Genomic DNA, 55504 nt, shown 5'->3' with positions numbered 1-55504 from the left:
CTGCCCGACGCGCGCAGCCGGCTGAACTACATCGCCAACAAGACCGCCGAGGCGGCCAACAAGGTGCTGAACTCGGTCGACCAGGCCAAGGCCGAGCACGGCCACATCGCCGCCGAGACGCGCCGCATCGCGCAGGCGATCACCGCCGACCCGGTCAAGGCGGTGGCCTCGGGCGCGGTGTTCAACTTCGTCGCCGACGTCGAGGCGTCGACGGCGCGCATCGACCAGCACCTGACCGACATCATGCTCGCGCAGGACTTCCACGACCTCACGGGCCAGGTGGTGGCCAAGGTCGTCGCGCTGGCCACCGACCTCGAGGACAGCCTCGTCAAGCTGCTCGTGCAGGCCGCGCCGCCCGAGCAGGCGCAGAAGGTCGAGGCTGCCGTGCTCAACGGCCCGGTCGTCAACCCCGAGGGGCGCACCGACGTCGTCAAGAACCAGAGCGAGGTCGACGACCTGCTCGCAAGCCTCGGGTTCTGAAGCCGCGGGCCTTGCCCCAGCCCCTCGCAGAGCTCGGGGCCTTCGGCCCGTCCAAGCCCGCGCAGGCGGGCTTGGAGCCGCGGGCCTCAGCCCGTGTTGCGCAGGCCGGCGGCGATGCCGTTGATCGAGATGTGGATGCCGCGCTGCAGCCGCTCGTTGACGGTCTCGCCGTCGCGGCGGTGGCGGTAGCGGCGCATCAGCTCGACCTGCAGGTGGTTCAGCGGGTCGAGGTACGGCAGCCGGTGCTCGATCGCGCGGCGCAGCGACGGGTTCGACGCCAGCCGCTGGCGCTGCCCGGTGATCAGCGTCAGCGCGTCGTGCGTGCGCTGCCACTCGGCCTCGATCGCGGCGAAGATGCGCTTACCGAGCTTCCTGTCGTCGACCAGCTCGAGGTAGCGCTGGGCCAGCCGTAGGTCGCTCTTGGCCAGCACCATGTCGAGGTTGGCCAGCAGCGTGCGGAAGAACGGCCACTGGCGCACCATGCGCTGGAGCAGCGCGAGCCGCCGCGCGCGCTCGCCCGGACGCGCATGCAGGTACGCGTCGATCGCCGAGCCGAAGCCGTACCAGCCGGGCAGTGCGACGCGGCACTGGCCCCAGCTGAAGCTCCACGGGATCGCGCGCAGGTCCTCGATCGCGCGCGTGGCCTTGCGTGAGGCCGGCCGCGAGCCGATGTGGAGTTCGGCGATCTCGCGGATCGGCGTGGCGGCAAAGAAGAAGTCGGCGAAGCCCGGCGTCTCGTAGACCAGTGCGCGGTAGGCGCGCAGGCTCGCGTCGCTGATTTCGGCGGCGGCGTCGAGAAACGACCGCGGTGCGCTCTTCGTCGGGTGCAGCAGCGTGGCCTCGAGCGTCGCGGCGACCAGCGTCTCGAGGTTGCGCCGCCCGATCTCGGGGTGGGCGTACTTCGAGTGGATCACCTCACCCTGCTCGGTCAGGCGGATCTGCCCGTTCACGGTGCCCGGCGGCTGCGCGAGGATCGCGTCGTAGCTCGGGCCGCCGCCGCGGCCGACGGTGCCGCCGCGGCCGTGGAACAGGCGCAGCGTGATGCCGTGCTCGCGCGCCAGCGGCTCGAACATCGCCGCCAGCGCGACTTCGGCGCGGTACAGCTCCCAGTTGCTCGTGAAGAAGCCGCCGTCCTTGTTGCTGTCGCTGTAGCCGATCATCACGTCCTGCTCGCCGCCGGCGCGCTGGATCATCGCGAGCACGCCGGGCAGCGCGTAGAACTCGCGCATGATGGCCTCGGCGCGCCGCAGGTCGGCGATGGTCTCGAACAGCGGCACGACGATCAGGTCGTTGACGGCGCCGGCGTCGAGCGTGCCGCGCAGCAGGCCGGTTTCCTTCTGCAGCAGCAGCACCTCGAGCAGGTCGCTGACGTCCTCGGTGTGGCTGATGATGCAGTGGCGCAGCGCCGCGGCGCCGTAGCGCCGGCGGCCTTCGAGCGCGGCTTCGAAGACGGCCAGCTCGCGCTGCGCGAGCGCCGAGTAGGCGTGCCCGATCACGCGCAGCGGCCGCGCATCGTCGAGCAGTCGCAGCAGCAGCGCGCGGCGCGCCGGCTCGTCGAGCGCCGCGTAGTCGGGCTCGACGCGCGCGACGCGCAGCAGCTCGGCGACCACCGCCTCGTGCTGGTCGGAGCTCTGGCGCAGGTCCAGCGTCGCGAGGTGGAAGCCGAAGACCTGCACCGCGCGCATCAGCGGCGCGAGCCGCGGCGCGACGAGCGCGCTGGCGTGGTGGTGGTGCAGCGACGCCTCGATCACGCGCAGGTCGGCGAGGAAGTCGTCGGCGCTCGCGTACGGGTCCTGCGGCGCGACGGCGTGGCGCAGCGCCTCGGTGCCGGTCAGCTCGTGCAGCGTCGCGGCCAGCCGCGCGTAGATGCCGGTCAGCGCGCGGCGGTACGGCTCGTCGGCGCGGTGCGGGTTGCGGTCGGGGCTGCGCTCGGCGAGCGCGAGCATCGCGGGCGTGACCGGTGCGAGCAGCTGCGAGGTCGACAGCTCGGCGCCGAGCTCGTGCACCTCGGTCAGGTAGAAGCGCAGCGCGACCTCGGCCTGGCGCGCGAGCGCCATGCGCAGCGTGCCGGCGTCGACGTTGGGGTTGCCGTCGCGGTCGCCACCGATCCACGCGCCCATGCGGAAGAACGGCGCCACCTCGCGCCCGGGCAGCGCGCGCTCGAGGTCGCGGTACAGCCGCGGCACCTGGCGCAGGAACGTCGTCGGGTAGTACGACAGCGCGTTCTCGATCTCGTCGGCCACCGTGAGCCTGGTGTAGCGCAGCATGCGCGTTTGCCACAGCTGCGTCACGCGTGCGCGCAGCAGCTGCTCGTTGTCGGCGCGCTCGGCGTCGGTGCGCAGCGCGTCGCGCTGGCCGACGAGCTCGGCGATCGCGCGCTCGGCGTCGAGGATGCTCTTGCGCTGCACCTCGGTCGGGTGCGCGGTGAGCACCGGCGAGACGTAGGCGTGCTGCAGCGTGCGCGCGACGTCGTCGGGGCGCACGCCGGCGTCGGCCAGGCGCTCGAAGGTGCGCGCCAGCGAGCCGTCGAGCTTGCGCCCGCGGCGGTCTTGCTCGGCGAGCGCGCGCACCTGGTGGCGGTCCTCGGCGATGTTGGCCAGGTGGCTGAAGTACGTGAACGCGCGGATCACGCTGACGGTCTGGTCGACCGACAGGCTCTTGAGCAGGCGGTCGAGCGCGCGGCCGGCGTCGGCGTCGCGCTTGAGCCGGTAGGCCACCGACAGCTGCCGGATGCGCTCGACGAGCTCGAACGCCTCGCGTCCTTCCTGCTCGCGGATCACGTCGCCGAGGATGCGCCCGAGCAGGCGGATGTCGTCGACGAGCGGACGGTTGTGGGCGGCGGCGTCGGCGGCGTTCGTCGCGCGCTTCGCGGCGGTGCGTGGCATGGGTTCTCCCCGGGTCCGGGCGCGATGCTAGCGACCCGCGTGCCAGGCGGCCGTGGCGCGCGCGGTGCCGGCCCCGATAATGACCCGCATGAGTCCACCGCTGACCATCGCCACCCGCGAAAGCCGCCTCGCCCTGTGGCAGGCCCACCACGTGCGCGACCTGCTGCGCGAGCGCTTCGGCGCCACCGTCGAGCTGCTCGGGATGACGACGCGCGGCGACCAGATCCTCGACGTCACGCTGTCGAAGGTCGGCGGCAAGGGGCTGTTCGTCAAGGAGCTCGAGACCGCGCTCCAGGACGGGCGCGCGCAGCTGGCGGTGCACTCGCTGAAGGACGTGCCGATGGAGCTGCCGCCGGGCTTCGTGCTGGCCGCCGTGCTCGAGCGCGAGGACCCGCGCGACGCCTTCGTCAGCAACCGCTACGCAACGCTCGCCGAGCTGCCGGCCGGCGCGGTGGTCGGCACGTCGAGCCTGCGCCGCGAGGTGCAGCTGCGCGCGCTGCGGCCCGATCTGAGGATCGAGCCGCTGCGTGGCAACCTCGACACGCGGCTGCGCAAGCTCGACGACGGCGGCTACGACGCCATCGTGCTCGCCGCCGCCGGCCTCAAGCGCCTCGGGCTCGCTGCGCGCATCCGCGCGCACTTCGACGTCGACGCGATGCTGCCGGCCGCCGGGCAGGGCGCGCTGGGCCTCGAGGTGCGCGACGACGCGCACGCGCTGCGCGAGATGCTGGCCGCGCTGACGCATGCACCGACGTGGCTGGCCACGCACGCCGAGCGGGCGGTGTCGCGCGCGCTCGGCGGCAGCTGCAGCATGCCGCTGGCTGCGCACGCGCGCTTCGACGGCGGCGTGCTGCGCCTGGACGCGCTGCTCGGCGACGCGCAACCCGACGCGCACGGGCGGCGCCGGCCGCTGCTGCGCGCGCGCGTCGAGGCCGCCGTTGGCGACGCCGCGCAGGCCAGCGCGCTCGGCGAGCGCGCGGCGCAGGCGCTGCGCGCGCAGGGCGCGGCCGCGTACCTCGGCGGCTGAGCCGATGCGCGTGCTCGTCACGCGGCCGCAGCCGCAGGCCGACGAGTGGGTCGCGCGGCTGCGCGCGGCGGGCATCGACGCCGTCGCGCTGCCGCTGATCGGCATCGCCCCCGTCGACGACGCGGCGGCGCTGGACGCCGCGTGGCGCGAACTCGGCAGCGACGCGGCACCGGCGCTGGTCGTGTTCGTCAGCCCGAACGCGGTCGTTCAGTTCTTTGCCCGCCGCCCGCCGCATGCGCGCTGGCCGGCGCCCACGCGCGCCGGCGCGCCGGGCCCGGGCACCGCGGCCGCGCTCGCCGCACAGGGCGTCTCGGCCGCGGCGATCGTGCAGCCGGCGGCCGACAGCGGGCAGTTCGACAGCGAGTCGCTGTGGCTGCAGCTGCGCGCAGGTGACTGGCGCGGCACACGCGTGTGGATCGTGCGCGGCGAGGGCGGGCGCGACTGGCTGGCCTACACGCTGCGCGCCGCCGGCGCCGACGTGCGCTTCGTGCAGGCCTACCGCCGCGGCGCGCCGGCGTGGACGGCCATCGAGCGCGCGCGCTGCGACGCCGCGCTCGCGGCACCGGCGTCGCACCTGTGGCTGTTCAGCAGCTCGGAGGCGGCGGGCCACCTGCGCACGCTGGCGCCCGGTGCCGACTGGGCAGCGTCGGCCGCGCTCGCGTCGCACCCGCGCATCGCCGAGGCCGTGCGCGCGCTCGGCTTCGGCCGCGTCGACGAGGTGCGGCCCGACTTCGACGCGGTGCGGCGCGCGATCGAGGCGCACGCCGCGCGCTGAGCGCATCCGAGGCGCCGGCGATTGGCCACAATCGCGGCATGAGCATCGTCCGTCAGGCCGTCACGCCCGAGCTGCGGCGCTGGATCGTCGAGCAGGCGCGCGCCGGCCAGCCCCCCGAGTCCGTCCTCGCCGCGATGCGCGCCAGTGGCTGGCAGGAAGACGTCGCGCTCGACGCGCTCGAGACGACGCTGCGCGACTTCCTGCGCGAGCACGGCGTCGTGCCGCCGCCGGTGGCGGTGCCGGCGCCGCGGCTCGACGGCTCGCCCAGCGTCGTGCGTGCGGCCGACCGCGACGTGCGCGTGCTGATGCAGATGCAGCTGCCGCGCGTCGTCGTCTTCGGTGGCTTGCTCGCCGACGACGAGTGCGACGCGCTGATCGCGCTGGCGCGCCCGCGGCTCAAGCGCTCCGAGACCGTGCAGCAGACCACCGGCGGCAGCGAGGTCCACGCCGCGCGCACCAGCCGTGGCATGTTCTTCCAGCGCGGGGAGACCGAACTCGTCGCGCGCATCGAGCGGCGCATCGCCGAGCTCGTGCACTGGCCGGTCGAGAACGGCGAGGGACTGCAGGTGCTGCACTACGCGCCCGGCGCGCAGTACGAGCCGCACCACGACTACTTCGACCCGGCGCAGCCGGGCACGCCGCGCATCCTCGAGCGCGGCGGCCAGCGTGTGGGCACGCTCGTGATGTACCTGAACACACCGCTCAAGGGCGGCGGCACGACGTTCCCCGACGTCGGCCTCGAGGTCGGCGCCGTCAAGGGCAACGCGGTGTTCTTCAGCTACGACCGTCCCGACCCGGCGACGAAGACGCTGCACGGCGGCGCCCCCGTCATCGAGGGCGAGAAGTGGGTCGCCACCAAGTGGCTGCGCGAGGGCGTGTTCCGCTGAGCCGCGCTCAGCCGGCAGCCAGCGCGCGCGCGGCCGCGGCCGCGAGCCACGACAGCGCCAGCGTGCCGCCGACGGCGGCGGCGTAGCGCGCGCCACCCGAGGCGAACGCGACGACGCTGCGCACGACGGTGTTGGTGCCGATCGCGGCGAGCACCGCGAGCGTCGCGGTGCCGACGTCGATGCGCCCCTGGCCGACGAGCCCGCCGAGCGCGACGATGCCCGACTGTGCGTCGACCAGCCCCGACAGCGCGCTGCCGGCGAGCACGCCGGCGTCGCCGAAGCGCGACTGCGCGGTGCTGACGAGCAGCGTGACGCCGGCCAGCACCAGCGCGACGGTGGCCGCCTCGCGCACGCGCAGCGGCCCGCGTCCGGCCGCCGGGGTCGCGGGCGTGGCGTCGGCCGGCGTGCGCGACAGCGCGAGCGCGCCGCCCACCGACACCGCCGCGCCGGCCACCGCGGCGGGCCAGAACGCGGCGGCGGCGGGTGGCGAGACGGCGGTCAGCATCACGAGGGCCTGCGTCCACGTCGCCGCGTTCGACATCACGGCGCCGCCCATCGCGAGGCGCTGCGCCGACGGCGTGCGCCGCGCGAGCGCGCCCATCGACGCGACGGTGGCGGTGCTCGAGACGAAGCCCGACGCGAAACCGGCCACCAGCAGGCCGCGGCGCGCGCCGAGCCAGCGCAGCGCGACGTGGCCGGCGGCCTGCAGCAGCAGGATCAGCAGCATCAGCGCCGCCAGCGTGTGCGGGCGCAGCCCGGCGAGCCACGGCAGCGGCGCGTCGGGCAGCAGCGGCAGCACGACGAGCGCGAGCGCGGCCAGCAGCAGCGCGTCGTGCAGCTCGGCCTCGGTGAGCAGCTGTGTCGCGAAGCGGTGCAGCCGCGTGCGCGCGGCGAGCACGACGGTCAGCACGACGGCCGCCGCGGCGGCCAGCGCCGGCTGCGAGACGGCGAGCACGCCGATGCCGTAGGTCACGACGAGCGCGAGCTCGGTGGTCATGCCCGGGTCGCGCGAGCGCCCGCGCGCGTAGGCGATCGCCACCAGCGACACCACCGCGAGCGCACCGAGCAGCACCAGCCAGCCCGGCCGCGCGCCGCCGTCGGCGACCTGCGCCAGCGCGCCGCCGAGCGCGGCGATCGTGAACGTGCGGATGCCGGCCGGCTCGCGCCCCGGGCCGCGCCCCTTGCGCCGCTCGCGCTCGAGGCCGACGAGCAGCCCGGCGCCGAGCGCGACGGCCACGCCGACCACGGCGTCGGACGCGAGCGCGGAGCCGTTCACACGTCGAAGCGCCCGCCGTGCGGCGGCACGCGCACGCGCCAGCGCAGCTCGTCCTGGATGCGCAGGCGCAGCGCGTCGGCAGCGTCGGGTTCGCCGTGCACGACGAAGGTCTGCCGCGGCGCGCGGTCGAAGCCGCGCAGCCACTGCATCAGCCCCTCGGCGTCGGCGTGGCCCGAGAACACCTCGAGGTGGCTGACCTGCGCGCGCACCGGCACGTGCTCGCCGTGGATCTTGGCCGTCGGCTCGCCGGCGATCATGCGCGCGCCGCGGCTGCCGGGCACCTGGAAGCCGGGGAACACGACGTGGTGACGCGGGTCGGGCGCCATCGCCTTCAGGTGGTGCAGCACGCGCCCGCCGGTGGCCATGCCGCTGGCGGCGATGATGATGGCCGGGTAGTGGCGGTGCGCCAGGCGCATCGACTGCTCGGCCTTCGCGACCATCGTCACGCCGTCGGTCAGCGTCGCGATCTCGCGCGCGCTCACCCGCAGCAGCTTGCGGTGGCGCTGGTACAGCGCGGTGGCCTCGATCGCCATCGGGCTGTCGAGGAAGATTGGTAGTTTGGCGGGGATCTGGCCCGCGGCCTTCAGGCGCTGCAGCACGAGCAGCAGCGCCTGCGCGCGGCCGACGGCGAAGGAGGGCAGCAGCACCGAGCCGCCGCGGCCGATCGTGTCGCGTACGACCGCGCCGAGGTGCTGCATCGCGTCGTCGCGCGGGTGGTTGCGGTTGCCGTACGTCGACTCGACGAGCAGCACGTCGGCGTGCGGCACGCGCTGCGGCGGCGGCATCAGCAGGTCGTCGTCGCGGCCGAGGTCGCCCGAGTAGACCAGCGTGTCGCTGCCGGCGCGCAGCGTCACCGCGCACGCGCCGAGCAGGTGGCCCACCGGGGTCAACCCGACGCGCACGCGCCCGATCGCCAGCTCGCGCCCGGGCGCAAGCGGCACGATGCGGGCCAGCGTGCGCTTCGCGTCGGCGGCCGTGTACAGCGGCAGCGCCTTCTCGTGCTTCGAGTAGCCGTAGCGGTTCGCGCGCCGCGCGTCCTCCTCCTGCAGGCGCGCGCTGTCGAGCAGCAGCACCTCGGCGAGGTCGCGCGTCGCCGGGCTGGCGTAGATCGGGCCGTTGAAGCCGGCCTTCACGAGCCGCGGCAGCCAGCCGCTGTGGTCGAGGTGCGCATGGCTGAGCACGACGGCGTCGGCGGCGAGCATCTCGGCCGGCGGCGGCTGCCAGTTGCGCTCGCGCACCACCTTGAAGCCCTGGAACATGCCGCAGTCGAGCAGCAGCCGTGTGCCGGCCATCTCGACGACGTGACGCGAGCCGGTGACGGTGTCGGCGGCACCGAAGAAGTGCAGTCTCATGGCGCGAGCATGCCACGGCGCGGGGCAGGGCTTGCCCGGGGACGCGCCGCGCCGGCGGTGCGGTTAGGCTGGCGCAGGGGCCGGTGTCCGTGCCGGCCCGCCGTCGATCACGCATCCGCAGGAGGACCCCCATGGCCGGCAAGTTCGAACTCAGGAAGTCCAGCAACGGCAAGTACTACTTCAGCCTGCTCGCAGGCAACGGCCAGGTGATCCTGACCAGCGAGATGTACGAGACCAAGGCCTCGGCGCTCAACGGCATCGAGTCGGTGAAGAAGAACGCCGGCGACGCCGCGCGCTACGAGCGTGCGGTGGGCAGCAACGGCAAGCCGTACTTCACGCTGAAGGCGGCCAACCACCAGGTCATCGGGCGCAGCCAGATGTATGCCGACGCGGCCGCGCGCGACGGCGGCATCGCCGCCGTCACCGCCGAGGCGCCTGGCGCGGCGGTCGACGACCAGACCGACAAGTAAAGGTCGGTCAGGCCGCGCCGCAGGCGCTCAACGCTTGGGCTGCGTCAGCCGCGGCCCCGGTCGCGGTGCGTCGCGCCGTCCGTGCGGCTGGCCGTGCGGTGCCGGCTGCGTCGCGTGGCCGGCGCCGACGCGGTCGTGCCGCGGCGCACCGCCGTGACGCGACGGCTGGCCTTGCAGTGCCGTGCCTTCACGGCGCGCCGGCTGCGGCGGGCGCGCCGCGGGCTTCGGCGCGTCGCGGCGCGTGTCGGGATGGCCGCCGCCGGGTCGGCCACCACCCCCACCGCGCCGGGCGCCGCCGACGCCGATCGTCATACGCCCGAGCACGATCGGCTCGGCGCGCTCGCCCGGCGGCGGCTCGAAGCCCGGCACGGTTTCGCGCGGGATCGCGCGCTTGATCAGCTTCTCGATGTCGGCGAGGAAGATCTCCTCGTCGAGGCACACGAGGCTCAGCGCCTGCCCCGGCGCGCCGGCGCGGCCGGTGCGGCCGATGCGGTGCACGTAGTCCTCGGGCACGTTGGGCAGCTCGAAGTTGACGACGTGCGGCAGCTGGTCGATGTCGATGCCGCGCGCGGCGATGTCGGTGGCCACCAGCACCTGCAACGTGCCGGCCTTGAACTCGGCCAGCGCCTTCGTGCGCGCGCCCTGGCTCTTGTTGCCGTGGATCGCCATCGCGCTGATGCCGTGGTCGTTGAGGTACTCGGCCAGCCGGTTCGCGCCGTGCTTCATGCGCGTGAAGACGAGCACCTGGTGCCAGTCGCCGCTGCGGATCAGGTGCGCGAGCAGCTCCTTCTTCTTGTCGCGCCCGACCGGGATCACCTTCTGCGCGATCGTGTCGGCGGTGGCGTTGCGGCGCGCGACCTCGATCAGCGCCGGCCGGTTCAGCAGGCGGTCGGCCAGCGCCTTGATCTCGTCGCTGAATGTGGCCGAAAACAGCAGGTTCTGCCGCTGCGGCGGCAGCAGCGCGAGCACCTTGCGGATGTCGTGGATGAAGCCCATGTCGAGCATGCGGTCGGCCTCGTCGAGCACGAGGATCTGCACGTGGCTCAGGTCGAGCGTGCCCTGCTGTTGGTGGTCGAGCAGCCGCCCGGGCGTGGCCACGAGGATGTCGACGCCCTGGCGCAGGCGATCGATCTGCGGCTGCATGCCCACGCCGCCGAACATCACCATGCTGGAGAGCTTCAGGTACTTGCCGTAGCTGCGCACGCTCTCCTCGACCTGCGCGGCGAGCTCGCGCGTGGGCGTGAGGATCAGCGCGCGGATCGCGATGCGGCCGCGCGCGTCGCGCGCCGGCGGCGTGCTCGACAGGCGCTGCAGCAGGGGCAGCGTGAAGCCGGCGGTCTTGCCGGTGCCGGTCTGCGCGCCGGCGAGCAGGTCGCCGCCGGCCAGCACGGCGGGGATCGCCTGCGCCTGGATCGGCGTGGGGGTGTCGTAGCCCTGCTCGCGCACGGCGCGCAGGATCGGCTCGGCGAGGCCGAGGTCGGTGAATTTCATCGGTGAGGGGGCCGCACGGGCGGCCAGGTCGCTGCCTGCGGCACCCGGGCGGGTGCACCAGTCGGCAAGGCAGCGGGGCAGGGGGAAACGTCGGAGCGACGGGGTCGCGGCGACTGGGGTCGCGACCGTTGGCCACAGTGTAGCCGCTGTGCCGTGGCGACGCGTGCGCGCCCGCCGGCCGGCGGTGCGGCCCGGCTCACGCCGCCGCGTCGGCGAGCGGCGCGTTCAGCCGCACGTGCAGGCCGCCGAGCGCGGCACTGCGCCCGACGTCGACGTCGATGCCGTGCACGGCGGCGATGCGCCGCACGATCGACCAGCCCAGCCCGCTGCCGCTGGCAGCGCTGCCGGGCTCGCGGAAAAAGCGCTGGCCGAGCTGCGCGATCGCGTCGGGCGGCAGTCCGGGGCCGCCGTCGTCGACGTCGACCACGGCGCGTGCGCCGACCGTGCGCACCGCGACGCGCACCGGCGCGCCGGGCGGGCTGTAGCGCAGCGCGTTGTCGACGAGGTTGCGCAGCAGCACCGCGAGCAGCGTCGCGTCGGCGCGCACTTCGCAGGCGGGCGCGGCGTCGAGCTCGAGAGACTGCTTGCGCGCCAGCGCCTTCGGCGTGAGGTCGGCGACGACCTGGCGCGCGACGGCTGCGAGGTCGACGCGCTGCAGCGCCGGCGCGCTCCCGGCCTCCAGCCGCGACAGCGTCAGCAGCTGCTCGACGAGCCGCGTCGCGCGGTCGCAGCCTTCGAGCGTGGCGCGCAGCGCATGGCGGCGCGCCGCGTCGTCGGTCTCGCCGAGCGCGACCTGCGCCTGCGTGCGGATCGCGGCGATCGGCGTGCGCAGCTCGTGCGCCGCGTCGGCGGTGAAGCGCCGCTCCGACTCGAGCAATTCGCCGATGCGCGCGAACAGCGCGTTCAGCGCGTCGATCAGCGGCGCGATCTCGCTCGGTGCGCCGCCCACCCGCAGCGGCTGCAGCGACGCCGGCGTGCGCTCGACGAGCGCCTGCCGCAGCCGGCGCAGCGGCGCCAGACCGCGGTGGATCGCCCACCACGCGGCCAGCGCGAGCAGCGGCAGCGCGAGCGCCATCGGCCACAGTGTGTCGCGCAGCACGGCGCGCAGGATCGCGTCGCGCGAGCGCGTGCGCTCGGCGACGTAGACCTGCACGTCGCGCTCGGCGCCGTACGCGGCGAACACGCGCCACGGCTCGCCACCGAGCCGAATCGTCGTGAACCCGCTGCGAAAACCGCGCTCCGGCGCGACCAGCGGCGCGGTCGGCGCGTTGGCTGAGCGCAGCGCGAGCTGCCCCTCGTGGAACACCTGGAACGCCACGCGCGGGGCGTAGCGGTGCAGCGTCGGCGCGTCGAGCGTGCGGTCGTCGTCGTGCTCGATCTCGCCGGCGGCCTGCACGACGAGCAGTGCGGCGGCCTGCGCGAGGTGTGCGTCGAGCAGCTCGTCGAGCTCGTGGCCGACATCGACGTAGACGGTCACGGCGGCGGCCGCCCACACGCCGGCGACGAGGGCCAGCACGAGGGCCAGCAGCCGGCCCTGCAGCGAGCGCCGTCGCGGGTTCACGATGCGGCGTCGCGCGGCAGCAGGTAGCCGACACCGCGCACGGTCTGGATCAACCCGGCGCCGAGCTTGCGGCGCAGGTGATGAACGTGCACCTCGACGGCGTTGCTCTCGACCTCCTGGCCCCAAGCGTACAGGTGCTGCTCGAGCTGCTCGCGCGTCATCACGCGCCCGGCGTTGAGCATCAGCGCGTGCAGAAGGTCGAACTCGCGCGTCGACAGCGAGACCGGCTCGCCGTGCAGCGTCACGGCGCGTGCGGCCGGGTCGACGACGACGCCGTGCGCCGCGAGCCGCTCCTGCGGCTGGCCGTGCGCGCGGCGCACCAGCGCGCGCAGCCGCGCGGCGAGCTCGTCGAGGTCGACCGGCTTGACGACGTAGTCGTCGGCGCCGACGTCGAGGCCGCGCACGCGGTCGGGCACCGCGTCGCGCGCGGTCAGCACGAGCACCGGCAGCGTCGCGCCGGCACGGCGCGCGGTGGCGAGCACCGCCAGGCCGTCGCGGCCCGGCAGGCCGAGGTCGAGCACGGCAGCGGCGTAGGGTTCGGCGCGCAATTCGCGCTCGGCGGCCAGACCGTCGCGCACCCAGTCGACCTGGAAGCCGCGCTGGCGCAGGCCGGCGCGCAGCCCGTCGCCGAGCAGCGGGTCGTCTTCGACGAGCAGGATGCGCATGCCTCGATTCTGCGTGCCGTGACGGCGCGACCCCGTCGGCGCGCCCTCGCCACCGTCGACGTTCAGTCGTCGTCGTCCTCGTCGTGGTGACCCGCCTTGCCGCCGTGGCCCGCGTCGCCGGTCAGCGCCGGGCGGTCCGCCCCGATGGCCGGGGCCGACTGCCACTGCAGCGCCCAGAAGCCCAGCACCGCGGCCAGCATCAGCGCACCGACGCTGGTCCACGCGCGGCGGATGCCCTCGCGCGGGTCGCCGTGCTTGTAGCCGGTGAACATCGCGCCGACCAGGTTCTCGCGGTGCATCCAGCTCGCGATCGCGACGCCGGCCACGTGGACGAGCACGACGGCCATCATCGCGTTGGCCGCGCCCTCGTGCAGGTCCTCGAGCGCCTCGCCGAAGACCTCGTGGTAGGTGGCCCAGCCGGAGAAGGTCAGCACCGCCGCCAGCGCCAGCATCGCGACGATGGCCAGCGCGCCGGCCGGGTTGTGGCCGACGTGGTGCTGCGGCTGCCCGCGCAGCAGCGCGCCGACGTAGCGCGCGACGGCGCGCGGGCCGCGCACGAAGTCGGAAAAGCGTGCGTGCTTCGTGCCGATCAGCCCCCACACGAGGCGGAACGCCACGAGACCGGCCATCGTGTAGCCGAGCGTGACGTGCAGCAGGCGCCAGCGCTCGCTCTCGGCGGTGATCCACGCGCCGGCGAAGCTCAGCACCATCAGCCAGTGGAACACGCGCACCGGCACGTCCCACACGAGGATGCGCGGGCCCCTCGTGGCGGCGGCCGTCGCGGGCGCGTCAGCGGGGGATGCGGACGTGGCGTTCACTGTAGTCTCCCTGGTCGGCACGGGTGTGGCAGGCCGCGCAGTTCGAGGCGCTCTTGACGGCGGGCGAGGTCCATGTCGCCGGGCGCACCTCGCGGTGCTCGCGTTGGAACCACGCGCTGCGGGTGATGCGGTCTTCGGGCGGCGCGGCGGCCTCGCGCTGCGTCTTGCGGTAGGTGCCGGCGTGCCTGTCGAGCCAGGCGCCGATCTCGGCCAGCGTCTGCGCGTCGAGCGACGCGTCGGTGCCGAAGTGGTTCTGCAGGTTGGACATCAGCCGCTGCCACGACGCCGCGGGCAGCATGCCCGGCGGGTAGGCGGTGTGGCACGCGCCGCATTCCTGCCGGTATTTCGGCAGCAGCGGCACGCGCGCGGCGACGCCGTCGTCGTCGGCACGGGCGGCGCCGGCCCAGGCGACGGCAGCGAGGGCGCCGAGCCAGGCCAGGCGGCGCCTGGGGGTGGGGGTGTGGGTCATCGCGGCACTCCGGTCGCAGTGGAAGGGATCAGGGCTTGAGCGTGAGCAGCCACGCGAGCACGTCGGCCTTCTCGCCGGCGGTGCACTCGCGGCCCATCACGTCGTTGCAGTTGCGGCGGAACCACTTCTCGACCTTCGCCGGATCGGTGAAGCGCTCGGCGTTGGCCGCGGGGGCCAGCGGCTGGATTGCTTTGCCGGTCGACGCGTGCTTGCCGGCGGCGGTCGGCGTGGCCCCGTGGCACGACGCGCAACTCCACTCGCGGCCGTGCGTGACCGTGAACAGCCGCTGGCCGCGCTCGGCGACGGCCGGGGTGCCGGCTGCCGCCTGGTAGGCGGCGAGCTGCTCGGCGGCGGTGGCCGCCGACGCGGCGCCCGGCAGGCCGAGCGCAGCCGCGAGCACGGTCGCGAGGGCAGCGACGAGGGGGACGATGGGTGGTTTCATGGCAGCTGCGGGTCGGGATCGCATGGAACGCATGTTTCCCCGCCGCGCTTAGGGCTTTCTTAAGCCGCGGCGCGGCGTTGCCGGATACCCGACGACCCATAATTGCGGCGCGCGGCGGTCGCCTCGTGGGCGCGGCCGGCGCGGTGTCGACAAGGAGCGTGTGCCATGCGTGAGCTGCGATGGATTCGGGTGCTGGGTGTCGTCGCGTCGCTGCTGCTGGCCGGCGTGCCGGCGCGTGCCGCCGACGCGGCGACCGACGCGATCCAGGCCGCTTACGCGCCGTACCGTGTGGCGCTGGTGCGCACCAACGCCAAGGCGCAGGCGGAGTCGGAGCGCGCGATCGCCGACGCGATCGCGGCGTGGCGCGGCGTCGTCGAGCGCTTCGGGGCCGTCGCGCCGCCGCCGTACGACCGCGATGCGCGCTTTGCGGCCACCCTGGCCGAGGTGGCTTCGATCTACGACGAGGCGCAGCGGCGCGCGCGCGCCGGTGACCTCACCGGGGCGCACGAGGTGCTCGAGCGCGTGCGCGACCTGCTGGCGGACTTGCGGCAGCGCAACGGCGTCGTCGTGTTCAGCGACGCGATGAACGCCTACCACGCCGAGATGGAGCATGCGATCGCCGAGGGCCCGCGCCTGCTCGACGAGCCGCAGGGCACGCTGAAGCTGATGGCGCGCGTGGGCACGCTCGAGTACCTCGCGGCGCGCCTGCGCACGCAGGCGCCCGCCGCGCTGCAGGCCGACGCCGACTTCGCGGCAGCCCAGCGGGCGGTGGCCGAGTCGGTCGCGGCGCTGCGCGCGGCCGTGCTGGCGGGCGACCGCGCAGCGATCGACCGCGCGCTGGCCGCGCTCAAGGGGCCGTACGGGCGCATGTTCCTGCGCTTCGGCTGAAGCCGCCGCCCGCGGGCGGTGCGCGCGGCGGCGGGCGCGGCCTTGAAATGCGGTGCCGCGCGCCCCATTTTTCCTCGCAGTGACCGGCCCTTTGCCGGCATGCTGGATCCGCGATGAACACGCCCTCGACGAACGACCCGAACGCCATGCTCGTCATCCCGGCGCGCCTGGGCTCGGTCGCGCTGCTGGCCCGACTGCTGCAGCGGCTCGAGCAGCAGCCGCAGCGCGTGGCCCCCGAGCAGTACCGTGCCGTCGCGCAACGGCTCGCGCAGGTGCTGGCCGATGTGCCGACCGACGACGAATCGCAGCGCGCGCTGCGTGCGCTGATGGACGCGATGCCGGTACTGGCCGAGGTCTACGAGAACCTGCACTACGAGCGCGCCGGGCTGTGCCGCGCGCCGCTGGTGGCGGCCGCGCGTGCCGAAGTCGCCGCGCGCGAAGCGATCGCGCGCGCCGCAGCGGCGCGCTGAACGCACGGTGCTGGGCTGACGCCGCACGGCGCCGGCGGCGCGCCGCCGTGCGCCCGCTCGCGCGACAATAGCCCCATGGCAGGCGCGTCCTGCCGTTTCGCTTTTCTGGGCGTGCGCCGTGCGCCCCGACCTTCGAGGACAAGCCGATGGCTCAATACGTCTACACGATGAACCGCGTCACCAAGATCGTCCCGCCGAAGCGGGAGATCTTGAAGGACATCTCGCTGTCGTTCTTCCCCGGCGCCAAGATCGGCGTGCTCGGCCTCAACGGCGCGGGCAAGAGCACGCTGCTGAGGATCATGGCCGGCGTCGACAAGGAGTTCGAGGGCGAGGCGATCCCGATGCCGGGCATCAAGATCGGCTACCTGCCGCAGGAGCCGCAACTGAACCCCGACCAGACCGTGCGCCAGGCGGTGGAAGAGGGCATCGGCGGCGTGCTCGCGGCCAAGCAGCGGCTCGAGGAGGTCTACGCCGCCTACGCCGAGCCCGACGCCGACTTCGACAAGCTCGCCGCCGAGCAGGCCGAGCTCGAGGCGCTGATCGCCGCGGCCGGCAGCGAGAACACCGAGCACCAGCTCGAGATCGCCGCCGACGCGCTGCGCCTGCCGCCGTGGGAGGCGCGCATCGGCGTGCTGTCGGGCGGCGAGAAGCGCCGCGTCGCGCTGTGCCGGCTGCTGCTGTCCAAGCCCGACATGCTGCTGCTCGACGAGCCGACGAACCACCTCGACGCCGAATCGGTCGACTGGCTCGAGCAGTTCCTCAAGCGCTTCCCCGGCACGGTGGTCGCGATCACGCACGACCGCTACTTCCTCGACAACGCCGCCGAGTGGATCCTCGAGCTCGACCGCGGCCGCGGCATCCCCTACCACGGCAACTACAGCACCTGGCTCGAGCAGAAGGAAAAGCGCCTCGAGCTCGAGCAGCGCACCGAGGACGCGCGCACGAAGGCGATGAAGCGCGAGCTCGAGTGGGTGCGCAAGAACCCCAAGGGCCGCCAGGCCAAGAGCAAGGCGCGGCTGGCGCGCTTCGAGGAACTCTCCGACTATGAGTACCAGAAGCGCAACGAGACCAACGAGATCTTCATCCCGGTGGCCGAGCGCCTCGGCACCGAGGTGATCGAGTTCAGCAACGTCAGCAAGAGCTTCGGCGACCGGCTGTTGATCGACAACCTGAGCTTCAAGGTGCCCGCCGGCGCGATCGTCGGCATCATCGGCCCGAACGGCGCCGGCAAGTCGACGCTGTTTCGCATGATCCAGGGCCGCGAGCAGCCCGACAGCGGCACGATCAAGATCGGGCCGACCGTCAAGATGGCCTTCGTCGACCAGAGCCGCGAGGCGCTCGAGGGCGACAAGACGGTGTGGGAGGACGTCTCGGGCGGGCTGGACAACATCACGGTCGGCAAGTTCGTGATGCCCAGCCGCGCGTACCTCGGCCGCTTCAACTTCAAGGGCAACGACCAGCAGAAGCTGGTCAAGAACCTCTCGGGTGGCGAGCGCGGGCGGCTGCACCTGGCCAAGACGCTGGCGCGCGGCGGCAACGTGCTGCTGCTCGACGAGCCCTCGAACGACCTCGACGTCGAGACGCTGCGTGCGCTCGAGGATGCGCTGCTGGAGTTCGCCGGCAGCGTGCTCGTGATCAGCCACGACCGCTGGTTCCTCGACCGCATCGCGACGCACATCCTCGCGTGCGAGGGCGACAGCCAGTGGGTCTTCTTCGACGGCAACTACCAGGAGTACGAGGCCGACAAGGTCAAGCGCCTCGGCGAGGAAGGCGCGCGGCCGCACCGGCTGCGCTTCCGCGCGCTGAAGTAAGGAGCGCCCGCGGCGGTTACACCCTGTGACCGCCGCGGCGCGATCGCCGTTACGATTCGGTGCATCGTCAACCCGTCACGGAGACCCGTCATGCCCGTCCTGCGCCGCCTGATCGCCACCACCGCCGCCGTCGCACTGATGCACGCCGGTCTCGTGTACGCCGCGCCGCAGGCCTTGATCTCGGCCGAGCAGGTGGCTGCCGCGCAGACCGCCAGCGCTGGCGCGACGTCGCCCGGCCACGCGGCGCTGTATGCGCAGCTCGACCGCGCCGAGGTCGCGCAGGCGCTGCGCGAGCGCGGCGTGTCGCCCGAAGCCGCGCGCGAGCGTGTCGCGGCGCTGACCGACGCCGAGGCACTGCAAGTCGCGCAGCGGATCGACCAGGCGCCCGCCGGCGGCGACGTGCTCGGCGTCATCGTCTTCATCTTCGTGCTGCTGCTGATCACCGACATCCTCGGCTTCACGAAGGTCTTCCCGTTCACGCGCTCCGTGCGCTGACGCCGCCGGTGCTGCGCCGTCGCCAGGCGCTCGCGCTGGCCGCGTCGTTGCCCTGGCTCGCTGCGGGCTGCGCGTCGCTCGACCCGCTGCAGTCCGGCGCGCCATGGTCGGCCGACCTGCCGCCGCGTGTCGAACTCGGCGCGGTGCCGTTCGTCGCGCAGGCGCGGTTCCACTGCGGGCCGGCGTCGCTCGCGATGGCCGCCGGCGCGGTGGGCATCGACGTGTCGGCCGACGCGCTGGCCGAGCAGGTGTTCCTGCCGGCGCGCGAAGGGTCGCTGCAAGTCGAGATGCTCGCCGCCGCACGTCGCCAGGGGCTGCTGGCCGTCGTGCTGCCGGGCGAGCTGCGCGCGCTGTTCGCCGAACTGGCTGCCGGCCATGCGGTCGTCGTGCTGCAGAACCTGGGCCTTTCGATCTCGCCGCGCTGGCACTACGCGGTGGCGATCGGCTACGACGCGCCGGCGCGCGAGGTGCTGCTGCGCAGCGGCGACGAGCCGCGGCAGCTGATGTCGTGGTTCACGTTCGAGCAGACCTGGGCGCGCGGCGGGCGCTGGGCCTTCGTCGCGCTGCCGCCCGACCGGCTGCCCGCCACCGCGCGCGAGGCCGACGCGGTGCAGGCGGCCATTGGCTTCGAACGCGTCGCGGCGCCGGCGCAGGCCGCGCGCGCGTGGCGCGCGGTGCGGCAGCGCTGGCCCGACAACCTGCCGGCCGCGATCGGGCTCGGCAACGCGCTCGTCGCGCAGGGCGACCTCGACGCCGCTGCACAGGTGCTCGCGCAGGCCGCGGCGCGTCACGACAGTGCCGCAGCGTGGAACAACCTGGCGCAGGTCCAGCTGCAGCGCGGCGACCGCACCGCCGCGCGTGACGCGGCGCGGCGTGCCGTCGCCGCGGCCGAACGCCCCGGCACTGACGCGCGCTGGCGCGACGCTGCGCTCGCGACGCTGCGCGAGGCCGAGCGCTAGCACAGCCGCTTGGGCGTCGTCGTGCGGCGGCCGTGGCGGGCAGGGGATTGACCCGCCGCGTGCCGCACGACGACGATGGGGTGCACCACGGCCCACGGAGTGCCTATGCCCACGCGTCGCAACCCCAGCCCGTCCGTCCGCTCCGGCGGCAAGTCCCCTGTGGCGTCGACCGCGAAGCCACGCTCGCCCGCGGTGTGGAAGCGCGCCGCGCGCCCCGACGCGATCGACTTTCGCGACCGCTGGTTCGTCCCGGCGATCTCGTCGGCGCCGCCGCCGACGCTGTTTCCCGCTGACCCGCTGCCGGTCAAACACCAGGGCGAGACCAACGCGTGCACCGGCTTCGCGCTCGCGCTCGTCGTCGAGCACCTGCTGCGCCGCGCCGGGCGCGAGGCGCAGCCGGCGATCTCGCCGTTCATGCTGTACTCGATGGCGCGCCGCTACGACGAATTCCCGGGCTCGGTGGCCGACGAGGGCTCGAGCCTGCGCGGCGCGCTCAAGGGTTGGTTCAAGCACGGCGCCTGCCGCGAGGCGCTGTTCCCCGGACTGCAGATGCCGCCGGCCGCGGCGCGCATCGACGACGACTGGTGGTACGACGCCGTGCGCCGCCCGCTCGGCGCGTACTACCGCATTGCGCCGACGCAGCTCACCGATATGCACGCCGCACTCCACGAGGTCGCATCCTCTACGTCAGCAGCGGCTGCCACGCGGGCTGGGACGAGGGCGTGCGCCGCCGGCCGATGCGCCGGCCACCGGTGTCGTTCGACGAGGTGTGGGAGATCCCGGTGCGCGGCAGCGAGGCCGAGCACGCCGGCCACGCGTTCGCGATTCTCGGCTACAACGAGCGCGGCTTCCTGATCCAGAACTCGTGGGGTCCCGACTGGGGCTCGCACGGCTACGCGCTGCTGACCTACGGCGACTGGCTCGCCAACGCGATGGACTGCTGGGTCGCGCAGCTCGGCGTCGTCACGCAGGACCACCGCGACCTCGCGCGCAGCGACACGCTGCGCCGCGACAAGCGCACCGGCAAGGTCGTGCTCGCGGCCAGCGATGTGCTGCGCCACCGCGAGCTGGCGCCCTTCATCCTCAACATGGGCAACAACGGCGCGCTGTCCAACAGCGGCGTGTTCCGCACCACCCCCGACGACGTGCGCGCGATCGCCGACGTGCAGCTCGAGCGCGCGCGCGCCGAGTGGGCGCCGGCCGACGACGTCGTCGACGTGTGCGTCTACGCGCACGGCGGGCTGGTCGGCGAGAAGGACGCGGCGAAGACGGCGGCGCGCTGGATCCCGGCGCTGTACGAAGCGCGCATCTTCCCGATCTTCCTGATGTGGGAGACCGACTTCTGGAGCACGCTCACCGGCCTCGTGGCCGATACCGTCAAGGGCGTGCCGCGCACGACGGCCGCCGGCGCCGTCTTCGAGCGCTGGTGGAACCGGCGCCTCGAGCGCGCGCTGGCGCGGCCCGGCACCGCGCTGTGGGGCGAGATGAAGCAAAACGCCGACGCGATCAGCCTGTTCCGCGCGCACGTGGCCGACGACGAGCAGGCCGGTGCCGTGCTGCTGTACCGCCACTTCAAGCACCACGTGCAGAACAAGAACGTGCGCATGCACTTCGTCGGCCACTCGGCCGGCAGCATCGTCGGCAGCCTGATGCTCAGCCGCCTCGCGGCCGAGGGGATGCGCTTCGAGTCGGTGAGCTTCATGGCGCCGGCGGTGCGCTGCGACACGTTCACGGCCCACGCCGCGCCGCTGCTGAAGAAGGGCACGGTCGCGCGCTACCAGCAGTTCTCGCTGACGGCGCAGGCCGAGGAGGACGACCCCACCTGCGGGCCATACCGCCGCTCGCTGCTGCACCTGGTGGCCGAGTCGTTCGAAGGCGGCAGCCGCCAGGCCATCCTCGGGCTCGAGGCCGACGCGCGCGCTGCGCTCGACGGGCTGCCCAACACGACGCTGCACCTGGCCCCCGGCGCGCGCAGCAAGGCCAGCACGCACGGCGGCTTCGACGACGACGAGACGACGCTCAGGCAGGTGATCCGCTTCATCCACGGCGCCTGACGCGCTCTCGGCGCGCCCCGATTGACCGCGCGCGGCCTGCGCGGTCTACTGCGCGCCGGCGCCGCCACGCGGCGGCGGGAACACATCGTTCGAGGAGCAACGCGCATGGGCAGCACGATCGAATTCGCACGACCCGACGGCAAGACCGTCCACGGCTACCTCGCCGAGCCGGCCACGCCCGGCCCCGGCGTCGTCGTGATCCAGGAGTGGTGGGGGCTCAACGACCAGATCCGCGGCGTCGCCGACCGCCTCGCGCTGGCCGGCTACACGGCGCTCGTGCCCGACCTGTACCGCGGCCGCTCCACCGTCGAGGCCGAGGAGGCGCATCACCTGATGACGAACCTCAACTTCGGCGACGCCGCGTCGCAGGACGTGCGCGGCGCCGTGCAGCACCTGAAGGGCCGCGGCTGCGCCAAAGTCGGCGTCACCGGCTACTGCATGGGCGGCGCGCTGACGATCCTGGCGCTGACGATGGCGCCCGAGGCCGACGCCGGCGTCGTCTGGTACGGCTACCCGCCGCTCGAGTTCGTCGACGCGAGCAAGATCAAGGCGCCGATGATGGCGCACTGGGCGACGCAGGACGCCGCGTTCGCGATGGAGGGTGTCGAGGCACTCGAAGCCAAGCTCAAGGCCGCCGGCGTCGCCTACAACGGCCACCGCTACCTCGCGCACCACGCGTTCGCCAACGAGACCGCACAGGGCCCGCGGCGCATCGCGGTGACGCAGTACGACGCCGCGTGGGCGCAGGTGGCGTGGGACCGCACGATGCGGTTCTTCGGGACTCACCTCGGCTGACGGCCCGACTGCAGTTGACCCGTGGCGGCATCCCCTGCGATCGGGGGGTGACCGCCATCGACTTCTGGTACGTCCCGATGCACGCTGCGGTCGGCGCCGCTAGCGTGGGTCGGTCATTGCGTGACGTAGTAACAAGTGCCGGAGGAATGATGACTGCACCCCTGTACCGAATCGCGCGCTTGGGCGCGCCGCTGCTGATCGCGCTCGGCCTGACGGCCGGCGTGGCCCACGCGAAGAAGCCCTCGCCGCCCGACCTGGGCTGGCAGAAGATCGAGAACCCGGCGCCCGTCACGATCGGCGGCAAGACGTACAGGGCGACCTGCTCGGGCTACCCGGGTACCGACAGGACTTTCTCGTTCTGGGCGCGCAAGGGCACGGCAAAGAATACCGTCGTGTTCTTCGAAGGCGGCGGTGCCTGCTGGGACAACCTGACCTGCACGTTCCCGATCGCCGGGCTGCCCGCCGGCACGCCACAGTTCTTCGTGCCGCAGGTTGCACCGGGCACCGACCCGGCGACGTTCGACGGCATCTTCCGCACCGACCGTGCCGACAACCCGGTGCGCGACTGGAACATGGTCTACATCCCGTACTGCACCGGCGACCTGCACGCCGGGTCGGCGACGAAGACCTACACCAGTGTCGGCAATCCGGCGCTTGGGTTGCCGGCCGGAGTACCCCTGACGATCGAGCACCGCGGCTTCGACAACTTCATGGTCGTGCTCGACTGGATGAAGAAGAACCTCGACCGGCCGAAGAACCTGCTGGTCACCGGCTCGAGCGCCGGCGGCTACGGCGCCAGCCTGAACTTCCCGTATCTCGCGCGTGCCTACCCGCAGGCGCACCTGTACGTCGTCGCCGACGCCAGCCAGGGCGTGACGACACCGGCCTGGGACCAGTTCGGCCGCAGTTCTTGGAACCTGCAATTTGCGCCCGGCGCCTTCGGTCCCAACCCTGCGGCGCTGCCGAGCGCCGACCTGCTGCGCGCCGCCGCGCAGTCGCACCCGCGCGCGAAGGTGGCGCAGTTCACGACGACGTTCGACGAGGTCCAGATCCTCTTCTACGGTGTCATGAAGCAGTACTACCCGCCGGGCGGCGCGTGCCCGAACCCGGCGATCGACTGGAACCAGCAGATGATCACCAAGCTCGTCGAGTACGACGACGAGGTGAAGAATTTCCGCTACTACCTGGCCGGTGGGACCTACCACACGCTGATGCGCAGCCCGCTTTTCTACACCGAGGCATCGACCGGTACGCCGTTCAACGAGTGGCTGCGCCAGATGCTGGCCAACCGTGGGGGCACCGGCGGCCACGGCGGGCGCTGGACCAACGAAGCCTGCCCCGGCTGTCTCGCGACCTACCCCTGCCCGACGCCCTGAGGCTCACCACAGCCACGCCGCACCGCGCACCCCCGACGCATCCCCGTGCGCGGCCGGCGCGAGCCGGGTGCGCACCGGATCGTCGGCGCCGGCGCTGAACACCCAGCGTGACCACAGCGCCGGTACGCGCCGGTACAGCGGGGCCACCCCCGACAGCCCGCCGCCGAGCACGATCACGTCGGGGTCGAGCAGGTTGACGACGGACGCCAGCGCCCGCGCGAGCCGGTTCGCGTGGCGCTCCAGCGCCGCGGCGCAGCCGGTGTCGCCCGCCGCGGCGCGCTGTGCGATCTGCGCCGCATCGAGGGCCTCGCCGCAGTGGCGCGCGTGGTCGGCGGCCAGCGCGGGGCCGCTCAGCCAGGTCTCGATGCAGCCGCGCTGGCCGCAGTAGCACGCCGGCGGCGTCTCGTCGGGCGCGGCCCACGGCAGCCGGTTGTGGCCCCACTCGCCGGCCAGCCCGTTGGGTCCGCGCAGCACGCGGCCGTGCACCGCGATGCCGGCGCCGACGCCGGTGCCGAGGATCACCGCGAGCACGACGTCGGCACCGGCACCGGCGCCGTCGGTGGCCTCCGACAGCGCCAGGCAGTTGGCGTCGTTGGCCAGCCGCACCGGCTGGCGCAGTCGCGCCTCGAGGTCGCGCTGCAGCGGCCGGCCGTTCAGGCACGTCGAGTTGGCGTTCTTGACGAGGCCCGCGGGCGTCAGCGTGCCGGGGTGGCCGACGCCGGCCGTGAACTCGCCGCCGACGGCGCGCCGCGCCGCGTCGACGAGCGACGCGACGGCGGCCAGCGTCTCGTCGTAGCGGCCCGCCGGGGTGGCCACGCGTTCGCGCCAGCGCACGGCGCCGGCGTCGTCGAGCACGGCGGCCTCGATCTTCGTGCCGCCGAGGTCGACGCCCAGGCGCAGCGGCGCCGTCGTCATGCCGTCACAGCGGCTGCGTGCGCGCCTCGAGCCACGCGAGCGCGTCGCCGTCCAGCAGCGGCGCGAGGCGCTCGCGCACGGTGGCGTGGTAGCGGTCGAGCCAGTCGATTTCGTCGATCGTCAGCAGGCTGCGGTCGATGCAGCGCGTATCGATCGGGCACAGCGTCAGCGTCTCGAACTCGAGGAACTCGCCGAACTCCTCGGGCGGGTCGAGCCGCGCCGGCACGTTGAGCACCAGGTTCTCGATGCGCACGCCCCAGCGCCCGGGGCGATACACGCCGGGCTCGATCGACGTAATCATCCCCGGCTCCATCGCCATCGTCGCGTCGGGCACCGCGCGGCTGATCGACTGCGGGCCCTCGTGCACGTTGAGGAAGTAGCCCACGCCGTGGCCGGTGCCGTGGCCGAAGTCGAGGCCCGCGGCCCACAGTGGCGCGCGCGCGAGCGCGTCGAGCGCGGGACCCGGGATGCCGCGCGGGAAGCGCGCGCGCGACAGCGCGAGCGTGCCCTTGAGCACGAGCGTGTAGTCGCGCCGCATCGCGGCGCTGGGCGTGCCCACCGGCCACACGCGCGTGATGTCGGTCGTGCCGCCGAGGTACTGGCCGCCAGAGTCGATCAGCAGCAGCGAGTCGCCTTCGATCACCGCATGCGACGCGGGCGTCGCGCGGTAGTGCGGCATCGCGCCGTTCGCGGCGAAGCCGGCGATCGTCGGGAAGCTCGGGCCCACGAAACCGGGCTGCTTCGCGCGCTCGGCGGTGAGCCACTCGTCGACGGTCAGCTCGGTCAGCCGCTCGCCGCGCTCGAGCGCGGCTTCGAAGCGCGCGTAGAAGCGGCACATCGCGGCGCCGTCGAGCGCCATCGTCTCGCGCACGAAGGCCGCTTCGGCGTCGGTCTTGCGGCTCTTGGCCAGCGTGCTCGGGTTGATCGCCTCGACGACTTTCACGCCCTCGGGCACGCGTTCGCGGAAGGCCAGCGTCACGCGCTTGGGGTCGACGAGCAGCGTGCTGCCCGGCGGCAGTGCCGCCAGCGCATCGGCGGCCCGTTCGTACGGCGCGAGCGCGATGCCGTCGGCGGCGAGCGCGGCGGCGACGTCAGCCGGCACCTTGCCGGCGCCGACGAACAGCGTCGCGCGCTCGGCGTCGACGAGCAGGTGCGCGAGGAACACCGGGTTGTAGGCCACGTCGGCGCCGCGCAGGTTGGTGATCCACGCGACGTCGTCGACGGTCGAGACGAAGTGGTGCGTCGCGCCGTGCGCACGCATCGCGGCGCGCACCTGCGCGAGCTTGTCGGCGCGCGTGACGGCGGCGTGCGGCGCGCGGTGCTCGTAGACCGGCGCGGCGGGCAGCGCGGGGCGGTCGGGCCAGGCCTCGGCGAGCAGGTCGACGTCGGTGCGCAGCCTGACGCCGGCCTTGTCGAGCGTCTCTCGCAGCGTCTTCGCGGCCGCCAGCCCGAGCACGGCACCGTCGACGACGACGGTCTCGCCGGGCTTCACGTGGCTCGCGAGCCACTCGGCGTAAAGCGCCGAGCTGCCGGTGGGGATCTTCTGCAGCTCGATGCCGCTGCCTTCGAGTTCGGCGGCGGCCTGCACCCAGTAGCGGCTGTCGGCGAACAGCGCCGCCTCGGTGGCGGTGACGGCCAGCGTGCCCATCGAGCCGGTGAAGCCCGACAGCCATTCGCGCCCCTGCCAGCGCTCGGGCAGGTATTCCGACAGGTGCGGGTCGCTCGACGGCACGAGCAGCGCCGCCGCGCCGTGGCGTGCGAGCGCCTCGCGCACGCGCGCCAGGCGCAGTCGGATCGGGGAAGTGCGTGTGTCCATGCGCAGGCCTGTGCGGTGCCGGGTCATTCTAGGGAGCGCGCGATCGCCGCGTCGGCGGTGCCGGCTGGGCCGGGCGCGGCGGCCGCGTCGCGCGCGAGCACGCGACGGCGCACGAGCTGGATGTGGCTGCGCAGCGCGTACAGCTCCTCGGCGTACGACAGCGGCACCGCGACGTGCTCGACGCGGTGGTCGACCTCGTCGAGCTCGCGCAGCAGCTCGGCCGTCGGCCGCTGGCCCGCGGCGTCCTCGATCGCGCGCAGCTGCGCGTACCAGCGGAAGATGCGCGAGCGGATGCGCCACTCCACGAGCGGCGGCAGCACCTTCGACAGCGGGATCACGACGGCGATCACCGACAGCGCGACGAGCCACATGCGGTCGATCAGGTTGGCGGCCCAGAACGGCAGGTAGCGCTGCAGCCACGGCGTGCCGCTGCGGTAGACGCGCTGCGCCTCGGCGGCCAGCGGCCACTCGCTGCGCTCGGGACTCGGGAAGTCGCCGGCGCGCTGGAACCAGCCGGCGTCGCCGTGCACCTGGCGCGCGGCCTGCACGAGCAGCTGCACCAGCGCCGGGTGCAGCGTCTCGCGCGCGAGCAGCGACGCGCTCGGCGCGACGAGGTGCACGTCGGCCGGCGGGCGGTCGGCCGCGAGGTCGACGATGCCGCGCGGCAGCACGACCGGCGTCATGAACGGGAAGCGCCGCGACAGCGCCTCGGCCTGCGCGAAGTCGAACAGCCGGATGCCCGGCGTGCGCAGCAGCATCTGCACCATCGCCGCCTCGGGGGCGGAAGCGACGACGACGGCGTCGAGCCGGCCTTCGAGCAGCTCGACGACGGCCGGCGTCAGCGCCAGCTGCGAGACCTGCAGCGCGTCGAGCCCGGTGCCGTAGGCGTCGAGCAGCCGGCCCAGCAGCGGCGGCACGCCGCTGCCCGGCGGGCCGACGTTGACGCGCCAGCCCGCGAGCTGCGAGAGGTTCTCGAGCGGGCGCCCGCGCAGCAGCCGGCGCGCGCTGTCGTCGCGGTAGAACAGCCACACCGGCTCGTGGAACACGGTGCCCAGCGAGACGATGCCCTCGTTCGGCGGCTCGTCGACCGGGCGCTTGCCGCTGCTGCCGCCCTGCACGAACGCGACGTCGACGCCCGAGTGGGGGTCGCGCAGCAGCGCGAGGTTCTCGGCCGCGCCGTTCGTGTGGCGCAGCGTCACGGTGATGCCGTGACGCGCGAGCAGCTCGGCGTAGCGGCGGCCGAACTCGGCGTAAGCGCCCTGCGCGCCGCCGGTGGCCATCGTCAGCGTCGCGGGCGGCGTCGGCTGCAGCCACCGGTACGCGACGACGAACGCGGCCACCGCCAGCAGCACGATCGGCAGCTGCGCCGCGAGGAAGGCGCGCAGCGAGTGCCAGGCCGAGCGCAGCGTGCTCAGCCGGGGGTCGACGTTCGGTGGTCGCTCGGGCGGGGTCGTCATCGGGCGTCGGCGGACGGTGCAGCGGCTGGAGCAGCGGGCAGGGCGCCGACGGTAGCACGCTACGATGCCGCACCGCCCGCCTCGCACCGCCCATGCCGTCCACCCTGCCGCCGCTGGCCGCGCGCAATGCGCGCATCGCGCCGTTCCACGTGATGGAGCTCGTCAAGCACGCCGACGCGCTCGCCGCGGCCGGCCGCTCGATCATCCACCTGAGCATCGGCGAGCCCGACTTCACCGCGCCGCCGCCGGTCGTCGCCGCGCTCGAGCGCGCCGCGCGCGACGGCGACACCGGCTACACGCAGGCCACCGGGATCGAGCCGCTGCGCCGCGCGATCGCGCGCTGGCACGGCGACGAGTTCGGCGTCGACGTCGACCCGGCGCGCGTGCTCGTCACCGCCGGCGCGTCGGGTGCGCTGCTGCTCGCGTGCGCGGCGCTCGTCAACCCCGGCGACGCGGTGCTGATGAGCGACCCCGGCTACCCGTGCAACCGCCACTTCGTCGCCGCGTTCGACGGCGTCGCGAAGGCCGTGCCGGTGGGCGCGGCGCAGCGCTTCCAGCTCGACGCCGCCGCGGTGCGCGCGCACTGGAGCCCCGAGGTGCGCGGCGTGCTGCTCGCGAGCCCGAGCAACCCGACCGGCACCTCGATCGCGTTCGACGAGCTCGGCCGCGTCGTCGACGCGGTGCGTGAGCGCGGCGGCTTTGCGATCGTCGACGAGATCTACCTCGGCCTGACCTACGGCCACGCGCCGCGCAGCGCGCTCGCGCTCGGCGACGACGTCGTGACGGTCGGCAGCTTCTCGAAGTTCTTCCACATGACGGGCTGGCGGCTGGGCTGGCTGGTGCTGCCGCCCGCGTGGGTCGCGCCGGTCGAGAAGCTGGCGCAGAACCTGTTCATCTGCGCGTCGACGCTGGCGCAGCGCGCCGCGCTGGCGTGCTTCGAACCCGAGGCGATGGCCGTCTTCCGCGCGCGGCGCGACGAGTTCCGCGCGCGGCGCGATTTCATCGTGCCGGCGATCCGCGAACTGGGCTTCGGCGTGCCGGTCGAGCCCGACGGCGCGTTCTACGTCTGGCTCGACGCGAGCCGCTTCACCGACGACAGCGACCGCTTCGCGATCGAGCTGCTCGAAGCCACCGGCGTCGCGCTCGTGCCGGGCAAGGACTTCGGTGCGTACGAGCCGCACAAGTGGCTGCGGCTGTCGTACGCGACCGACATGGCGTCGCTGCGCGAGGCGGTGGCGCGCATGCGCGGCTGGCTCGCGTCGCGGCCGGTGCGCTGAGCGCGGCCGGCGGCGCCGCGCCCGGCTCAGCCGCTGCGGCGCGAGGCGGCGACGACGGCGGCCTGCACGCGCGAACTCAGGTTGAGCTTGCGCAGGATGTGCTGCACGTGGATCTTGACCGTCGTCTCGGCGATCGCCAGCGCGCGCGCGATCTCCTTGTTGCTGTGGCCGCGCGCGATCAGCTCGAGGATCTCGCGCTCGCGCGGCGACAGGCTGGCCAGCGCGTCGTCGTCGGCCGGGGCCGGCGTGTCGGGCGCGGCCGCTGCGCCGCCAGCGAACGCGGCGGCGAGCTTGGGTGTCATCGCGGCGCTGAAGCTCGCCTCGCCGCGCGCGGCGCGCTCGATGGCCTGCGCGAGTTCGTCGCTGTCGGCGGTCTTCAGCAGGTAGCCGGCGGCGCCGCCGCGCAGCGCCGCGGCGAGGTCGCGTTCGTCCTCGCTCACCGTCAGCATCAGCACGCGCGCCTGCGGCGCCGCGGCGCGCAGCGCCGGCAGCGCGTCGACGCCGGTGACCCCGGGCAAGTGGTTGTCGAGCAGGATCACCTGCGGGCGGCACTGTGCCGCCGCGCGCTGCGCCTCGTTGGCGTCGGCCGCCTCGCCGACGACCTCGAAGCGGCCGTCGGCGGCGAGCAGCGCGACGAGGCCGCGCCGGAACAGCGTGTGGTCGTCGACGACGAGCACGCGCACCTTCGATCCGGAGTCGGCGTGGGTGTCCATCGTGCTGGGGAGGGGTAACGATCAGGCCGCCAGCGGCTCGCGCTCGGGCAGTGCGACGACGACGCGCGTGCCGCGCCCCGGCGTCGAATCGACGTGCACCGACGCGCCGATGCCCTCGGCGCGCTCGCGCATGATGCGCAGGCCCACGTGCGTCTCGTCGTCGCCGCGCGCACGGGCGTCGAAGCCGCGGCCGTCGTCGCGCACTTCGATGCGCCACGCCGGCTGCTGCCGCACGTCGAGCCACACGGCGCTCGCGCCGGCGTGCTTGCGCACGTTCGACAGCGCCTCCTGCACGACGTGCAGCAGCTGCACCTGCACGTCGGGCGGCAGCGGCACGCCGGCGCCGTGCACCTCGAGGTGCGCCGGCAGCCCCGTCTGGTGCTCGAACTTGTGCAGCGTCGCCTTCAGTGCAGCGACGAAGTCGTCGCTGTTGGTGCGCGTGCGGAAGTGCAGCAGCAGCTCGCGCACGTCGGCCGTGCTCTCGCGGATGCCGGCGTCGAGCTCGTCGATGGCGCGCTCGACCTGCGCGGCGTCGCCACGCCGCAGCGCGCCGCGCAGCAGCTGCAGCTGGATCTTCAGGAACGCCAGGCCCTGCGCGATCGAGTCGTGCAGCTCGCGCGCGAGCAGCGTGCGCTCCTCGGCGACCACCGCCTCACGCTCGAGCGCGGCGGCGCGCACGCTCTCCATGCCGCTGGCCAGGTGGCTGGCCAGGCTCTCGAGCAGCGCACGGTCGGCGTCGGACCACGCGGCGACGCTGCCGCGGTACAGCAGGTCGACCTCGCCGAGCGTCTGGTCGTGCAGGCGCACCGGCACGACGACGACGTGCTCGAAGCCGTGGCGCTCGCACGCCGCCGCGCCGGCGCCGGGCGCGAGCGGGCGGATCGCGATCACGCGCGCGCGCCCGCCGGCGTCGGGCTGCCCGCAGTGGCAGCTGCCGTCGTGCAGGCAGCGCTCCTGCTCGAGCATCTCGGCGGGCACGCAGTCCGACGCGAGCAGCACGTGGCGGCGCTGCGCGGCGTCGTGCCAGCGCAGCAGCGCAGCGTCGGCGCGGCCGACGGCGCGCAGCCGGCGCGCGAAGCCCTGCGCCAGCGCCTCGAGCGTCGGCGCCGTCGCGACGAACGCGCTGGCCTCGTAGAGCACGGCCAGGCGCTCGCGCTCGGCGCGCAGGCTCTCGGTCTTCTCGCGCACCTTGGCTTCGAGGTCGCGGTAGAAGCCTTCCAGCGTCGCCGCCATGCGGTTGAAGCCCTGCGCCAGCCGGCCGAACTCGTCGTCGGCATCGACGGCCACGCGCGCCGAGAAGTCGCCCTGCTCGACCTGCTCGACCCCGGCTTGCAGCCGTGCGAGCGGGTTGAAGACGAACAGCACCGCCGCGTACAGCAGCGCGACGCCGCCGGCGAGCGCGAGTCCCATCAGGCCGAGCTGGAACGTCGTCAGCACCGCGGTCCAGCGCGACAGCTGCGCCTCGATCGCGCCGACGAAAGCGTCGATGTCGGCCACGAGCGCGTCGGCCTCGGCCGCCACGCCCCCCGGCTGCAGCGCCCCGGGGGCGAGCCACGCCACGCGCACCGTGCCCCAGTGCGCCCGCACGCGCTCGAACGCGGCGCGCGTCGTCTCGCCGCGCGGCACGAACAGCGGGCGCGCCGGGTCGCCGCGTTCGAGCAGTGCGATCGAATCGTCGAACTGCAGCGCCTGCGCGTGCAGGCGCTGCGGGTCGCCGGCGTGCACCGCCTGCGCCAGCCGCCAGGTCTGCATGCGCAGCCGACCGGCCTCGTTGACCGCGGCCGCGCCGCCTTCGAGCTGCCAGGTCACCCACAGCGTCAGCCCGATCGAGCCGAGTGCGAGCAGCAGCAGCACGGCGCCGATCGCACCGAGCTTGGCCGACAGCGAACGCGGACGCGGCGACGTGGGCATCGTGGCGCGCACTCTAGGGCGGCGCACCCGCGCCGACCTTGACGGGCGTCAAGTGGCGTGGCGTCGGCGGGCGGCCATCTCGCGGCCCATCGCGTCGAGGGTCGAGGCGTCCAGCGCGGCGGCCACCGGCGGGTAGGCCTGCGTCTCTTCGACGGCGATGTGTTCGGCGTAGCTCTGCGCGAAGGCGTGCCAGCCGGCGAGCGTCGCCGCATCGCCCGTCCAGCGACCGGCCGCCACCGGCTCGAGGGCCGCGCGAACCGCGCGCCACTGCGCGGCCATCGCTTCGTGGTCGGCGTGCAGGCGTTGCGCGAGCGCCTGCCGTCCATGCGCGCGAAGCCACGGCAGCACGTGCAGTTCCTCGTCGGCGTGGTGCGCCGGGCCGGCGACGTCGAAGTAGCGCATCACGCTGCGCGCGGCATCGGCGGCCTGGGCGTCGGCGCCGTGGCGCTGCAGGTGTTCGCCCAGCCGCAGCAGCAGCGCGAGCATGCGCTGCACGCGTTCGTGGCACGCGTGCAGCATCTCGAACGGCTGCTCGAAGCCGGCCGCCGGCGCCGCGTGCAGCGTGCCGGGCGGCGCCTCGTGCCCGCGGTCGTTCATCCGGTGCTCCACGCGCGCGGGCGTTTCATGCCGGCGATGCGGCACGCCTGCGCGACGTAGCCGTACGGGAACAGCTCGAACATGCGCTTGCGGCCCTCGCCGGGGTAGCGCTGCTCGAGGTGCTTCATCGCGTGGCGCGCATCGGCACACACCTGGTGCTCGTGGTACCAGTCGCGCATGAAGCGGATCACGAACCAGTGGTCGTCGCCGAGCGCGATACCCTGTGCGCGCGCCAGCGCTTCGGCCAGCGTCTCGTCCCACTGCTCGGGATCGACGAGGTAGCCTTCGCCGTCGAGGCGCGGGTCGTCGGGCGGCATCGTCGTCATCGCGTCGTCTCCGCGGGTCGTGGCACTGCGCGCAGCCGGCTCATCCTGCGCTCGGCACCCCGCTGGCGTCGAGGGTGCGCGACGGGTCGTCGGGGTCGCCGAGCAGGTACGGCGCGGTGCCGGCATTGTCGGCCGCCGACGCCGGCACGAAGCCGCCGCGGCCGATGTCGAACACGTGCACCTCGCCGTCCTCGATCACGTAGTGCCAGCCGTGCAGCGTCAGCGTGCGCGCCTCGACGCGCGCGCGCACCATCGGGTAGTCCATCAGCCGCTCGAGCTGCAGCACGACGGCGCGCTGCTCGGTGCGGCGCAACGCCTCGGCGCCGGGCTCGGCCACCGGCAGCGCCGCTTCGCGGCCGAGCTCGAGCCAGCAGCGCAGGTTCTGCGCCTGCGGCGGCACCTCGCCGTACAGCGCGCGGATCGCGCCGCAGTGGCTGTGGCCGCAGACGACGATGCGCCTGACCTCGAGGTTCAGCACCGCGAACTCGATCGCGGCGGCCGTGCCGTGAAAGCCCTCGGACTGGTCCCAGGGCGGCACGAACGCGCCGACGTTGCGCACGAGGAACAGCTCGCCCGGGCCGGCGCCGGTCAGCAGGTACGGCACGAGGCGCGAGTCGGAGCAGCCGATGAACAGCGTCGTCGGGTGCTGGCCGTCGTCGACGAGGTGGCGAAACAGCGAGCGCTGCGTCGGGAACGCGTCGTCGTGGAAGCGCCGCAGCCGCTCGAGCAGTTCGTCGGGCATCGCCGCAGATCCGTCGGCCGCTACTGCACGAGCGGCGAGGCCGTCGCGTCGAGGTCGACGCCGCGCACGTCGGCGGCGCCCGCGAGGCGCTGCAGGTACTGGCGCAGCGCGGTCGCGAAGGCCTGCGCCTCGAGGGTGCGTCGCACGGCGCCGCGCACCGCCTCGTAGGGCGGCAGCGCGCCCGCCCGGCGCTCGAGCACCTCGACGACGTGCAGCCCGAAGCGGCTGTGCACGAGGCGCGGCAGCACGCCGACCTCGGGGTGGCCGAAGACCTCGCGCGCGAACTCGGGCGCGCAGTCCTCGGCGCCGAGCCAGCCGAGGTCGCCACCGGCCTGAGCGCTCGGGCAGTTCGACCACTGCGCCGCCGCCGCGGCGAAGCAGTCGGCCTCGCCGGGAGCGCGGGCGCGCAGGTCGATCAGCAGCGCCTCGGCGCGGCGGCGCAGAGTGCCGACGTCGACGCCGGGCGTCACCGCGAACAGCACGTGGCGCAGCCGCGCGCGCTCGCCGCGGGCGAAGCGCGCGGCGTTCGCGGCGTGGTAGCGCCGGCACGCCTCGTCGTCCGGCTCGGGCCGCACGAGCTCGCGGTCGAGCAGCGCCTCGATCGCGGCGGTCGCGGCCTCGCTCGTCGCGCCGCGCACCGGCGCCGGGTCGTCGGCGGCCAGCAGGCCGGCCGCGATCGCGGCCTGCCGCAGCAGCTCGACGCTGGCGCGCTGGCGCAGCGCCGCGGCGTCGAGCACCTCGTCGTCCGACGCGAGCGGCACGCCGTTGACCGACGGCCGGGGGGCGAGGAGCATCGCGGGGGCGTTCATCGGCCGTCTCCCGTCACAGCGCGCGGCGCGGCAGGTTCTGCCCCGCCGGCACGTTGAGCCGGCGCGAGCGCACGACCTGGTACGGCCGGAACAGGTACGCCACCGTCGCGAAACCGCTCCAGATGTGCACGAGGCGGCTGAACGGGAACAGCAGGAAGATCGTCATGCCGAGCAGCATGTGCGCCAGGTAGTGCCACGCGATGCCCATCAGCGGCGTCGCGTCGGGGCGGAAGGTGGCGATGCCCTGCAGGTAGCTGGCCAGGATCAGCATCGTCTGCGGGTCCTTCACGTGGGCGTACGACGCGGGCAGCGTGGCCAGCCCGAGCGCGAGCTGCACCCACAGGATGATCAGGATCGCGAGGTCGGTGCGGTGGCTCGTCAGCCGGATGCGCGGGTCGAACAGGCGCCGGTGCAGCAGCATCGTCAGACCGACGAAGCACACCAGCCCGGCGATGCCGCCCGCGACGACGGCGAGCAGCTGCTTCTGCTGCGCCGTCATCACGAGCTCGTAGACCGAGTGCGGCGTGAGCTGGCCGAACAGGTGCCCGAAGAACAGGAACAGGATGCCGAAGTGGAACAGGTTGCTGCCGATCTTGAGCTGGCGCGCGCGCAGCAGCTGCGAGCTGTCGCTCTTCCACGTGTACTGGTCGCGGTCGAAGCGTGCCAGGCTGCCCATCAGGAACACCGACAGGCACACGTAGGGGTAGACGACGAAGAGGAAGGTGTAGAGCGTTTCCATGCGGGGCTCCGTGGGGGCGTCGAAGGGGCGGTCAGCGCACGGCGGCGCGCGGCGGGGCCGCGGGGCGCACGACGTGGATCGGCTGCGGCTGGTCCGGCCGCGCCTGGCCGCGCGTCGAGCAGCCGCCAAAGGCTTCGGGCTCGGTCCAGGCCTCGTCGAGCGGCGGCTCGTCGGGCAGCTCGACGCGCTCGGCGCGCTCGCCGGCGAGGTCGAGCACGGCGGCCAGCACGCTGGCGTAGGCGCTGCGGCGCGCGAGCAGCGCACTGAAGATCGCGCGCACGATGTGCGCGGTCTCGCGCAGGAACTCGCGCGCCTGCGCCGGCGGCTGTGTGCTCGCGAACTCGAGCACGACCGGCAGGTGGTCGGGCAGTTCGCCGGGCGCGAGCAGCAGGCCGGCGCGCTCGTAGGTCTGGGCGAGGTCGATCATCGCCTGCCCGCGGTCGCGGCTGTCGCCGTGCACGTGCTCGAACAGGTACAGCGCGGTGCGCCGGCCGCGGTCGAACAGCTCGACGTACTCGGCCTCGGCGCGCAGCCCGGTCTGGGCGCGCAGGCCGTCGATCAGCGCATCGAGCTCGGCCAGGCGCCCGAACGTCAGCGCGCGCTCGTCGTGCAGCGCGTCGCGCACCGCTGGCAGCGCCTCGCGCATCTCGGCGTCGGGGTAGCGCAGCAGCCACGCGAGCGCGCGCAGCGTGTGGGTCATGCGGCGGGGGGTGCCGTGGAGCAGCGACATGGTCAGACCTCCGCCTTGATGGGAATGGTGCGCTTCTTCTCGCTGCCGAACAGGCTCGTCTCGGTGACGCCCTCGGAGCAGCCGTTGCCGAAGCTGAAGCCGCAGCTGCCGCGCACGTTGAACGCGTTCTCGGCGTACTCGCGGTGCGTGCTCGGGATCACGAAGCGGTCCTCGTAGTTGGCGATCGCCATGATCCGGTACATGTCCTCGACGTCCTCGACGCTCAGCTGCACCTGGTCGATCGCCGCGCGATTGGGCGTGCCGTCGACGTGCTTGGCGCGCTGGTACGCTCGCATCGCGAGCATCCGTTCGAGCGCGCGCACGACGGGCATCGTGTCGCCGGCGGTCAGCAGGTTCGCGAGGTACTTGACCGGGATGCGCAGCTGGCCGACGTCGGGGATCTCGCCGTTGGCGCCGACGTGCCCGGCGTTGGCCGCCGCGGTGATCGGCGACAGCGGCGGCACGTACCACACCATCGGCAGCGTGCGGTACTCGGGGTGCAGCGGCAGCGCGACCTTCCACTGCATCGCCATCTTGTAGACGGGGCTGTGGCGCGCGGCCTCGAGCCAGGCTTCGGGCACGCCGTCGCGGCGCGCCTGCTCGATCACGGCCGGGTCGTGCGGGTCGAGGAAGACGTCGAGCTGCGCCTGGTACAGGTCCTGGTCGCGCGTCACCGCGGCGGCCTGCCCGATGCGGTCGGCGTCGTACAGCAGCACGCCCAGATACCGGATACGCCCGACGCAGGTCTCCGAGCACACGGTCGGCTGGCCGGCCTCGATGCGCGGGTAGCAGAAGATGCACTTCTCGGCCTTGCCGCTCTTCCAGTTGTAGTAGATCTTCTTGTACGGGCAGCCCGAGACGCACATGCGCCAGCCGCGGCACTTGTCCTGGTCGATCAGCACGATGCCGTCTTCCTCGCGCTTGTAGATCGAGCCCGACGGGCAGCTCGCGACGCACGCCGGGTTCAGGCAGTGCTCGCACAGCCGGGGCAGGTACATCATGAAGGTGTGCTCGAACTGGCCGTAGATGTCCTTCTGGACGTCGTCGAAGTTCCTGTCCTTGCTGCGCTTGGCGAATTCGCCGCCGAGGATCTCCTCCCAGTTCGGGCCCCACTCGATCTTGTCCATGCGCAGCCCGGTGATCAGGCTGCGCGGCCGCGCGGTGGGCTGGTGCTGCATCTCGGGCGCCGAGTGCAGGTGGTCGTAGTCGAACGTGAACGGCTCGTAGTAGTCGTCGATCTCGGGCAGGTTCGGGTTCGCGAAGATCTTCATCAGCAGCTGCCACTTGCCGCCCTGGCGCGGCACGATCGTGCCGTCGGCCTTGCGGGCCCAGCCGCCGTTCCACTTGTCCTGGTTCTCCCATTCCTTCGGGTAGCCGATGCCGGGCTTGGTCTCGACGTTGTTGAACCAGGCGTACTCGACGCCGGGACGGCTGGTCCAGACGTTCTTGCAGGTGACGCTGCAGGTGTGGCAGCCGATGCACTTGTCCAGGTTCAGCACCATGCCGATCTGTGCGCGCACTTTCATCTCGATGCTCCTTGTTCGCGGCCGGTGGCGGTTCAGGGGTTCTCGCCCTGGCTCTGGTACGCCTTCGCGAGGTGGTCGTCGCGCGGCGTGTCGAGCCAGTCGACCTTGGCCATCTTGCGCACGACGACGAACTCGTCGCGGTTCGTGCCGATCGTCCCGTAGTAGTTGAAGCCGTAGGCGAGCTGCGCGTAGCCGCCGATCATGTGCGTCGGCTTCGTGACGATGCGCGTGACGCTGTTGTGGATGCCGCCGCGCACGCCGGTGATCTCCGAGCCCGGCGTGTTGATGATCTTTTCCTGCGCGTGGTACATCAGCGTCATGCCGGGGTTGACGCGCTGGCTGACCACCGCGCGCGCGGCGATCGCGCCGTTGATGTTGAACAGCTCGACCCAGTCGTTGTCCTCGATGCCGGCCTTCTTCGCGTCGACCTCCGACAGCCAGATCACCGGCCCGCCGCGGTTGAGCGTGAGCATGATCAGGTTGTCCGAGTAGGTGCTGTGGATGCCCCACTTCTGGTGCGGCGTGATGAAGTTCAGCAGGATCTCGGGGTTGCCGTTGGGCTTGACGCCGTGGATGCCCGACGTCGTCTTCAGGTCCACCGGCGGGCGGTAGCTCGACATCGCCTCGCCGAACGCTCGCATCCACGGGTGGTCCTGATAGAACTGCTGGCGGCCGCTGAGGGTGCGCCACGGGATCAGCTCGTGGACGTTGGTGTAGCCGGCGTTGTACGAGACTTTCTCGCTCTCCAGCCCGCTCCACGTCGGCGAGCTGATGATCTTGCGCGGCTGCGCCTGGATGTCACGGAAGCGGATCTTCTCGTCCTCGCGGTGCAGCGCCAGGTGCGCGTGCTCGCGCCCGGTGGCCTTGGACAGCGCCTCCCAGGCCTTGACCGCGACGTGGCCGTTGGTCTCGGGCGCGAGCTGCAGCACGACCTCGCAGGCGTCGATGTCGCTGACGATGCGCGCGCGGCCCTCGGCGTCGGTGCCGTTGAGCTCGCGCAGCTGTGCGACTTCGGTGGCGGTGTTCCACGCGATGCCCTTGCCGCCGTTGCCGACCTTCTCCATCAGCGGCCCGAGCGACGTGAAGCGCTTGAACACGCCGGGGTAGTCGCGCTCGACGACGGTGATCTGCGGCGCCGTCTTGCCCGGGATCAGCTCGCACTCGCCCTTCTTCCAATCCTTGACGTCGAGCGGCTGCGCGAGCTCGGCGGGCGTGTCGTGCATCAGCGGCGTGAGCACCACGTCCTTCTCGACGCCGAGGTGTCCGACACAGACCTCGCTGAACGCCTTCGCGAAGCCCTTGTAGATCTCCCAGTCGCTGCGGCTTTGCCACACCGGGTCGACGGCGGCCGAAAGCGGGTGGATGAAGGGGTGCATGTCGCTGGTGTTGAGGTCGTTCTTCTCGTACCAGCTCGCGGTGGGCAGCACGACGTCGCTGTACAGGCACGTCGTGCTCATGCGGAAGTCGAGCGTGACGAGCAGGTCGAGCTTGCCTTCGGGCGCGCGGTCGTGCCACGCGACCTCGGTCGGCTTGGCGCCGTCGGCACCCAGGTCCTTGCCCTGGATGCCGCTTTCGGTGCCGAGCAGGTGGCGGCAGAAGTACTCGTGGCCCTTGCCGCTCGAGCCGAGCAGGTTCGAGCGCCAGACGAACAGGTTGCGCGGCCAGTTCTGCGGCGCGTCGGGGTCTTCGCAGCTCATCTGCAGCGTGCCGTCCTTCAGCGCCTTGACGACGTAGTCCTTCGGGTCGAGGCCGGCGGCCTGCGCGTCGCGCACGACCTGCAGCGGGTTGGTCTTGAGTTGCGGCGCTGAGGGCAGCCAGCCCATGCGCTCGGCGCGCACGTTGTAGTCGATCAGGCTGCCGCCGAACTTCGAGCGGTCCGCGAGCGGCGACAGGATCTCGTCGACGCCGAGCTTCTCGTAGCGCCACTGGTCGGTGTGCGCGTAGAAGAAGCTCGTGCTGTTCTGCTGCCGCGGCGGGCGGATCCAGTCGAGCGCGAACGCCAGCGGCAGCCAGCCGGTCTGCGGGCGCAGCTTCTCCTGGCCGACGTAGTGCGCCCAGCCGCCGCCGCTCTGGCCGACGCAGCCGCACAGCATCAGCAGGTTGATCACGCCGCGGTAGTTCATGTCGGCGTGGTACCAGTGGTTCATCGCCGCGCCGATGATGATCATCGACTTGCCGTGCGTCCGGTCGGCGTTGTCGGCGAACTGGCGCGCGACGGTGACGACCTGGTCGCGCGGCACGCCGGTGATCCTCTCCTGCCACGCCGGCGTGTAGGGGTAGTCGTCGTCGTAGTCCTTCGCGCCGCTGCCCAGGCCGCGGTCGATGCCGTACTGCGCGGCCTGCAGGTCGAACACGGTGGCCACCAGCGCGTGGCGTGCTTCACCGGCCTTGCCCAGCCGCAGCCGCACGGCGGGCACGCGCACGCGGTGCAGGTTGCCGTCGCGCTTGCTGCTCGGGAAGTGCGGCACGTCGGCGCCGGCGAAGTACAGCAGCGTCACGTCGACGATTTCGTGCGCCTGCGCGCCGTCCTCGAGCACCGACAGCTTGAGCTTGACGTCGGCGCCGTGCCGCGCCTCCTTGGCCTCGAGGTTCCACTTGCCGGCGTCGGCGCGGCCCTCGGGGCCCCAGCGGAAGCCGATCGAGCCGTTGGGCAGCACGGCGCGGCCGGTGGTGTCGAACGCGACGGTCTTCCACTCGGGGTTGTTCGTCTGGCCGAGCTTGCCGTTGAAGTCGCTCGCGCGCAGGTAGCGCCCGGGCGTGAGCACCGTCGAGCCGTCGGGCAGCGTGCGCTCGTCGAGCAGCACGAGCATCGGCAGGTCGGTGTAGCGGCGGGCGTAGTCGTCGAAGTATGCCGACCGCTTGTCGAAGTAGAACTCCTTGAGCGCGACGTGGCCCATCGCCATCGCGAGCGCCGCGTCGGTGCCCTGCTTGGGGTGCAGCCACAGGTCGGCCAGCTTGGCGACCTCGGAGTAGTCGGGCGTCACCGCGACCGTCTTCGCGCCCTTGTAGCGCACCTCGGTGAAGAAGTGCGCGTCGGGCGTGCGCGTCTGCGGCACGTTCGAGCCCCAGGCGATCAGGTACGTCGAGTTGTACCAGTCGGCGCTCTCGGGCACGTCGGTCTGTTCGCCCCAGATCTGCGGGCTCGCCGGCGGCAGGTCGCAGTACCAGTCGTAGAAGCTCATGCACACGCCGCCGATCAGCGACAGATAGCGCGAGCCCGCCGCGTAGCTGACCATGCTCATCGCCGGGATGGGCGAGAAGCCGATCACCCGGTCGGGGCCATGGGTCTTGATCGTGTAGACGTTGGCCGCCGCGATCAGCTGGTTGACCTCGTCCCAGGTCGAGCGGACAAAGCCGCCCATGCCGCGCACCTGCTGGTAGTCGCGGCGCGCGGCGGGGTCCTCGACGATGCTGGCCCACGCGTCGACCGGGTCGCGGTGCGCCTTCAGCGCCGCGCGCCAGCGCTCGAGCAGCCGCCCGCGCACCATCGGGTACTTCAGCCGGTTGGCGCTGTAGAGGTACCAGCTGTAGCTCGCGCCGCGTGCGCAGCCGCGCGGCTCGTGGTTGGGCAGGTCGGCGCGCGTGCGCGGGTAGTCGGTCTGCTGCGTCTCCCACGCGACGATGCCGCCCTTGACGTAGATCTTCCAGCTGCAGCTGCCGGTGCAGTTGACGCCGTGCGTGCTGCGCACGATCTTGTCGTGCGCCCAGCGGTTGCGGTAGGCGTCTTCCCAGGTGCGGTCTTCGCCGGTGACGACGCCGTGCCCGTTGGCGAACGCCTCCTTGGGCAGCGAGAAGTGCAGCAGGCGGTCGAGAAAGTGACTCATGGTCGCAGGTCCTTTCAGCAGGGCAGGGGCGCGAGCGGGCGGGCGTAGAACCACCACGTGATCGCGATGCAGGTCAGGTAGAAGACGACGAAGGCGACGAGCGCCACCTCGGGCCCGCCGGTCAGCGCGATCGACGAGCCGTAGCTCTTCGGGATGAAGAAGCCGCCGTAGGCGGCGATCGCACTCGCGAAGCCGAGCACCGCGGCACCCTCGCGGCTGCCCTCGCGCTGTGCCTGCGCCTGCGCCGCCGGCGTCGTGGCGGCCGCGCGCTGGCGCTCGGCGAGGAAGATCAGCGGAATCATGCGGAACGTGCTGCCGTTGCCGATGCCCGAGGCCACGAACAGCACGAGGAAGCTGGCGACGAAGCCGGCGAACGAACCGGCCCGTGCGTCGCCGGGCAGGCACAGCAGCACCGCGACCACGCCGGCGGCCATCGCGACGAAGCTCCACAGCGTGACGCGCCCGCCGCCGAGGCGGTCGGCGAGCGCACCGCCCAGCGGACGCGCGAGCGCACCGAGCAGCGGCCCGAGCCATGCCGCGTGCGTCACGGTCGCGTCGGGGAACTGGCTGTGCGCCAGCAGCGGGAAACCGGCCGCGTAGCCGATGAAGCTGCCGAACGTGCCGAGGTACAGCCAGCTCATCAGCCAGTTGTGGCGCCGCCGGAAGATCACGACCTGCTCAGCGAAGCGCGCGCGCACGTCGGCCAGGTCGTTCATGCCCCACCACGCGGCCAGTGCGCTGGCCGCGATCAGCGGCACCCAGACGAAGCCGGCGTTCTGCAGCCACAGCGTCTGCCCCTGCGGCGTCGTCTGCGGCGCCCCGCCGAGCGCGCCGAACACGCCCGTCGTGACGACGACCGGCACGACGAACTGCACGAGCGGCACGCCCAGGTGTCCGAGACCCGCGGCGATGCCGAGCGCGTAGCCCTTGCGCGAGCGCGGATAGAGGAAGCTGACGTGCGCCATCGTGCTCGCGAAGTTGCCGCCGCCCAGCCCGCACAGCAGCGCCAGGCCGAGCATCACTTCGTACGGCGTGTCGGGGTTGCGCACCGCGAGGCCCACGCCGAGCGCCGGCAGCAGCAGGCTCGCGGTCGACCACGCCGCCCAGCGCCGCCCGCCGAACACCGGCACGGCGAAGCTGTAGACGATGCGCAGCGTCGCGCCGCTGAGCGCGGGCAGCGCCGCGAGCCAGAACAGCTGGTTCGTCGAGTAGCGAAATCCCGCCGCGCCCAGGTACACGACGAGCGCCGACCACAGCATCCACACCGCGAACGACAGCGTCAGCGTCGCGACTGACAGCCACAGGTTGCGCGCGGCGATGCGCTGGCCGCGCGCCGCCCAGAACCCGGCGTCTTCCGGGTCCCAGTGCGCGATGACGTGCGTCGCAGCCATGGCCGTCGGTGTGCGGGCGGGGCCTCAGCAGGGGTTGGCCGCGCCGCGGCGCGCGTACATCCACCAGTTCAGCGCGGCGTTGAAGGCGAAGAACGCCGCGAGCCCGTAGAAGATCGGTGTGGCCGACTTGAAGGTCGCGAACGACCACGCGAACAGCATCCCGAAGATGAACGGGCCGTAGGCCGCGATCGCGCCGGTGAAGCCGATCACGCCGCCGGCCTGCCGCGGCTCGAACAGCATCGGCATCTGCTTGAACGTCGACGCGTTGCCGATGCCGGCGAAGAAGAACAGCGTCAGCATCCCGGCGACGAACAGCGGGAAGCTGTCGAGCCCGGTCGGCGACGTCAGCGTCGTGACCCACAGCGTCGCGCCGAGCATGCCCAGCGCCGCCCAGTGCGTGACGCGCGCACCGCCGAGCTTGTCCGACAGCGGCCCGGCGATCACGCGCGACGCCGAGCCCACCAGCGGCCCGTAGAAGGCCCAGGCCAGCGGGTCGGGCGCACCCTCGAAGCCGCCGTAGATCTGGCGGATCAGCAGCGGGAACGTCGCCGACAGGCCCGAGAACGCGCCGAACGTCATGATGTACAGCGACGTCATCGACCACGTGTGGCGCGAGCGGAAGATGTCGAACTGCTGCGCGAAGTTGGCCTTGATCGGCACCGACTTCAGCATCAGCCGCGCGCTGATGCCGAACACGACGACGAAGGGGATCATCACCGCCGGCGCGTTCTGCAGCCACACCTGGCTCTGCACGCCGGCCTTGGTCATCGTCTGGCTCTCGCCCATGAAGGCCGCGCCGCCGAGCAGCGAGAAGCCGATCACCCACGGCGTCACGAACTGCACGATCGAGACGCCGAAGTTGCCGATACCGGCCTGGATCGCGAGCGCCGTGCCCTGCAGCCGTTTCGGGAAGAACAGGCTCGTCGACGGCATGAACGACGAGAAGTTGCCGCCGCCCAGCCCGGCGAGGAAGGCCAGCACGAGCAGCACCCAGTACGGCGTCGCGGGGTTCTGCACCGCGTAGAACCAGCCCACCAGCGGCACCAGCAGCGACAGCGTCGACAGGCTGACGACGTGCCGCGTGCCGAACATCGGCGTCAGGAACATGTGCACGAGGCGCAGCGTGCCGCCGGCCAGCCCCGGCATCGCGGCGAGCCAGAATAGCTCGGTCGGCGTGAACTTGAAGCCGATCTGCGGCAGCCGCACGACGAGCGCCGACACGAGGAACCAGGCCATGAAGGCCATCGTCAGGTTCAGCGTCGTGATCGTGAGCGTGCGCCACGCGAGCGCCGAGCCGCCGCTGTTCCAGAACTGCTCGTTCTCGGGCTCCCAGCGCTGCAGCCAGGTGCCGGACGCGCGCGGCGCCGGTGTCGTGTTGCTTGCGGACATGTGCATTCCTCGTTCGTTGCGGGCTCGCCGGGGGGTCTCTCAGCGCAGGGCCGCGAGCGGCGACGGCGGCGCCTTGTCGCCCATGACCTCGGTCTTGCGCACCTCGGTCCAGTACATCCAGATCAGCGAGACCCAGACCACGCCGTACATCAGCATGAAGGCGCTCGAGCGGATGCCGGTGAGGTCCATCAGCGCGCCGAACATGATCGGCAGCACGAAGCCGCCGAGACCACCGGCCAGACCGACGATGCCGCTGACGGTGCCGATGTTGTGCGGGTAGTCGTCGCCGATGTACTTGAAGACGCTCGCCTTGCCGAAGGCCCACGCGATGCCGAGCACGAACATCAGCAGCGTGAACAGGTAGACGTTCAGGCCGATGTGGAACGTCTTCGGGCCGTCGACGGTGAGGATCGTGAACTGCGTCTGCGGGTAGCTGAGCAGGAACAGGCAGATCCAGCTGACCCACAGCACCCACCACGTCACGCGGTGCGCGCCATACCGGTCCGACAGCACCCCGCCGATCGCGCGCAGCACGCCGCCGGGCAGCGAGAACGCCGCCGCCAGCAGCGCGGCGACGCGGATGTCCAGCCCGTACTCGCCGACGTAGTACTGCACCATCCACAGCGCCAGCGCGACGTAGCCGCCGAAGACGATGCTGTAGTACTGGCAGTACTTGAGCACCTTCGGGTCTTTCAGCATCTTCAGCTGGTCGACGAAGCGGGTGCTCGATGGCACGAGGTGGCCCGGGTCGCTCGCGCTGAAGAGCCAGAACAGGATGACCGTGCCGGCCATGATCGCGGCGTAGACCTGCGGCACCATCGTCCAGCCGAAGGCGACGACGATCGCCGGGGCGACGAACTTGTTGACCGCCGCGCCCGAGTTGCCAGCGCCGTACACGCCCATCGCCATGCCGCGGCGGTTCGGCGGGAACCAGCGCGCGACGTATGGCGTGCCGACCGAGAACGAGCCGCCCGCCAGCCCGACGAACAGGCCGATGACGAGGAAGTGCCAGAACTCGGTGGCATAGGCCATCAGCCAGATCGCCGGCACCGTGACCGCCATCAGCACCGTCATCACGATGCGCCCGCCGTACTTGTCGGTCCAGATGCCCAGCGGCACGCGCACCAGCGAGCCGGTGAGCACCGGCGTGGCGGTCAGCAGGCCGAACTCGGTCGCGTTCAGGCCGAGCTGCTGCTTGATCGGGATGCCGATGACGCCGAACATCATCCACACCATGAAGCACACGGTGAAGGCCCAGGTGCTGACGATCAGCACCGACCAGGCCTGGCGGGGGATCGGGGTGGCTTGGGCGGCCATGGGGTTCGCTCCGTTCGTGGACGGCCCTCACTGTGGCCCGCGGGCGTGGCGTTGCCCATCCTGCCGTCGGTCAGCCTGGCCGCGGCAACGGAACGATGGCACCGCGCGGGCGCATCGTCCGGAAGAACGAGGGCGTCGCCGGATCGCAGCGGGTTTGCGCTGCGTCAACCGCGGCGGCGGCGGCCCGTGCGATGCCGTTGCCGCGCGCCGGTCCGCGCACGGCGCCACCGTGGGCTGCGCGCACCGGCGTGCAGGTGGGCAGGGCTGCCGCTATCCTCGCGGCCGCGTCAGCGAGGCGGTGCGCGTGTCGCGCCGCCGGGTGCATGCGCCGCGCACGGCGCGACCCCGTGACGCCGCAGCCGACGCCGCCTGCCGAACGGAACCCCGCCGCAATGAACAATGCCCCCGCACGCACCGCCGAGCCCCGCCTGACGTCGCTGTCGCACGGCGGCGGCTGCGGCTGCAAGATCGCCCCCGGCGTGCTCGCCGACATCCTCCAGGGCACCGCGGCCACGCCGGTGCCGAAGGAATTGCTGGTGGGCATCGAGACGGCCGACGACGCCGCCGTCTACCGGCTCAACGACGAGCAGGCGCTCGTGGCCACCACCGACTTCTTCATGCCGATCGTCGACGACCCGTACGACTTCGGCCGCATCGCCGCCACCAACGCGATCAGCGACGTCTACGCGATGGGCGGGCGGCCGATCATGGCGCTGGCGCTGGTGGGCATGCCGATCAGCGTGCTGAGCACGGCGACGATCGCGCGCATCCTCGAAGGCGGGGCCAGCGTCGCGCGCGAGGCGGGCATCCCGATCGCGGGGGGCCACACGATCGACTCGGTCGAGGCGATCTATGGTCTGGTCGCGCTCGGCCTCGTGCACCCGAAGCGCGTCAAGCGCAACGCCGACGCGAAGCCCGGCGACGTGCTCGTGCTCGGCAAGCCGCTGGGCGTCGGCGTGATGAGCGCGGCGCTGAAGAAGGATGCGCTCGGCGACGCCGGCTATGCGCAGATGATCGCGACGACGACGCGGCTGAACACGCCGGGGCCGGAACTCGCCGCGCTCGACGGCGTGCACGCGATGACCGACGTCACCGGCTTCGGGCTCGCGGGCCACGCGCTCGAGATCGCGCGCGGCGCGGGCTGCACGCTGCACATCGACTGGGCCGCGGTGCCGCTGCTGCCCGGCGTGCGCGAGCTGGCGGCGCAGGGTTTCGTGACGGGCGCGTCGGCGCGCAACTGGGCCGGCTACGGCCACGACGTCGCGCTGGCCGCCGACTTCGCCGCGCCCGATCGCGCGCTGCTGACCGACCCGCAGACCAGCGGCGGGCTGCTCGTGTCGTGCGCGCCGGGTGCCGTCGACAAGGTGCTCGCGGTGTTCCGCCGCCACGGCTTCGACGCGGCGGCGCCCATCGGCCGCGTCGAGGCGGCGACGCCGGCGACGGCGCGGCTGGTCGTGGGCTGAGCGCGCTGCCGCGTCCGCGCGGCGCCGGCCGCCGTCACAGGTCGGTGCGCAGTTTCCAGATCTCGGGGAACAGCACCGTGTCGAGCATCCGCCGCAGGTAGGCCACGCCGCTCGTGCCGCCGGTGCCGCGCTTGAAGCCGATCACGCGCTCGACGGTCGTCATGTGACGGAAGCGCCAGAGGCGAAACGCGTCCTCGAGGTCGGTGAGCTCCTCGCCGAGCTGGTACAGGTCCCAGTGGTGCTGCGGGTCGCGGTAGACCTGCAGCCACGCCGCTTCGACCTCGTCGCTGGCGACGTAGGGCTGCGTCCAGTCGCGCTCGACGTGGCTCGCCGGCACCGGCAGGCCGCGGCGCGCGAGCAGGCGCAGGCTCTCGTCGTACAGGCTCGGCGCGCGGTACGCGGCCTCGACGTGCGCGAGCAGGTCGGGGCGGTGCGCGTGGGGCCTGAGCATCGCGGCGTTCTTGTTGCCCAAGCGGAACTCGATGCAGCGGTACTGCCAGCTCTGGAAGCCGCTCGAGTTCGCGAGGTAGGCGCGGATCGCGCTGTACTCGGGCGGCGTCATCGTCGCCAGCACGTCCCACGCGTGGACGAGCTGCTCCATGATGCGGCTCACGCGCGCGAGCATCTTGAACGCCGGCGGCAGCTCGTCGGCGGCGATCGCGCGGATCGCCGCGCCGAGTTCGTGCAGCATCAGCTTCATCCACAGCTCGCTGGTCTGGTGCTGCACGATGAACAGCATCTCGTCGTGGCCCGGGCTCAGCGGGTGCTGGGCGTTCAGTACCTGGTCGAGGTGCAGGTAGTCGCCATAGCTCATGTCGGCGCTGAAGTCGAGCTTGGCGCCGTGGTGTTCGACCGCCGGCGTCGCGGCGGGCGCAGGCGGCGGTGCGTCGTCGCCGCCGTGGCCGAAGGGGCATCCGCTCATGTCACGTCACCGTGCTGCGCTGGTTGAACTCGGGGCGGCGCCACTCGCCGCCGTCGAGCACGGCACGCAGGTGCTCGACGGCGTCCCAGACGTCGGCGAAGCGCGTGTACAGCGGCGTGAAGCCGAAGCGCATCACGTCCGGCGCCCGGAAGTCGCCGACGACGCCGCGCGCGATCAGCGCCTGCACGATCGCGTAGCCGCCGTCGGCGCGCCGCCAGCTGACCTGGCTGCCGCGCAGCGCCTCGTCGCGCGGCGTCACGAGCTCGAGCCCGTGGCCCGCGCAGCGCGCCTCGACCAATTCGATGAACAGCCGCGTCAGCGCGAGCGACTTCGCGCGCAGCGCCGCCATGCCGCCGAACGGCTCGGCAGCGAGCACGGTGTCGACGCCGCACTCGAGCGCGGCGAGCGACAGGATCGGCGGCGTGCCGACGAGGTAGCGCGCGATGCCCGGCGCCGGCCGGTAGCCGGGCGTGAAGTCGAACGGCGCCGCGTGGCCGATCCAGCCCGCCAGCGGCTGCCAGAAACGCTCGACGTGGCGCGGGTGCACCCACACGAAGGCCGGCGCGCCGGGGCCGCCGTTGAGGTACTTGTAGCCGCAGCCGACGGCGAAGTCGGCGTCGGCGCCTTGGAGGTCCACCGGCAGCGCGCCGGCCGAGTGCGCGAGGTCCCACACGGTGAGCGCACCGGCGTCGTGCGCGGCGCGCGTGAGCGCCGCCATGTCGTGCAGGCGGCCGCTTCGGTAGTCGACCTGCGTGAGCATCAGCACCGCGCAGCGCTCGTCGAGGCAGGCCGGCAGGGCGTGCGCATCGTCGACGAGCACGAGCTCGGCGCCGTGCTGGCGCGCGAGCGACTCGGCGATGTAGAGGTCGGTCGGGAAGTTGCCCCGCTCGCTGACGATGCGCGTGCGCCGCGGCGCCTCGGCGTGCTGGATCGCGAGGGCGGCGCTCAGCACCTTGAACAGGTTGGCCGACGTCGAGTCGGCGACGACGAGCTCGCCCGGCCCGGCGCCGACCAGCCGCGCAATCTTGTCGCCGACGCGCTGCGGCAGCGTGATCCAGCCCGCCTTGTTCCAGCTCGTGATCAGGTCGCGGCCCCACTCGTCGGCGACGACCTGCTGCACGCGCGCCGGCGTGGCCTTCGGCAGCACGCCGAGCGAGTTGCCGTCGAGGTAGATCGTGCCGGCGGGCAATGCGAACTGTTCGCGCAGCGGCGCCAGCGGGTCGCCTGCGTCGAGCGCGAGGCAGTGGTCACGGGTCGTCATCGGGCCTTCCTAGAGCTCGCGCAGCACCGCGCGCACCGGCGAGGCGTCGGCCTCGACGAGCTTGAGCGGCAGCGCGATCAGTTCGTAGTCGCCTTCGGGCACGTCGTCGAGCGCGAGGTTCTCGAGCACGCGCAGGTTCCGGCGGCGGATCACGTGGTGGCTCGCGAGCGTCTTGCTGTCGGCCGGGTCGATGCTCGCGCTGTCGATGCCGATCAGCTGCACGCCGGCGTCGGCGAGACGCTCGACCGTCTCGGGCGCGTACGCGGGGAGCGCGGGGTCCCAGCGGTCGAGCGGCGCGCGCGCGTAGGTGCGCACGAGCACGCGCGGCGGCAGGTCGGCGAGCGCGTGCTCGAGGTGCCGCCATTCGACCAGGCGCACGCCGACGGCGTGGATCACGCGGCAGCGGCCGAGGTACGGCTCGAGGTCGAGTGCGCCGGCGGCGGCGCCCATGGCGTCGTAGTGCAGCGGCGCATCGGCGTGCGCGCCGGTGTGCGGCGACAGCGAGATCGTCGAGACGTTGACCGGGCAGCCGGGGCCGAGCGTCATCGCCCACTGCTGCCGGTACGGCGCGTCGCCCGGGAACACCGGCGAGCCGGCGTGCACCGGCGGCGAGAGGTCCCACAAGCGTCGCGTGCGCATGGAACTATTTTGCGACTAAAAAGTTTAGAGGTAAAGTAAATGCCGTCGCCCCACCGTCAGCCGGATGCCGCCATGACCCGCAGCGCCCACGTCGACACCTTCGCCCGCGACCATCTGCCGCCGCGCGACCAGTGGCCCGAGTTCGTGTTCGACCGGCCCGAGCTGCAGTTCCCGCCGCAGCTCAACTGCGCGACCGAGCTGCTCGACCGCTGGGTGCAGCGCGGCGAGGGCGCGCGCACCGCGATCCTCGGGGCCGGCGGGCTGCGCTGGACGTATGCCGAGCTGCTCGCGCAGGCCAACCGCGTCGCGCGTGTGCTCGTCGAGGACATGAAGCTCGTGCCCGGCAACCGCGTGCTGCTGCGCGGGGCCAACTCGCCGATGCTCGCCGCGTGCTGGCTCGGCGTCGTCAAGGCCGGCGGCATCGCAGTCGGCACGATGCCGCTGCTGCGCGCGCGCGAGCTGACGACGATCGTCGACAAGGCGCAGGTCAGCCACGCGCTGTGCGACCGGCGCCTGGCCGACGAGCTCGCCGCGACGCAGGCGCAGTGCCCGACGCTCGAGCGCGTGCTGCACTACGGCCCGCACGACGCGCCCGACGAGCTCGAGGCGCGCATGGCCGGCAAGCCGCCGACGTTCGCCGACGTGCCCACCGCGGCCGACGACACGGTGCTGATCGCGTTCACGTCGGGCACCACCGGCGTGCCCAAGGGCACGATGCACTTCCACCGCGACGTGATGGCCGCGTGCGCCTGCTGGCCGCCGCACGTGCTGCGGCCCCGCGCGGACGACGTCTTCATCGGCAGTCCGCCGCTGGCGTTCACGTTCGGGCTCGGCGGGCTGCTGCTGTTCCCGCTGGCCGTCGGCGCGAGCACGGTGCTGCTCGAGAAGGCCACGCCCGAGGCGCTGCTGCCGGCGATTGCCGAGTACCGCGCGAGCATCGTCTTCACGTCGCCGACCGCGTACCGCGCGATGGCCGTGCACGCGAAGGAGCACGACCTGTCGAGCCTGCGCAAGTGCGTCTCGGCGGGCGAGGCGCTGCCGGCAGCCACCCGCGCGCTGTGGAAGGAGGCGACCGGCATCGAGATGATCGACGGCATCGGCTCGACCGAGATGCTGCACATCTTCATCTCGGCCGACGAGGCGCACGCCCGGCCCGGTGCCACCGGCCTGCCGGTGCCCGGCTACCAGGCCTGCGTGCTCGACGACGAGGGCCGGCCGCTGCCGAAGGGGCAGGTCGGCCGGCTCGCGGTCAAGGGCCCCACCGGCTGCCGGTACCTGGCCGACGAGCGGCAGAAGGTCTACGTGCAGCACGGCTGGAACGTCACCGGCGACGCGTACCTGATCGACGACGACGGCCAGTTCGTCTACCAGGCGCGCACCGACGACATGATCATCAGCGGCGGCTACAACATCGCCGGCCCCGAGGTCGAGGGCGCGCTGCTGCTGCACCCGGCGGTGGCCGAATGCGGCGTGATCGGCGTGCCCGACGCCGAGCGCGGGCAGATCGTCAAGGCCTTCGTCGTGCTCAAGCCGGGCCACGAGCCCGGCCCCGCGATGGCGGCCGAGCTGCAGGACTTCGTCAAGCGCACGATCGCACCGTACAAGTACCCGCGCGCGGTCGAGTTCCGAGCGAGCCTGCCGCGCACCGAAACGGGCAAGCTGCAGCGCTTCAAGCTGCGCGACGGCGGCTGATGCGCTTCGAGGCCACGCGCACGGTGCGCTTCGCCGACTGCGACCCGGCGGGCATCGTGTTCTTCCCGCAGTACCTCGTGATGGTCAACACGCTGGTCGAGCAGTGGTTCGACGAGGGGCTCGGCGTACCGTACGCCGAAGTCATCGGCGCGCGCCGCACCGGGCTGCCCACGGTGCGGCTCGAGGCCGACTTCACCGCGATCAGCCGCCACGGCGAGCAGCTCGCGCAGTGTCTCGCGGTGCGCCACCTCGGGCGCAGCTCGCTGCAGCTGCACCACGAGTTCCACGGTGGCGGCGAGCTGCGGCTGCGCGTGCGGCAGGTGCTGGTGTGCACGTCGCTGGCCACCCACCGCCCGCAGCCGATCCCCGACGATCTGCGCGCCGCGATGCAACCCTACCTGGAGACCGCATGAAGACCGTCCTGCAACCGCCCGGCTGGGCGACGCCGAAGGGCTACGCGAACGGGGTGGCCGCGCGCGGCCGGCAGGTGTTCGTCGCCGGCATGATCGGCTGGGACGCCGAGCAGCGCTTCGCCAGCGACGACTTCGTCGCGCAGGTGCGGCAGGCGCTGGCCAACGTCGTCGCCGTGCTCGCGCAGGCCGGCGCCGAGACACGCCACATCACGCGCATGACGTGGTACCTCACCGACAAGCGCGAGTACCTCGCGCGCGCCCGCGAAGTGGGCGCCGCGTTCCGCGAGGTGATCGGCGACTACGCGATCGCGATGACGGCCGTCGTCGTCGCGGCGCTGATCGAGGACCGCGCGAAGGTCGAGATCGAGGTCACCGCCGTCGTGCCCGAGTGAGCGTGCGGGTACGATGCCGCGGATGAACGCCAGCGACCCGCGCGACCCCGACCGCAACCCCGACGACCTCGACGACGACCCCGACGCGCCGCCGGCGCCGCTCGAGGGCCTCGAACTCGCCAGCGGCGACGACCCGACCGCCAGCGTCATCGTGCTGCACGGGCTCGGCGCCGACGGCACCGACTTCGTGCCCGTCGCGCAGATGCTCGACCTGGGCAGCGTCGGTGCGGTGCGCTTCGTGCTGCCGCACGCGCCGGTGCGCGCGGTGACGATCAACGGCGGCTTCCCGATGCGCGCGTGGTACGACATCCTCGCCGACGACCTCGGCCAGCGCAGCGCGCGCGAGGACGAGGCCGGGCTGCGCGCCTCGCACGCGCTGGTGCAGGCGTTGATCGAGCGCGAAGTCGCGCGCGGCATCGAGCCGCGGCGCATCGTGCTGATGGGCTTCTCGCAGGGCTGCGCGATGACGCTGCTCGCCGGGCTGCGCTGCCCGCTGCCGCTGGCCGGGCTCGCGGGCCTGTCGGGCTACCTGCCGCTGGCGTCCACGACGGCCGCCGAGCGCGACGCGGCCAACGCCGCGGTGCCGGTGTTTCTCGCGCACGGCAGCGACGACGACGTCGTGCCGCTGGCGCGCGGCGCGGCGGCGCGCGACGCGCTCGTCGCGCTCGGCCACGACGTCGAGTGGCACGACTACCCGATCCCGCACACCGTCTGCCAGGAGGAGGTCGAGGACCTGAACCGCTGGCTGCGGCGCGTGCTGGCTTGACTTCGGACAAGCCGCGGAGGCCACTTTTTACCGTCGCCCCTTGACGGGGGGCGCCCGGGGTCCATCTTCCAGGGCAGGAGGAGCCGCCGATGCCCCAGACGATCCGTCCCGCCGCCGTGGCGGGCCTGTTCTACCCCGACGACCCGCGCACGCTGCGCACCCAGGTGGCGCAGTACCTCGCGCAGGTGGGCGCGCGTGCGGCCCCGCCGAAGACGACCCCGAAGATCGTGCTCGTGCCGCACGCCGGCTACGTCTACTCGGGGCCGGTGGCGGCGCACGCCTACGCGGCGCTCGCGAACGCGGCCGGTCGCATCCGCCGCGTCGTGCTGCTCGGGCCGACGCACCGCGTCGCGGTGCGCAGCATCGCGGCGCCCACGGTCGACGCGTTCGCGACGCCGCTGGGCACGGTGCGCCTCGACCGCGCCGCGATCGACGCACTGGCCGACCTGCCGCAGGTCGTCGCGCACGACGCCGCGCACGCGGGCGAGCACGCGCTCGAAGTCCAGCTGCCGTTCCTGCAGGCCGTGCTCGGCGAGTTCACGCTGGTGCCGCTGGCGGTGGGCCACGTCGCGCCCGGGGCGGTCGCGCAGGTGATCGAGCGGCTGTGGGGCGGCGACGAGACGCTGATCGTGATCAGCTCGGACCTGTCGCACTACCTGCCCTACGCGCGTGCGCAGGCGGTCGACCGCTCGACGGTGCAGCGCATCCTCGCGCTCGACGACGACCTCGACCACGACGAGGCCTGCGGCGCGACGCCGCTGGCCGGCGCGCTGCGGGTGGCGAAGCGCCACGGACTCGCGCCACGGCTGCTCGACCTGCGCAACTCCGGCGACACCGCCGGCGACCGCGCGCGCGTCGTCGGCTATGTGGCGGTCGCGTTCGAGCCGCGCGCCGACACGGCGGGCGACGCGACCGACGCCGAAGGCGAGGCCGACGACGCCACGCTCGGCGTCGCGCTGACGCGCCGCGCACGCAATGCCATCGCCGACACGTTCGGCCTGCCCACGGCGGCCGAGCCGCACCACGCCGCACTCGCGCAGCCCGGCGCCACGTTCGTGACGCTGCACCGCGCCGGCGAGCTGCGCGGCTGCATCGGCTCGCTCGAGCCGTACCGGCCGCTCGAGCACGACGTGCGTGCCAACGCGCTGGCGGCGGCGTTCCGCGACCCGCGCTTCGCGCCGGTGGCGGTGCACGAGGTCGCGTCGCTCGAGATCGAGGTGTCGCTGATCGGCGCCGCGCAGCCGCTTCCGGTGCGCGACGAAGCCGACGCGCACCAGCGCCTGCGCCCGCACGTCGACGGCGTGATCCTCGAGTGGCGCGGCCGGCGTGCGACCTTCCTGCCGCAGGTCTGGGAACAGCTCGAGCGGCCGCAGGACTTCCTGCGTGCGCTCAAGCGCAAGGCGGGGCTCACCCCCGACTTCTGGGCCGCCGACCTGCGGCTGCACCGCTACGAGGTGCGCAAGTTCAAGGAGACGCGGGAGACGACGTTCGCATGAATGCACGAGACGACATGGTCGAGACGACGCACCCCGCGCAGTGGTGGCACCAGCTCGACGACGGGCGCCTCCAGTGCGACCTGTGCCCGCGCGACTGCAAGCTGCACGACGGCCAGCGCGGGCTGTGCTTCGTGCGCGCGCGTGAAGGCGACGCGATGGTGCTGACGACGTACGGGCGCAGCTCGGGCTTCTGCATCGACCCGATCGAGAAGAAGCCGCTGAACCATTTCCTGCCCGGCTCGAGCGTGTTCAGCTTCGGCACCGCCGGCTGCAACCTGGCGTGCAAGTTCTGCCAGAACTGGGACATCAGCAAGAGCCGCGAGATGGACCGCCTGATGGATGAGGCGAGTCCCGAGCGCATCGCGCAGGTCGCGAAGGAGGCCGGCTGCGCGAGCGTGGCCTTCACGTACAACGACCCGGTGATCTTCGCCGAGTACGCGATGGACACGGCCGACGCGTGCCACGCCCTCGGCGTCAAGACGGTGGCGGTGACGGCGGGCTACATCCACGCGCAGCCGCGGCGCGCGTTCTTCGGCAAGATGGACGCCGCCAACGTCGACCTGAAGGGCTTCACCGACGAGTTCTACTTCCGCCAGACCGGCGCGCACCTCGCGCCGGTGCTCGACACGCTGCAGCACATCGTGCACGAGACCGGCTGCTGGCTCGAGATCACGACGCTGCTGATCCCCGGCCACAACGACAGCGACGCCGAGCTCGCCGCGATGACGCGCTGGATCGCCGACCACCTCGGCCGCGACGTGCCGCTGCACTTCACCGCGTTCCACCCCGACTACAAGATGACCGACGTGCAGCGCACGCCGGCGGCCACGCTGACGCGCGCGCGGCGCATCGCGCTCGACGCCGGGCTGCGCTACGTCTACACCGGCAACGTGCACGACGCCGAAGGGGGCACCACGCTGTGCCCGGGCTGCGGCGAGCCGGTGATCGAGCGCGACTGGCACCGCATCCTGCGCTACGACCTCGACGACACCGGCCGCTGCGTGCACTGCGCGACCGCGCTGCCCGGGCGCTACGGCCGCTTCGAAGGCGCGTTCGGCCGCCGCCGCATCCCGGTGCGCGTCGCGATGGCCTGAGAAACGCCGCGATGCCGTGGACCGTCGAGCGCCCGCCGGCGGCGATGACGCACCTGCCGTGGCCCGTGCGCGAGAAGGCGGTCGAAGTGGCCAACGCGCTGCTCGAGCGCGGCCGCGACGAGGGCCAGGCGATCCGCATCGCGATCGCGGTCGCGTGGCGCTGGGCCCGCCGGCGCGGCCTGGCCTGACGCGAGGACGCGCGCCGCGCGTCGGCGCCCGGTCGGTGGTGCGTCAGCCTGAATCCAGCAGTTCACCGTCCGTCATCGCGCGCTAAGCGAGCACTGGCGCGGCTTTGACGGGTCTTGGCACACTCACCCGATGGGTGAGAGCAAACAACGCATGCGCGAGGTGGCCCTGGCGGCCGAAGTGGCGGCCGGCGCGCCGCAGGTGGTGGACACGCTGGGCGGGCGCATGCACGTGCGCTGGGACGAGGGTGCGGCG

51 protein-coding genes (1 of these 51 cut by a window edge) are annotated in these 55504 nt (G+C 72.9%); 23 read left to right on the top strand and 28 right to left on the bottom strand.

The window, feature by feature from the left end; genetic code table 11:
- Positions 1-480: the 3' portion of a protein phosphatase CheZ gene (locus DRV96_RS12215; protein WP_119291438.1), read on the top strand. The gene continues 153 nt to the left of window position 1, outside the view; the window shows 480 of its 633 coding nt (coding positions 154-633); its start codon lies beyond the left edge, outside the window; it ends in the stop codon at positions 478-480.
- Positions 481-566: 86 nt separating this feature from the next.
- Here the strand turns inward: DRV96_RS12215 and ppc are convergent, their stop codons facing one another.
- A complete protein-coding gene (ppc, locus tag DRV96_RS12210; protein WP_119291436.1) occupies positions 567-3365 on the bottom strand; it encodes a phosphoenolpyruvate carboxylase in 2799 nt (932 codons plus the stop codon).
- A gap of 88 nt (positions 3366-3453) precedes the next feature.
- Here ppc and hemC point away from each other — a divergent pair, with 88 nt between their 5' ends.
- From hemC to DRV96_RS12195, 3 genes are read left to right on the top strand one after another with little or no spacing between them, the layout of a single operon-like run.
- The gene (gene hemC / locus DRV96_RS12205; protein WP_119291434.1) at positions 3454-4392 is read left to right on the top strand and encodes a hydroxymethylbilane synthase; all 939 of its coding nucleotides are present in this window, start codon (positions 3454-3456) and stop codon (positions 4390-4392) included.
- Positions 4393-4396: 4 nt separating this feature from the next.
- Positions 4397-5167, top strand: coding sequence for a uroporphyrinogen-III synthase (locus DRV96_RS12200; RefSeq protein WP_119291432.1), 771 nt, complete (start codon positions 4397-4399; stop codon positions 5165-5167).
- A gap of 38 nt (positions 5168-5205) precedes the next feature.
- Positions 5206-6054, top strand: coding sequence for a 2OG-Fe(II) oxygenase (locus DRV96_RS12195; protein WP_119291430.1), 849 nt, complete (start codon positions 5206-5208; stop codon positions 6052-6054).
- Positions 6055-6061: 7 nt separating this feature from the next.
- Here the strand turns inward: DRV96_RS12195 and DRV96_RS12190 are convergent, their stop codons facing one another.
- Together DRV96_RS12190 and DRV96_RS12185 are read right to left on the bottom strand one after the other, a co-directional pair.
- Complete coding sequence (locus tag DRV96_RS12190) at positions 6062-7330, bottom strand: MgtC/SapB family protein (protein WP_119291428.1); 1269 nt, start codon at positions 7328-7330, stop codon at positions 6062-6064.
- Entirely contained in the window at positions 7327-8682 is a 1356-nt protein-coding gene (locus DRV96_RS12185; protein WP_119291426.1) for an MBL fold metallo-hydrolase RNA specificity domain-containing protein, read from the bottom strand. Before DRV96_RS12185 ends, DRV96_RS12190 begins: the two co-directional genes overlap by 4 nt.
- Positions 8683-8813: 131 nt before the next feature.
- Here DRV96_RS12185 and DRV96_RS12180 point away from each other — a divergent pair, with 131 nt between their 5' ends.
- Entirely contained in the window at positions 8814-9152 is a 339-nt protein-coding gene (locus DRV96_RS12180) for a YegP family protein (RefSeq protein ID WP_119291424.1), read from the top strand.
- A gap of 27 nt (positions 9153-9179) precedes the next feature.
- Here DRV96_RS12180 and DRV96_RS12175 read toward each other — a convergent pair whose 3' ends face one another.
- The 6 genes from DRV96_RS12175 to DRV96_RS12150 form a co-directional block, all read right to left on the bottom strand.
- Positions 9180-10643 (bottom strand): DEAD/DEAH box helicase, encoded by a 1464-nt coding sequence (locus tag DRV96_RS12175; protein ID WP_119291422.1) that lies wholly within the window; start codon positions 10641-10643, stop codon positions 9180-9182.
- A gap of 196 nt (positions 10644-10839) precedes the next feature.
- Complete coding sequence (locus DRV96_RS12170) at positions 10840-12204, bottom strand: ATP-binding protein (RefSeq protein ID WP_419187052.1); 1365 nt, start codon at positions 12202-12204, stop codon at positions 10840-10842.
- Entirely contained in the window at positions 12201-12869 is a 669-nt protein-coding gene (locus tag DRV96_RS12165) for a response regulator (RefSeq protein ID WP_119291419.1), read from the bottom strand. The genes DRV96_RS12170 and DRV96_RS12165 overlap by 4 nt, the downstream gene beginning before the upstream one ends.
- Positions 12870-12931: 62 nt before the next feature.
- Positions 12932-13687, bottom strand: coding sequence for a cytochrome b/b6 domain-containing protein (locus DRV96_RS12160; RefSeq protein WP_119291417.1), 756 nt, complete (start codon positions 13685-13687; stop codon positions 12932-12934).
- Complete coding sequence (locus tag DRV96_RS12155) at positions 13659-14156, bottom strand: diheme cytochrome c (protein WP_119291414.1); 498 nt, start codon at positions 14154-14156, stop codon at positions 13659-13661. The genes DRV96_RS12160 and DRV96_RS12155 overlap by 29 nt, the downstream gene beginning before the upstream one ends.
- A gap of 28 nt (positions 14157-14184) precedes the next feature.
- Positions 14185-14598 (bottom strand): DUF1924 domain-containing protein, encoded by a 414-nt coding sequence (locus tag DRV96_RS12150; RefSeq protein ID WP_119291412.1) that lies wholly within the window; start codon positions 14596-14598, stop codon positions 14185-14187.
- Positions 14599-14763: 165 nt separating this feature from the next.
- On the opposite strand from DRV96_RS12150, the gene DRV96_RS12145 reads away from it, so the two are divergent.
- The 9 genes from DRV96_RS12145 (at position 14764) to DRV96_RS12105 (ending at position 23446) form a co-directional block, all read left to right on the top strand.
- The gene (locus tag DRV96_RS12145; protein ID WP_119291410.1) at positions 14764-15486 is read left to right on the top strand and encodes a hypothetical protein; all 723 of its coding nucleotides are present in this window, start codon (positions 14764-14766) and stop codon (positions 15484-15486) included.
- Positions 15487-15599: 113 nt separating this feature from the next.
- Positions 15600-15956, top strand: a complete 357-nt coding sequence (locus tag DRV96_RS12140; RefSeq protein WP_235823379.1) for a hypothetical protein — start codon at positions 15600-15602, stop codon at positions 15954-15956.
- A gap of 146 nt (positions 15957-16102) precedes the next feature.
- Entirely contained in the window at positions 16103-17767 is a 1665-nt protein-coding gene (gene ettA, locus DRV96_RS12135) for an energy-dependent translational throttle protein EttA (protein ID WP_119291407.1), read from the top strand.
- A gap of 90 nt (positions 17768-17857) precedes the next feature.
- Complete coding sequence (locus DRV96_RS12130; protein ID WP_119291404.1) at positions 17858-18262, top strand: PA2779 family protein; 405 nt, start codon at positions 17858-17860, stop codon at positions 18260-18262.
- Between the two features lie 8 nt (positions 18263-18270).
- Positions 18271-19221, top strand: a complete 951-nt coding sequence (locus tag DRV96_RS12125; RefSeq protein WP_119291402.1) for a PA2778 family cysteine peptidase — start codon at positions 18271-18273, stop codon at positions 19219-19221.
- A 192-nt stretch (positions 19222-19413) separates the two neighbouring features.
- On the top strand, positions 19414-20076 hold the full coding sequence (locus tag DRV96_RS12120; RefSeq protein ID WP_162911033.1) for a hypothetical protein: 663 nt from the start codon (positions 19414-19416) through the stop codon (positions 20074-20076).
- Entirely contained in the window at positions 19974-21275 is a 1302-nt protein-coding gene (locus DRV96_RS12115; protein ID WP_162911032.1) for a C1 family peptidase, read from the top strand. Before DRV96_RS12120 ends, DRV96_RS12115 begins: the two co-directional genes overlap by 103 nt.
- A gap of 105 nt (positions 21276-21380) precedes the next feature.
- On the top strand, positions 21381-22070 hold the full coding sequence (locus DRV96_RS12110; RefSeq protein ID WP_119291395.1) for a dienelactone hydrolase family protein: 690 nt from the start codon (positions 21381-21383) through the stop codon (positions 22068-22070).
- Positions 22071-22219: 149 nt separating this feature from the next.
- Positions 22220-23446: a pectin acetylesterase-family hydrolase gene (locus DRV96_RS12105; RefSeq protein ID WP_162911031.1), complete on the top strand. Its 1227-nt coding sequence runs from the start codon at positions 22220-22222 to the stop codon at positions 23444-23446.
- Positions 23447-23449: 3 nt separating this feature from the next.
- On the opposite strand, the gene DRV96_RS12100 is transcribed toward DRV96_RS12105, so the two are convergent.
- From DRV96_RS12100 to DRV96_RS12090, 3 genes are read right to left on the bottom strand one after another with little or no spacing between them, the layout of a single operon-like run.
- Positions 23450-24361 carry an ROK family protein gene (locus DRV96_RS12100; protein WP_119291390.1) on the bottom strand — a complete coding sequence of 304 codons (912 nt, stop codon included), beginning with the start codon at positions 24359-24361 and terminating at the stop codon, positions 23450-23452.
- A gap of 4 nt (positions 24362-24365) precedes the next feature.
- Positions 24366-26177: an aminopeptidase P family protein gene (locus tag DRV96_RS12095; RefSeq protein WP_119291387.1), complete on the bottom strand. Its 1812-nt coding sequence runs from the start codon at positions 26175-26177 to the stop codon at positions 24366-24368.
- Between the two features lie 23 nt (positions 26178-26200).
- A complete protein-coding gene (locus DRV96_RS12090) occupies positions 26201-27634 on the bottom strand; it encodes a TAXI family TRAP transporter solute-binding subunit (protein WP_119291385.1) in 1434 nt (477 codons plus the stop codon).
- A gap of 92 nt (positions 27635-27726) precedes the next feature.
- Between DRV96_RS12090 and DRV96_RS12085 the strand changes: the two genes are divergently transcribed.
- A complete protein-coding gene (locus tag DRV96_RS12085; protein WP_119291383.1) occupies positions 27727-28911 on the top strand; it encodes a pyridoxal phosphate-dependent aminotransferase in 1185 nt (394 codons plus the stop codon).
- 26 nt (positions 28912-28937) lie between these two features.
- Here DRV96_RS12085 and DRV96_RS12080 read toward each other — a convergent pair whose 3' ends face one another.
- From DRV96_RS12080 to DRV96_RS12020, 13 genes are read right to left on the bottom strand one after another with little or no spacing between them, the layout of a single operon-like run.
- Positions 28938-29624: a response regulator gene (locus tag DRV96_RS12080; protein ID WP_119291381.1), complete on the bottom strand. Its 687-nt coding sequence runs from the start codon at positions 29622-29624 to the stop codon at positions 28938-28940.
- Positions 29625-29645: 21 nt separating this feature from the next.
- On the bottom strand, positions 29646-31535 hold the full coding sequence (locus DRV96_RS12075; RefSeq protein WP_119291458.1) for a type IV pili methyl-accepting chemotaxis transducer N-terminal domain-containing protein: 1890 nt from the start codon (positions 31533-31535) through the stop codon (positions 29646-29648).
- 48 nt (positions 31536-31583) lie between these two features.
- The gene (locus DRV96_RS12070) at positions 31584-32132 is read right to left on the bottom strand and encodes a hemerythrin domain-containing protein (protein WP_119291378.1); all 549 of its coding nucleotides are present in this window, start codon (positions 32130-32132) and stop codon (positions 31584-31586) included.
- Entirely contained in the window at positions 32129-32458 is a 330-nt protein-coding gene (locus DRV96_RS12065) for a TusE/DsrC/DsvC family sulfur relay protein (protein ID WP_210757035.1), read from the bottom strand. Before DRV96_RS12065 ends, DRV96_RS12070 begins: the two co-directional genes overlap by 4 nt.
- A 40-nt stretch (positions 32459-32498) precedes the next feature.
- The gene (locus DRV96_RS12060) at positions 32499-33200 is read right to left on the bottom strand and encodes a carbonic anhydrase (protein WP_119291376.1); all 702 of its coding nucleotides are present in this window, start codon (positions 33198-33200) and stop codon (positions 32499-32501) included.
- 20 nt (positions 33201-33220) lie between these two features.
- Positions 33221-34009, bottom strand: a complete 789-nt coding sequence (locus DRV96_RS12055) for a peptidylprolyl isomerase (protein ID WP_119291374.1) — start codon at positions 34007-34009, stop codon at positions 33221-33223.
- Positions 34010-34022: 13 nt separating this feature from the next.
- Positions 34023-34748, bottom strand: coding sequence for a respiratory nitrate reductase subunit gamma (narI, locus tag DRV96_RS12050; RefSeq protein WP_119291371.1), 726 nt, complete (start codon positions 34746-34748; stop codon positions 34023-34025).
- 31 nt (positions 34749-34779) lie between these two features.
- The gene (narJ, locus tag DRV96_RS12045; RefSeq protein ID WP_210757034.1) at positions 34780-35478 is read right to left on the bottom strand and encodes a nitrate reductase molybdenum cofactor assembly chaperone; all 699 of its coding nucleotides are present in this window, start codon (positions 35476-35478) and stop codon (positions 34780-34782) included.
- A gap of 2 nt (positions 35479-35480) precedes the next feature.
- The gene (gene narH / locus DRV96_RS12040; RefSeq protein ID WP_119291369.1) at positions 35481-37004 is read right to left on the bottom strand and encodes a nitrate reductase subunit beta; all 1524 of its coding nucleotides are present in this window, start codon (positions 37002-37004) and stop codon (positions 35481-35483) included.
- Between the two features lie 32 nt (positions 37005-37036).
- Complete coding sequence (locus DRV96_RS12035; protein WP_119291367.1) at positions 37037-40828, bottom strand: nitrate reductase subunit alpha; 3792 nt, start codon at positions 40826-40828, stop codon at positions 37037-37039.
- Positions 40829-40842: 14 nt separating this feature from the next.
- On the bottom strand, positions 40843-42219 hold the full coding sequence (locus DRV96_RS12030; protein WP_119291365.1) for a NarK family nitrate/nitrite MFS transporter: 1377 nt from the start codon (positions 42217-42219) through the stop codon (positions 40843-40845).
- Between the two features lie 24 nt (positions 42220-42243).
- On the bottom strand, positions 42244-43608 hold the full coding sequence (locus DRV96_RS12025) for an MFS transporter (RefSeq protein ID WP_119291452.1): 1365 nt from the start codon (positions 43606-43608) through the stop codon (positions 42244-42246).
- A 39-nt stretch (positions 43609-43647) separates the two neighbouring features.
- On the bottom strand, positions 43648-44925 hold the full coding sequence (locus tag DRV96_RS12020) for an MFS transporter (RefSeq protein WP_119291363.1): 1278 nt from the start codon (positions 44923-44925) through the stop codon (positions 43648-43650).
- 392 nt (positions 44926-45317) lie between these two features.
- Here DRV96_RS12020 and selD point away from each other — a divergent pair, with 392 nt between their 5' ends.
- A complete protein-coding gene (gene selD / locus DRV96_RS12015; protein WP_119291360.1) occupies positions 45318-46388 on the top strand; it encodes a selenide, water dikinase SelD in 1071 nt (356 codons plus the stop codon).
- A 34-nt stretch (positions 46389-46422) separates the two neighbouring features.
- Here the strand turns inward: selD and kynA are convergent, their stop codons facing one another.
- The 3 genes from kynA to kynB are packed head-to-tail and all read right to left on the bottom strand — an operon-like array spanning position 46423 to position 49210.
- A complete protein-coding gene (gene kynA / locus DRV96_RS12010; RefSeq protein ID WP_119291358.1) occupies positions 46423-47310 on the bottom strand; it encodes a tryptophan 2,3-dioxygenase in 888 nt (295 codons plus the stop codon).
- Between the two features lies 1 nt (position 47311).
- Complete coding sequence (kynU, locus tag DRV96_RS12005) at positions 47312-48571, bottom strand: kynureninase (protein ID WP_119291355.1); 1260 nt, start codon at positions 48569-48571, stop codon at positions 47312-47314.
- A gap of 9 nt (positions 48572-48580) precedes the next feature.
- Positions 48581-49210 carry an arylformamidase gene (gene kynB, locus DRV96_RS12000; RefSeq protein ID WP_119291353.1) on the bottom strand — a complete coding sequence of 210 codons (630 nt, stop codon included), beginning with the start codon at positions 49208-49210 and terminating at the stop codon, positions 48581-48583.
- 72 nt (positions 49211-49282) lie between these two features.
- On the opposite strand from kynB, the gene DRV96_RS11995 reads away from it, so the two are divergent.
- From DRV96_RS11995 to DRV96_RS18080, 7 genes are all read left to right on the top strand, one after another.
- Positions 49283-50902, top strand: a complete 1620-nt coding sequence (locus DRV96_RS11995) for an AMP-binding protein (RefSeq protein WP_119291350.1) — start codon at positions 49283-49285, stop codon at positions 50900-50902.
- Positions 50902-51315: an acyl-CoA thioesterase gene (locus tag DRV96_RS11990; RefSeq protein WP_119291347.1), complete on the top strand. Its 414-nt coding sequence runs from the start codon at positions 50902-50904 to the stop codon at positions 51313-51315. Before DRV96_RS11995 ends, DRV96_RS11990 begins: the two co-directional genes overlap by 1 nt.
- Positions 51312-51707 (top strand): RidA family protein, encoded by a 396-nt coding sequence (locus tag DRV96_RS11985; protein ID WP_119291345.1) that lies wholly within the window; start codon positions 51312-51314, stop codon positions 51705-51707. The genes DRV96_RS11990 and DRV96_RS11985 overlap by 4 nt, the downstream gene beginning before the upstream one ends.
- A gap of 22 nt (positions 51708-51729) precedes the next feature.
- Complete coding sequence (locus DRV96_RS11980; protein ID WP_119291343.1) at positions 51730-52473, top strand: alpha/beta hydrolase; 744 nt, start codon at positions 51730-51732, stop codon at positions 52471-52473.
- An 89-nt stretch (positions 52474-52562) separates the two neighbouring features.
- Entirely contained in the window at positions 52563-53969 is a 1407-nt protein-coding gene (amrB, locus tag DRV96_RS11975; RefSeq protein WP_119291341.1) for an AmmeMemoRadiSam system protein B, read from the top strand.
- Complete coding sequence (amrS, locus tag DRV96_RS11970) at positions 53966-55063, top strand: AmmeMemoRadiSam system radical SAM enzyme (protein WP_235823378.1); 1098 nt, start codon at positions 53966-53968, stop codon at positions 55061-55063. The genes amrB and amrS overlap by 4 nt, the downstream gene beginning before the upstream one ends.
- Positions 55064-55074: 11 nt before the next feature.
- Complete coding sequence (locus DRV96_RS18080) at positions 55075-55251, top strand: hypothetical protein (protein WP_162911030.1); 177 nt, start codon at positions 55075-55077, stop codon at positions 55249-55251.
- The last annotated feature ends 253 nt before the right edge of the window (positions 55252-55504 follow it).

This window comes from Azohydromonas sediminis (assembly GCF_003574675.1).
GTDB classification, from domain to species: Bacteria; Pseudomonadota; Gammaproteobacteria; order Burkholderiales; family Burkholderiaceae_C; genus Calidifontimicrobium; species Calidifontimicrobium sediminis.
This window is presented reverse-complemented; position numbering and strand designations above follow the sequence as displayed.

Bases quoted from the DNA above. Each gene is read 5' to 3' on its own strand.
- DRV96_RS12150 (WP_119291412.1), bottom strand. From the start codon at position 14,598: ATGAAACCACCCATCGTCCCCCTCGTCGCTGCCCTCGCGACCGTGCTC.
- DRV96_RS12130 (WP_119291404.1), top strand. From the start codon at position 17,858: ATGCCCGTCCTGCGCCGCCTGATCGCCACCACCGCCGCCGTCGCACTG.
- DRV96_RS12100 (WP_119291390.1), bottom strand. From the start codon at position 24,361: ATGACGACGGCGCCGCTGCGCCTGGGCGTCGACCTCGGCGGCACGAAG.
- narH (WP_119291369.1), bottom strand. From the start codon at position 37,004: ATGAAAGTGCGCGCACAGATCGGCATGGTGCTGAACCTGGACAAGTGC.
- DRV96_RS12155 (WP_119291414.1), bottom strand. From the start codon at position 14,156: ATGACCCACACCCCCACCCCCAGGCGCCGCCTGGCCTGGCTCGGCGCC.
- DRV96_RS12180 (WP_119291424.1), top strand. From the start codon at position 8,814: ATGGCCGGCAAGTTCGAACTCAGGAAGTCCAGCAACGGCAAGTACTAC.
- DRV96_RS12175 (WP_119291422.1), bottom strand. From the start codon at position 10,643: ATGAAATTCACCGACCTCGGCCTCGCCGAGCCGATCCTGCGCGCCGTG.
- DRV96_RS12145 (WP_119291410.1), top strand. From the start codon at position 14,764: ATGCGTGAGCTGCGATGGATTCGGGTGCTGGGTGTCGTCGCGTCGCTG.
- kynA (WP_119291358.1), bottom strand. From the start codon at position 47,310: ATGAGCGGATGCCCCTTCGGCCACGGCGGCGACGACGCACCGCCGCCT.
- DRV96_RS12140 (WP_235823379.1), top strand. From the start codon at position 15,600: ATGAACACGCCCTCGACGAACGACCCGAACGCCATGCTCGTCATCCCG.
- narI (WP_119291371.1), bottom strand. From the start codon at position 34,748: ATGGAAACGCTCTACACCTTCCTCTTCGTCGTCTACCCCTACGTGTGC.
- DRV96_RS12060 (WP_119291376.1), bottom strand. From the start codon at position 33,200: ATGCCCGACGAACTGCTCGAGCGGCTGCGGCGCTTCCACGACGACGCG.
- amrS (WP_235823378.1), top strand. From the start codon at position 53,966: ATGAATGCACGAGACGACATGGTCGAGACGACGCACCCCGCGCAGTGG.
- kynB (WP_119291353.1), bottom strand. From the start codon at position 49,210: ATGCGCACGCGACGCTTGTGGGACCTCTCGCCGCCGGTGCACGCCGGC.
- ppc (WP_119291436.1), bottom strand. From the start codon at position 3,365: ATGCCACGCACCGCCGCGAAGCGCGCGACGAACGCCGCCGACGCCGCC.
- DRV96_RS12025 (WP_119291452.1), bottom strand. From the start codon at position 43,608: ATGTCCGCAAGCAACACGACACCGGCGCCGCGCGCGTCCGGCACCTGG.
- DRV96_RS11995 (WP_119291350.1), top strand. From the start codon at position 49,283: ATGACCCGCAGCGCCCACGTCGACACCTTCGCCCGCGACCATCTGCCG.
- DRV96_RS12105 (WP_162911031.1), top strand. From the start codon at position 22,220: ATGACTGCACCCCTGTACCGAATCGCGCGCTTGGGCGCGCCGCTGCTG.
- ettA (WP_119291407.1), top strand. From the start codon at position 16,103: ATGGCTCAATACGTCTACACGATGAACCGCGTCACCAAGATCGTCCCG.
- DRV96_RS12200 (WP_119291432.1), top strand. From the start codon at position 4,397: ATGCGCGTGCTCGTCACGCGGCCGCAGCCGCAGGCCGACGAGTGGGTC.
- amrB (WP_119291341.1), top strand. From the start codon at position 52,563: ATGCCCCAGACGATCCGTCCCGCCGCCGTGGCGGGCCTGTTCTACCCC.
- DRV96_RS12030 (WP_119291365.1), bottom strand. From the start codon at position 42,219: ATGGCTGCGACGCACGTCATCGCGCACTGGGACCCGGAAGACGCCGGG.
- DRV96_RS12035 (WP_119291367.1), bottom strand. From the start codon at position 40,828: ATGAGTCACTTTCTCGACCGCCTGCTGCACTTCTCGCTGCCCAAGGAG.
- DRV96_RS12090 (WP_119291385.1), bottom strand. From the start codon at position 27,634: ATGACGACCCCGCCCGAGCGACCACCGAACGTCGACCCCCGGCTGAGC.
- DRV96_RS12195 (WP_119291430.1), top strand. From the start codon at position 5,206: ATGAGCATCGTCCGTCAGGCCGTCACGCCCGAGCTGCGGCGCTGGATC.
- DRV96_RS12055 (WP_119291374.1), bottom strand. From the start codon at position 34,009: ATGAACGCCCCCGCGATGCTCCTCGCCCCCCGGCCGTCGGTCAACGGC.
- DRV96_RS12065 (WP_210757035.1), bottom strand. From the start codon at position 32,458: ATGACGACGATGCCGCCCGACGACCCGCGCCTCGACGGCGAAGGCTAC.
- selD (WP_119291360.1), top strand. From the start codon at position 45,318: ATGAACAATGCCCCCGCACGCACCGCCGAGCCCCGCCTGACGTCGCTG.
- DRV96_RS12070 (WP_119291378.1), bottom strand. From the start codon at position 32,132: ATGAACGACCGCGGGCACGAGGCGCCGCCCGGCACGCTGCACGCGGCG.
- hemC (WP_119291434.1), top strand. From the start codon at position 3,454: ATGAGTCCACCGCTGACCATCGCCACCCGCGAAAGCCGCCTCGCCCTG.
- DRV96_RS12085 (WP_119291383.1), top strand. From the start codon at position 27,727: ATGCCGTCCACCCTGCCGCCGCTGGCCGCGCGCAATGCGCGCATCGCG.
- narJ (WP_210757034.1), bottom strand. From the start codon at position 35,478: ATGTCGCTGCTCCACGGCACCCCCCGCCGCATGACCCACACGCTGCGC.
- DRV96_RS12185 (WP_119291426.1), bottom strand. From the start codon at position 8,682: ATGAGACTGCACTTCTTCGGTGCCGCCGACACCGTCACCGGCTCGCGT.
- kynU (WP_119291355.1), bottom strand. From the start codon at position 48,571: ATGACGACCCGTGACCACTGCCTCGCGCTCGACGCAGGCGACCCGCTG.
- DRV96_RS12165 (WP_119291419.1), bottom strand. From the start codon at position 12,869: ATGCGCATCCTGCTCGTCGAAGACGACCCGCTGCTCGGCGACGGGCTG.
- DRV96_RS11990 (WP_119291347.1), top strand. From the start codon at position 50,902: ATGCGCTTCGAGGCCACGCGCACGGTGCGCTTCGCCGACTGCGACCCG.
- DRV96_RS12110 (WP_119291395.1), top strand. From the start codon at position 21,381: ATGGGCAGCACGATCGAATTCGCACGACCCGACGGCAAGACCGTCCAC.
- DRV96_RS11985 (WP_119291345.1), top strand. From the start codon at position 51,312: ATGAAGACCGTCCTGCAACCGCCCGGCTGGGCGACGCCGAAGGGCTAC.
- DRV96_RS12080 (WP_119291381.1), bottom strand. From the start codon at position 29,624: ATGGACACCCACGCCGACTCCGGATCGAAGGTGCGCGTGCTCGTCGTC.
- DRV96_RS12095 (WP_119291387.1), bottom strand. From the start codon at position 26,177: ATGGACACACGCACTTCCCCGATCCGACTGCGCCTGGCGCGCGTGCGC.
- DRV96_RS18080 (WP_162911030.1), top strand. From the start codon at position 55,075: ATGCCGTGGACCGTCGAGCGCCCGCCGGCGGCGATGACGCACCTGCCG.
- DRV96_RS11980 (WP_119291343.1), top strand. From the start codon at position 51,730: ATGAACGCCAGCGACCCGCGCGACCCCGACCGCAACCCCGACGACCTC.
- DRV96_RS12020 (WP_119291363.1), bottom strand. From the start codon at position 44,925: ATGGCCGCCCAAGCCACCCCGATCCCCCGCCAGGCCTGGTCGGTGCTG.
- DRV96_RS12075 (WP_119291458.1), bottom strand. From the start codon at position 31,535: ATGCCCACGTCGCCGCGTCCGCGTTCGCTGTCGGCCAAGCTCGGTGCG.